The sequence below is a fragment of the Rhodococcus sp. YH1 genome, from assembly GCF_009939605.1.
GTDB classification, from domain to species: Bacteria; Actinomycetota; Actinomycetes; order Mycobacteriales; family Mycobacteriaceae; genus Rhodococcus; species Rhodococcus aetherivorans.
In genome coordinates, this window is the sequence record NZ_WVTE01000054.1 from 1 (window position 1) to 53,111 (window position 53,111).

62 protein-coding genes and 1 pseudogene are annotated in these 53,111 nt (G+C 69.5%); 44 read left to right on the plus strand and 19 right to left on the minus strand.

Translation table 11 applies throughout. The features are described from left to right. Positions 1–52 precede the first annotated feature (52 nt). The 3 genes from AIIKEEIJ_RS05665 to AIIKEEIJ_RS05675 all read left to right on the plus strand — a co-directional run bounded on the left by AIIKEEIJ_RS05665 (position 53) and on the right by AIIKEEIJ_RS05675 (position 2,373). On the plus strand, positions 53–1,243 hold the full coding sequence (locus AIIKEEIJ_RS05665) for a fumarylacetoacetate hydrolase family protein (protein ID WP_037201980.1): 1,191 nt from the start codon (positions 53–55) through the stop codon (positions 1,241–1,243). A 111-nt stretch (positions 1,244–1,354) separates the two neighbouring features. Next, positions 1,355–1,870 (plus strand): hypothetical protein, encoded by a 516-nt coding sequence (locus tag AIIKEEIJ_RS05670; RefSeq protein ID WP_161995147.1) that lies wholly within the window; start codon positions 1,355–1,357, stop codon positions 1,868–1,870. A 23-nt stretch (positions 1,871–1,893) separates the two neighbouring features. After that, complete coding sequence (locus AIIKEEIJ_RS05675; protein WP_051359212.1) at positions 1,894–2,373, plus strand: acyl-CoA thioesterase; 480 nt, start codon at positions 1,894–1,896, stop codon at positions 2,371–2,373. 82 nt (positions 2,374–2,455) lie between these two features. On the opposite strand, the gene AIIKEEIJ_RS05680 is transcribed toward AIIKEEIJ_RS05675, so the two are convergent. From AIIKEEIJ_RS05680 to AIIKEEIJ_RS05700, 5 genes are all read right to left on the minus strand, one after another. Then, positions 2,456–3,652, minus strand: coding sequence for a serine hydrolase (locus tag AIIKEEIJ_RS05680; RefSeq protein ID WP_161995148.1), 1,197 nt, complete (start codon positions 3,650–3,652; stop codon positions 2,456–2,458). 32 nt (positions 3,653–3,684) lie between these two features. Further along, positions 3,685–5,049 carry an MFS transporter gene (locus tag AIIKEEIJ_RS05685; protein ID WP_043798483.1) on the minus strand — a complete coding sequence of 455 codons (1,365 nt, stop codon included), beginning with the start codon at positions 5,047–5,049 and terminating at the stop codon, positions 3,685–3,687. Between the two features lie 213 nt (positions 5,050–5,262). Next, positions 5,263–7,197 (minus strand): alkyl sulfatase dimerization domain-containing protein, encoded by a 1,935-nt coding sequence (locus AIIKEEIJ_RS05690; protein WP_161995149.1) that lies wholly within the window; start codon positions 7,195–7,197, stop codon positions 5,263–5,265. Further along, positions 7,194–8,405, minus strand: a complete 1,212-nt coding sequence (locus AIIKEEIJ_RS05695) for an acyl-CoA dehydrogenase family protein (RefSeq protein ID WP_006935246.1) — start codon at positions 8,403–8,405, stop codon at positions 7,194–7,196. The genes AIIKEEIJ_RS05690 and AIIKEEIJ_RS05695 overlap by 4 nt, the downstream gene beginning before the upstream one ends. Before the next feature lie 11 nt (positions 8,406–8,416). After that, positions 8,417–9,973 carry an AMP-binding protein gene (locus tag AIIKEEIJ_RS05700; protein ID WP_161995150.1) on the minus strand — a complete coding sequence of 519 codons (1,557 nt, stop codon included), beginning with the start codon at positions 9,971–9,973 and terminating at the stop codon, positions 8,417–8,419. Positions 9,974–10,085: 112 nt separating this feature from the next. Between AIIKEEIJ_RS05700 and AIIKEEIJ_RS05705 the strand changes: the two genes are divergently transcribed. After that, positions 10,086–10,700, plus strand: a complete 615-nt coding sequence (locus AIIKEEIJ_RS05705; protein ID WP_161995151.1) for a TetR family transcriptional regulator — start codon at positions 10,086–10,088, stop codon at positions 10,698–10,700. Between the two features lie 10 nt (positions 10,701–10,710). Here AIIKEEIJ_RS05705 and AIIKEEIJ_RS05710 read toward each other — a convergent pair whose 3' ends face one another. Further along, positions 10,711–11,316 (minus strand): TetR family transcriptional regulator, encoded by a 606-nt coding sequence (locus tag AIIKEEIJ_RS05710; protein ID WP_161995152.1) that lies wholly within the window; start codon positions 11,314–11,316, stop codon positions 10,711–10,713. Between the two features lie 190 nt (positions 11,317–11,506). Here AIIKEEIJ_RS05710 and AIIKEEIJ_RS05715 point away from each other — a divergent pair, with 190 nt between their 5' ends. From AIIKEEIJ_RS05715 to AIIKEEIJ_RS05735, 5 genes are all read left to right on the plus strand, one after another. Next, positions 11,507–12,829, plus strand: coding sequence for an NAD(P)-binding domain-containing protein (locus tag AIIKEEIJ_RS05715; protein ID WP_161995153.1), 1,323 nt, complete (start codon positions 11,507–11,509; stop codon positions 12,827–12,829). Positions 12,830–12,868: 39 nt separating this feature from the next. Further along, on the plus strand, positions 12,869–13,939 hold the full coding sequence (locus AIIKEEIJ_RS05720) for an alpha/beta fold hydrolase (RefSeq protein ID WP_161995154.1): 1,071 nt from the start codon (positions 12,869–12,871) through the stop codon (positions 13,937–13,939). A 4-nt stretch (positions 13,940–13,943) separates the two neighbouring features. Next, positions 13,944–15,548 (plus strand): fatty-acid--CoA ligase FadD1, encoded by a 1,605-nt coding sequence (fadD1, locus tag AIIKEEIJ_RS05725; RefSeq protein ID WP_161995155.1) that lies wholly within the window; start codon positions 13,944–13,946, stop codon positions 15,546–15,548. Between the two features lie 83 nt (positions 15,549–15,631). After that, positions 15,632–15,832, plus strand: a complete 201-nt coding sequence (locus tag AIIKEEIJ_RS05730; RefSeq protein ID WP_161995146.1) for a hypothetical protein — start codon at positions 15,632–15,634, stop codon at positions 15,830–15,832. 20 nt (positions 15,833–15,852) lie between these two features. Further along, on the plus strand, positions 15,853–16,893 hold the full coding sequence (locus AIIKEEIJ_RS05735; protein WP_161995156.1) for a TIGR03617 family F420-dependent LLM class oxidoreductase: 1,041 nt from the start codon (positions 15,853–15,855) through the stop codon (positions 16,891–16,893). 28 nt (positions 16,894–16,921) lie between these two features. Here AIIKEEIJ_RS05735 and AIIKEEIJ_RS05740 read toward each other — a convergent pair whose 3' ends face one another. Together AIIKEEIJ_RS05740 and AIIKEEIJ_RS05745 are read right to left on the minus strand one after the other, a co-directional pair. After that, a complete protein-coding gene (locus AIIKEEIJ_RS05740; protein WP_161995157.1) occupies positions 16,922–17,614 on the minus strand; it encodes an IF2 family translation initiation factor in 693 nt (230 codons plus the stop codon). 29 nt (positions 17,615–17,643) lie between these two features. Continuing rightward, on the minus strand, positions 17,644–18,201 hold the full coding sequence (locus AIIKEEIJ_RS05745; RefSeq protein WP_161995158.1) for a CsbD family protein: 558 nt from the start codon (positions 18,199–18,201) through the stop codon (positions 17,644–17,646). Between the two features lie 1,228 nt (positions 18,202–19,429). On the opposite strand from AIIKEEIJ_RS05745, the gene AIIKEEIJ_RS32870 reads away from it, so the two are divergent. Continuing rightward, a complete protein-coding gene (locus tag AIIKEEIJ_RS32870) occupies positions 19,430–19,819 on the plus strand; it encodes a hypothetical protein (RefSeq protein WP_238406221.1) in 390 nt (129 codons plus the stop codon). A gap of 18 nt (positions 19,820–19,837) precedes the next feature. Here the strand turns inward: AIIKEEIJ_RS32870 and AIIKEEIJ_RS05755 are convergent, their stop codons facing one another. Then, positions 19,838–20,170 (minus strand): hypothetical protein, encoded by a 333-nt coding sequence (locus AIIKEEIJ_RS05755; protein WP_029545834.1) that lies wholly within the window; start codon positions 20,168–20,170, stop codon positions 19,838–19,840. Between the two features lie 223 nt (positions 20,171–20,393). On the opposite strand from AIIKEEIJ_RS05755, the gene AIIKEEIJ_RS05760 reads away from it, so the two are divergent. The 4 genes and pseudogenes from AIIKEEIJ_RS05760 (at position 20,394) to AIIKEEIJ_RS05775 (ending at position 24,285) form a co-directional block, all read left to right on the plus strand. Next, the gene (locus AIIKEEIJ_RS05760) at positions 20,394–20,633 is read left to right on the plus strand and encodes a hypothetical protein (protein ID WP_006939756.1); all 240 of its coding nucleotides are present in this window, start codon (positions 20,394–20,396) and stop codon (positions 20,631–20,633) included. A gap of 145 nt (positions 20,634–20,778) precedes the next feature. Next, a complete protein-coding gene (locus AIIKEEIJ_RS05765) occupies positions 20,779–22,095 on the plus strand; it encodes an MFS transporter (protein ID WP_006939757.1) in 1,317 nt (438 codons plus the stop codon). Further along, positions 22,088–22,755, plus strand: a pseudogene (locus tag AIIKEEIJ_RS05770) (ArsR/SmtB family transcription factor). The gene AIIKEEIJ_RS05765 and the pseudogene AIIKEEIJ_RS05770 overlap by 8 nt, the downstream one beginning before the upstream one ends. Before the next feature lie 117 nt (positions 22,756–22,872). Next, positions 22,873–24,285, plus strand: coding sequence for an alkaline phosphatase PhoX (locus AIIKEEIJ_RS05775; RefSeq protein ID WP_161995159.1), 1,413 nt, complete (start codon positions 22,873–22,875; stop codon positions 24,283–24,285). 35 nt (positions 24,286–24,320) lie between these two features. On the opposite strand, the gene AIIKEEIJ_RS05780 is transcribed toward AIIKEEIJ_RS05775, so the two are convergent. The 8 genes from AIIKEEIJ_RS05780 to AIIKEEIJ_RS05815 all read right to left on the minus strand — a co-directional run bounded on the left by AIIKEEIJ_RS05780 (position 24,321) and on the right by AIIKEEIJ_RS05815 (position 32,301). Beyond that, entirely contained in the window at positions 24,321–24,722 is a 402-nt protein-coding gene (locus AIIKEEIJ_RS05780; RefSeq protein ID WP_050035835.1) for a TIGR03668 family PPOX class F420-dependent oxidoreductase, read from the minus strand. Positions 24,723–24,750: 28 nt separating this feature from the next. Next, the gene (locus tag AIIKEEIJ_RS05785) at positions 24,751–25,017 is read right to left on the minus strand and encodes a hypothetical protein (RefSeq protein WP_029545826.1); all 267 of its coding nucleotides are present in this window, start codon (positions 25,015–25,017) and stop codon (positions 24,751–24,753) included. Between the two features lie 47 nt (positions 25,018–25,064). Beyond that, a complete protein-coding gene (gene ftsH / locus AIIKEEIJ_RS05790; RefSeq protein WP_238406222.1) occupies positions 25,065–27,005 on the minus strand; it encodes an ATP-dependent zinc metalloprotease FtsH in 1,941 nt (646 codons plus the stop codon). A 154-nt stretch (positions 27,006–27,159) separates the two neighbouring features. After that, positions 27,160–27,756 carry an RBBP9/YdeN family alpha/beta hydrolase gene (locus AIIKEEIJ_RS05795; protein WP_006937065.1) on the minus strand — a complete coding sequence of 199 codons (597 nt, stop codon included), beginning with the start codon at positions 27,754–27,756 and terminating at the stop codon, positions 27,160–27,162. Then, a complete protein-coding gene (locus AIIKEEIJ_RS05800) occupies positions 27,753–29,108 on the minus strand; it encodes an MFS transporter (RefSeq protein WP_161995160.1) in 1,356 nt (451 codons plus the stop codon). The genes AIIKEEIJ_RS05795 and AIIKEEIJ_RS05800 overlap by 4 nt, the downstream gene beginning before the upstream one ends. A gap of 152 nt (positions 29,109–29,260) precedes the next feature. Next, complete coding sequence (locus AIIKEEIJ_RS05805; RefSeq protein ID WP_161995161.1) at positions 29,261–30,313, minus strand: 3-keto-5-aminohexanoate cleavage protein; 1,053 nt, start codon at positions 30,311–30,313, stop codon at positions 29,261–29,263. Between the two features lie 60 nt (positions 30,314–30,373). Then, positions 30,374–31,270, minus strand: a complete 897-nt coding sequence (locus tag AIIKEEIJ_RS05810) for a TauD/TfdA dioxygenase family protein (protein ID WP_065922123.1) — start codon at positions 31,268–31,270, stop codon at positions 30,374–30,376. A 56-nt stretch (positions 31,271–31,326) separates the two neighbouring features. After that, a complete protein-coding gene (locus AIIKEEIJ_RS05815; protein ID WP_006937059.1) occupies positions 31,327–32,301 on the minus strand; it encodes a quinone oxidoreductase family protein in 975 nt (324 codons plus the stop codon). A gap of 630 nt (positions 32,302–32,931) precedes the next feature. Between AIIKEEIJ_RS05815 and AIIKEEIJ_RS05820 the strand changes: the two genes are divergently transcribed. The 9 genes from AIIKEEIJ_RS05820 (at position 32,932) to AIIKEEIJ_RS05860 (ending at position 43,195) form a co-directional block, all read left to right on the plus strand. Beyond that, entirely contained in the window at positions 32,932–34,077 is a 1,146-nt protein-coding gene (locus AIIKEEIJ_RS05820; RefSeq protein ID WP_006937057.1) for an acyl-CoA dehydrogenase family protein, read from the plus strand. Beyond that, the gene (locus tag AIIKEEIJ_RS05825) at positions 34,074–34,301 is read left to right on the plus strand and encodes a hypothetical protein (RefSeq protein WP_161995162.1); all 228 of its coding nucleotides are present in this window, start codon (positions 34,074–34,076) and stop codon (positions 34,299–34,301) included. The genes AIIKEEIJ_RS05820 and AIIKEEIJ_RS05825 overlap by 4 nt, the downstream gene beginning before the upstream one ends. Further along, positions 34,298–35,815 (plus strand): AMP-binding protein, encoded by a 1,518-nt coding sequence (locus AIIKEEIJ_RS05830; protein ID WP_161995163.1) that lies wholly within the window; start codon positions 34,298–34,300, stop codon positions 35,813–35,815. Before AIIKEEIJ_RS05825 ends, AIIKEEIJ_RS05830 begins: the two co-directional genes overlap by 4 nt. After that, complete coding sequence (locus AIIKEEIJ_RS05835) at positions 35,812–37,515, plus strand: PHA/PHB synthase family protein (protein WP_043798465.1); 1,704 nt, start codon at positions 35,812–35,814, stop codon at positions 37,513–37,515. Before AIIKEEIJ_RS05830 ends, AIIKEEIJ_RS05835 begins: the two co-directional genes overlap by 4 nt. Before the next feature lie 27 nt (positions 37,516–37,542). Beyond that, positions 37,543–37,995 (plus strand): MaoC family dehydratase, encoded by a 453-nt coding sequence (locus tag AIIKEEIJ_RS05840; RefSeq protein ID WP_006937051.1) that lies wholly within the window; start codon positions 37,543–37,545, stop codon positions 37,993–37,995. Further along, positions 37,992–38,813: a poly(3-hydroxyalkanoate) depolymerase gene (gene phaZ / locus AIIKEEIJ_RS05845; protein WP_161995164.1), complete on the plus strand. Its 822-nt coding sequence runs from the start codon at positions 37,992–37,994 to the stop codon at positions 38,811–38,813. The genes AIIKEEIJ_RS05840 and phaZ overlap by 4 nt, the downstream gene beginning before the upstream one ends. A gap of 224 nt (positions 38,814–39,037) precedes the next feature. After that, positions 39,038–40,072: an AraC family transcriptional regulator ligand-binding domain-containing protein gene (locus AIIKEEIJ_RS05850; protein ID WP_161995165.1), complete on the plus strand. Its 1,035-nt coding sequence runs from the start codon at positions 39,038–39,040 to the stop codon at positions 40,070–40,072. Positions 40,073–40,386: 314 nt separating this feature from the next. After that, positions 40,387–41,583 (plus strand): YeiH family protein, encoded by a 1,197-nt coding sequence (locus AIIKEEIJ_RS05855; RefSeq protein WP_373566449.1) that lies wholly within the window; start codon positions 40,387–40,389, stop codon positions 41,581–41,583. Positions 41,584–41,854: 271 nt separating this feature from the next. Continuing rightward, entirely contained in the window at positions 41,855–43,195 is a 1,341-nt protein-coding gene (locus AIIKEEIJ_RS05860) for a tyrosine-type recombinase/integrase (RefSeq protein WP_161995166.1), read from the plus strand. An 80-nt stretch (positions 43,196–43,275) separates the two neighbouring features. On the opposite strand, the gene AIIKEEIJ_RS05865 is transcribed toward AIIKEEIJ_RS05860, so the two are convergent. Together AIIKEEIJ_RS05865 and AIIKEEIJ_RS05870 are read right to left on the minus strand one after the other, a co-directional pair. After that, positions 43,276–43,788: an ImmA/IrrE family metallo-endopeptidase gene (locus tag AIIKEEIJ_RS05865; protein WP_161995167.1), complete on the minus strand. Its 513-nt coding sequence runs from the start codon at positions 43,786–43,788 to the stop codon at positions 43,276–43,278. 14 nt (positions 43,789–43,802) lie between these two features. Beyond that, positions 43,803–44,207 carry a helix-turn-helix domain-containing protein gene (locus AIIKEEIJ_RS05870; RefSeq protein ID WP_102031555.1) on the minus strand — a complete coding sequence of 135 codons (405 nt, stop codon included), beginning with the start codon at positions 44,205–44,207 and terminating at the stop codon, positions 43,803–43,805. A gap of 230 nt (positions 44,208–44,437) precedes the next feature. Here AIIKEEIJ_RS05870 and AIIKEEIJ_RS05875 point away from each other — a divergent pair, with 230 nt between their 5' ends. The 21 genes from AIIKEEIJ_RS05875 (at position 44,438) to AIIKEEIJ_RS05970 (ending at position 52,976) form a co-directional block, all read left to right on the plus strand. Continuing rightward, positions 44,438–44,689, plus strand: coding sequence for a helix-turn-helix domain-containing protein (locus AIIKEEIJ_RS05875; RefSeq protein ID WP_102031554.1), 252 nt, complete (start codon positions 44,438–44,440; stop codon positions 44,687–44,689). An 81-nt stretch (positions 44,690–44,770) separates the two neighbouring features. Continuing rightward, entirely contained in the window at positions 44,771–45,073 is a 303-nt protein-coding gene (locus tag AIIKEEIJ_RS05880; protein ID WP_161995168.1) for a hypothetical protein, read from the plus strand. Further along, positions 45,070–45,420, plus strand: coding sequence for a hypothetical protein (locus tag AIIKEEIJ_RS05885; RefSeq protein WP_161995169.1), 351 nt, complete (start codon positions 45,070–45,072; stop codon positions 45,418–45,420). The genes AIIKEEIJ_RS05880 and AIIKEEIJ_RS05885 overlap by 4 nt, the downstream gene beginning before the upstream one ends. Beyond that, the gene (locus AIIKEEIJ_RS05890; RefSeq protein ID WP_102031551.1) at positions 45,417–45,596 is read left to right on the plus strand and encodes a hypothetical protein; all 180 of its coding nucleotides are present in this window, start codon (positions 45,417–45,419) and stop codon (positions 45,594–45,596) included. The genes AIIKEEIJ_RS05885 and AIIKEEIJ_RS05890 overlap by 4 nt, the downstream gene beginning before the upstream one ends. Beyond that, positions 45,593–46,033 (plus strand): DUF4326 domain-containing protein, encoded by a 441-nt coding sequence (locus tag AIIKEEIJ_RS05895; RefSeq protein ID WP_161995170.1) that lies wholly within the window; start codon positions 45,593–45,595, stop codon positions 46,031–46,033. The genes AIIKEEIJ_RS05890 and AIIKEEIJ_RS05895 overlap by 4 nt, the downstream gene beginning before the upstream one ends. Positions 46,034–46,044: 11 nt before the next feature. Next, positions 46,045–46,308 carry a hypothetical protein gene (locus AIIKEEIJ_RS05900; RefSeq protein ID WP_161995171.1) on the plus strand — a complete coding sequence of 88 codons (264 nt, stop codon included), beginning with the start codon at positions 46,045–46,047 and terminating at the stop codon, positions 46,306–46,308. Beyond that, positions 46,305–46,829: a hypothetical protein gene (locus AIIKEEIJ_RS05905; RefSeq protein ID WP_161995172.1), complete on the plus strand. Its 525-nt coding sequence runs from the start codon at positions 46,305–46,307 to the stop codon at positions 46,827–46,829. The genes AIIKEEIJ_RS05900 and AIIKEEIJ_RS05905 overlap by 4 nt, the downstream gene beginning before the upstream one ends. A 17-nt stretch (positions 46,830–46,846) precedes the next feature. Continuing rightward, positions 46,847–47,581 carry a hypothetical protein gene (locus AIIKEEIJ_RS32875; protein WP_238406224.1) on the plus strand — a complete coding sequence of 245 codons (735 nt, stop codon included), beginning with the start codon at positions 46,847–46,849 and terminating at the stop codon, positions 47,579–47,581. Positions 47,582–47,661: 80 nt separating this feature from the next. After that, positions 47,662–48,090, plus strand: coding sequence for a hypothetical protein (locus AIIKEEIJ_RS05915; RefSeq protein ID WP_161995173.1), 429 nt, complete (start codon positions 47,662–47,664; stop codon positions 48,088–48,090). Then, on the plus strand, positions 48,087–48,392 hold the full coding sequence (locus AIIKEEIJ_RS05920) for a hypothetical protein (protein ID WP_145961964.1): 306 nt from the start codon (positions 48,087–48,089) through the stop codon (positions 48,390–48,392). Before AIIKEEIJ_RS05915 ends, AIIKEEIJ_RS05920 begins: the two co-directional genes overlap by 4 nt. Beyond that, the gene (locus tag AIIKEEIJ_RS05925; RefSeq protein WP_161995174.1) at positions 48,389–48,673 is read left to right on the plus strand and encodes a hypothetical protein; all 285 of its coding nucleotides are present in this window, start codon (positions 48,389–48,391) and stop codon (positions 48,671–48,673) included. Before AIIKEEIJ_RS05920 ends, AIIKEEIJ_RS05925 begins: the two co-directional genes overlap by 4 nt. Next, positions 48,670–48,903 carry a hypothetical protein gene (locus tag AIIKEEIJ_RS05930; protein ID WP_161995175.1) on the plus strand — a complete coding sequence of 78 codons (234 nt, stop codon included), beginning with the start codon at positions 48,670–48,672 and terminating at the stop codon, positions 48,901–48,903. The genes AIIKEEIJ_RS05925 and AIIKEEIJ_RS05930 overlap by 4 nt, the downstream gene beginning before the upstream one ends. 5 nt (positions 48,904–48,908) lie before the next feature. Then, positions 48,909–49,931, plus strand: a complete 1,023-nt coding sequence (locus tag AIIKEEIJ_RS05935; RefSeq protein WP_161995176.1) for a hypothetical protein — start codon at positions 48,909–48,911, stop codon at positions 49,929–49,931. Continuing rightward, positions 49,928–50,467, plus strand: coding sequence for a hypothetical protein (locus AIIKEEIJ_RS05940; protein ID WP_161995177.1), 540 nt, complete (start codon positions 49,928–49,930; stop codon positions 50,465–50,467). The genes AIIKEEIJ_RS05935 and AIIKEEIJ_RS05940 overlap by 4 nt, the downstream gene beginning before the upstream one ends. A 276-nt stretch (positions 50,468–50,743) precedes the next feature. After that, positions 50,744–50,908, plus strand: a complete 165-nt coding sequence (locus tag AIIKEEIJ_RS05945) for a hypothetical protein (RefSeq protein WP_161995178.1) — start codon at positions 50,744–50,746, stop codon at positions 50,906–50,908. Between the two features lie 55 nt (positions 50,909–50,963). Next, a complete protein-coding gene (locus AIIKEEIJ_RS05950) occupies positions 50,964–51,251 on the plus strand; it encodes a hypothetical protein (RefSeq protein ID WP_161995179.1) in 288 nt (95 codons plus the stop codon). A 119-nt stretch (positions 51,252–51,370) separates the two neighbouring features. Continuing rightward, complete coding sequence (locus tag AIIKEEIJ_RS05955; protein WP_161995180.1) at positions 51,371–51,553, plus strand: hypothetical protein; 183 nt, start codon at positions 51,371–51,373, stop codon at positions 51,551–51,553. After that, positions 51,550–51,708 (plus strand): hypothetical protein, encoded by a 159-nt coding sequence (locus AIIKEEIJ_RS05960; protein ID WP_161995181.1) that lies wholly within the window; start codon positions 51,550–51,552, stop codon positions 51,706–51,708. The genes AIIKEEIJ_RS05955 and AIIKEEIJ_RS05960 overlap by 4 nt, the downstream gene beginning before the upstream one ends. Further along, complete coding sequence (locus AIIKEEIJ_RS33590; protein ID WP_274386441.1) at positions 51,705–51,836, plus strand: hypothetical protein; 132 nt, start codon at positions 51,705–51,707, stop codon at positions 51,834–51,836. The genes AIIKEEIJ_RS05960 and AIIKEEIJ_RS33590 overlap by 4 nt, the downstream gene beginning before the upstream one ends. Next, positions 51,833–52,396, plus strand: a complete 564-nt coding sequence (locus AIIKEEIJ_RS05965; RefSeq protein ID WP_161995182.1) for a VUT family protein — start codon at positions 51,833–51,835, stop codon at positions 52,394–52,396. Before AIIKEEIJ_RS33590 ends, AIIKEEIJ_RS05965 begins: the two co-directional genes overlap by 4 nt. After that, positions 52,353–52,976 (plus strand): hypothetical protein, encoded by a 624-nt coding sequence (locus tag AIIKEEIJ_RS05970; RefSeq protein WP_338020910.1) that lies wholly within the window; start codon positions 52,353–52,355, stop codon positions 52,974–52,976. Before AIIKEEIJ_RS05965 ends, AIIKEEIJ_RS05970 begins: the two co-directional genes overlap by 44 nt. Positions 52,977–53,111 lie beyond the last annotated feature (135 nt).

A 53,111-nucleotide genomic window follows, 5' to 3' on the forward strand; every position in this document is an offset into this window, starting at 1 on the left:
CACAGCGGATCGACGGCGAGTGGCACCGTCCGGCAAGGCCGGGAGCGCAGCGATGACACACGCTCACGTCCTGCCCGAGGACGCCGACCGGGCGCGGCTGATCGGGCGCGTGTGGGACGTCGAGACGGGCGGCCCCCGCGTCGTCGCCGTGCGGGACGGGGGTGTCTTCGATCTCCATGCAGTCGCCGGAACCGTGTCCGAACTGCTCGAGTCGTCCACCGTCCTCGCCGACGTCGACAGCGTGACGGCGCAGTCGCCACCCCGCTGGCAGGTCTCCGATCTCGTTGATGCCTCCCTCGTGCAGGATCCGGCCCGTCCGCACCTCCTGGCCCCGATCGACCTGCAGGTCGTGAAGGCCTGTGGGGTGACCTTCGTCGAGAGCATGATCGAGCGCATCATCGAAGAACGCACGGCCGGGAACCCGGATCGCGCCGCCGAGGTGCGGGCCTCGATCGGACGAACCCTCGGCGGCGGCATCGCCGCCTTGCGGCCGGGCTCACCCGAGGCCGCCGCGACCAAGCGGATCCTGCTCGACGAGGGTTTGTGGTCCCAGTATCTGGAGGTGGGGATCGGTCCCGATCCCGAGGTCTTCACGAAGGCTCCGGTGCTGTCCTCGGTCGGGGTCGGAGCGAAGATCGGCATCCCGTCGTTCTCGTCGTGGAACAATCCCGAGCCCGAACTGGTGCTGATCGTGAACTCGGTCGGCACCGTGGCCGGCGCCACGCTCGGCAACGATGTGAACCTGCGCGACGTCGAGGGCCGCAGCGCCCTGCTGCTCGGAAAGGCGAAGGACAACAACGCCTCGAGTGCGCTCGGTCCCTTCATCCGGTTGTTCGACGGGGACTTCGGTCTCGAGACGGTCCGCAACGAGGAGATCCGGCTTCGCGTGGACGGTCCCGACGGATTCAGGATGGAGGGCGTCAACAACCTCGCCCGCATCAGCCGGCCGTTCGAGGAACTGGTCGCCGCAACAATGGGCGATCACCACCAGTACCCCGACGGCTTCGCCCTCTTCACCGGAACGCTCTTCGCCCCTGTCGCCGATCGCGAGGAGCCCGGGCAGGGCTTCACCCACAAGATCGGCGATGTCGTCACCATCCGTAGCGCACATCTCGGTGCGCTGATCAACGAGGTGGGGGCCACAGAATCCCTGCCCGCATGGTCCTTCGGGCTGCGCCAGCTGTTCGACTACCTGCACACCCACCCGGCCACACCTGCGCCGGTCGCTGCCACCACCGCATAGACCGCGCGCCGGCCACGGGACCGGACCCGCCGAGCGGCGTAGTGGACCCTCCTCCTACGCCGCTCGGTGTCTCGTCGCATCCCCCACTCGACGCCCGATCAGGAGCTGGTCATGACCGAATCCACCCGGCACGGCATCGCGCCGCACCACATCGTCGACCATCTCGCCGCGGCCGGTGTCGGTTGCGGAGATGCCGTTCTCGTCTGTATCGGGGACCGCCGGACCCGCGAGGCGGTCATCGACGACGCCAACTCGGCCGGGCACGCAGTCCTCGTCCCGCTCGTCGCACCCGACCGGCCCGGCATCGGAGACCTCGCAGTCGCAGTGGGCGCAGCCGCCGTCGTCACCGACAGGTCCGTGCCGCTCCCCCTCCACCCACGCGCCCTGCTCGCGTCGACCCCGCCCCCATCCGGAGCCGCCTCGCCCCCATCCGAGGACATCCTCGGGTGGGGGGTGAGCATGCATCGGCGTTGGATTCTGCATCCGGTCCCGCAGTGCCGGGCTTTCGTCTGGTGCCGCATCCCGGCCGGCTGGCATGTCGACCCGAGTACCGTCGGTCGTCCCCCGCGATGGGCGCAACGGCGCTCGGCCTCCGGCTCGCCCGGCCACCCTGGAGGATTGCTGTGACTTCCGGCAACGCATCACTGCGCATGACGGTGCTCATGACCCCCGACATGGCCAACTTCTCCGGCAACGTCCACGGCGGCAGTCTCCTCGAACTTCTCGACCAGGTCGCCTACGCCTGCGCCAGCCGCTACGCCGGTACCTACGTCGTCACCCTCTCCGTCGACCGGGTTCTCTTCCGCGACGCAATTCACGTCGGAGAACTGGTCACCTTCTCGGCGTCGGTCAACTACACCGGACGGACCTCGATGGAAATCGGGATCCGGGTCGACACCGAGAACATCCGAAGCGGAACACGTCGCCACACCAACAGCTCGTACTTCACCATGGTCGCCGTGGACGACACCGGTGAACCCGTTGCCGTGCCCCCCTTCACACCGAATACGGACGTCACGCGAGATCGTTACGAGGCGGCTCGGCTCCGCCGACAGGCCCAGTACGCCGCGTTCGCCTCCCCGCACTCCGTCCCCCTCGACGAGCTGTCCGAGACGACACGCAACGGTTGAACTCCGAGGCGCACTATCCCCCTGTGAGGACAGCGGCGAACGCACGGCACGAATCGATCCGAGGTGGGCCGTGGGGGAACAGTCACGGCGGGGGCACGGGTTCGAACGCTCCGAGGTGCGCTCCGATCTGATAGCACGCCAGGACGAAGGCGGGTGCGGGAACGGACGGGGATTCGACGCGCGACCCGTAGAGGGCGACCACCAGCTCGAGTCCCGGTGAGACGAACAGCATCTGGCCGTGGATTCCGGTGGCCGTGTAGGAGCCGAACGGGTCGTCGAGCACCCACCAGTAGTCGCGGTACGACAGCGTCGACCGTGAGTCCGGTGACGCATTCGGTGGCCGCACACGCGCGCCGGGACCGGTGGGTACGCGGGCCCCGAGGCCTGTGACCACCGCGGCCGGCAGCGCCTGCCGGCCACCCAGCGCACCGCCGCAACGCAGCACCTCGCCGAGCCGGGCGACGTCGCGCAATGTGGCGCAGAACCCGCCGCTCGCCATCTCGGTGCCGTCGGAATCGAGGACGAAGTAGCCGTCCTCCTCGGCGCCGATGCGGGACCACACCAGCTCGCCGACGAGTTCGGCGAGCGTGGTTCCGGTGGCCCGGCGGAGCACCTCCGCGACCATTTCGACGTTCCCGTTCTCGTAACGGAATTCCGCGCCGGCCGGACCGGTCGCCCGGGCCGTCGCCAGGTGCTCGCGGATCGAGACCGGCCCCGTGTATCCGAAGGGGCGCGCGGACGGGCTCATCGCGGCGAGCAGGCGCTGCGCCTCGGCGCGACGGTGGTAGATCCGGCCGCTGTACGACACCCGGGTGCTCATGTGCAGCAGGTCGTCGACGCGTGCGTCACCGAACGCGGTGCCTGCCGCTTCGGGTACGTAGCGTGACGCCGGGTGCCGCCGATCGACGACGCCGTCGTGCACGAGAATCGCGGCTGCCAGGCCGACGACGGACTTCGTCATCGAGGTGGTCAGGTGCGGATCGTGTGCCGCGAAGCCCGGCCGGTGGTACTCGTGGACGACGTGACCCCGATGCACCACCGCGATGCCGTCGGTGTCGGACGTCTCCAGCATCCGCTTGAAGGTCTCCGGCCGGCCTCGGAGCCGTTCGATGGGAAGCCCGGACAGGTCGGTCGGTGCGGCGGGCAGCTCCCACACGCCGCCGCGGCCGCGCCACACGCGCCGGGTGGGCATCGTCTCGCGGCGGGACGTCAGGTACCGGCGCACGTCGGCGGGATCGGTCAGGCCACGAGCCCACGTGAGATCCGGACCGGTGCGCATCGACGGGGCCGCTTCCATTCCGCGGTGCGCGGTCACACCGCACCGGCCGTGGCGTCGTCCGCGGTGCCGGTCGTCCCGACCCGGGTCAGACGACGCGCATCGTGGGCGGGGCGGATGGCTGCGATGGCATACACGCCGCACGCGATCATGACGACGGCGGCGAGGGTGAACGCGGTGCCGTATCCGGCCACGACCGTGGCGCCGCCGTCGACTATCCGGCCGGTCAGGTACGGGGCGACGAGCCCGGGCAGGGTGCCGGTGGCGGCGAGGATGCCGAAGACGGCGCCACGCTTGGCCGGCGGCACGACCGCAGCCGCCGTCATGTAGTGGAGCGGGAACGCGACGGCCGAGCCGCTGAACGCGATCACGATGAGCACGAGGCGGATTGCGGACGCGTCCGCGAGCGGGACGAGCACCATCGCGAGGCCCGCGATCGTCACGGCGACGCCCTGCAAGGCCCCGTGCGCCCAGCGCACCGACAGTCCCCTGCGCAGGAGCAGGTCGGACAGCGGGGAGATGGTGAGCAGCAGGACGAGGCTCGTGCCGGAGATCGCGCTGATCACGCCGGCGACGTCCGCAGGACCGAATTGCATTGTGGAGTGCAGGTACTCGGGGAGCCATGCCGAGTTGACCGCCATCGCCCAGTGGCCGCCGAATGCGCTCGCTGCGCTGCCGAGGAACGTGCCGCTCACCAGGATCTTCCAGATCTTCGGATTGCCGGCCGCGCCCGACGGGCCGGCCGCGGCGCCGTGCCCGTGCCGGGTGTCGCGGTCGAACGGGCCGTCCTTGCCGATCGCGAGCCAGGCGATGCCCCACAGCCCGCTCACGACGGCCAGTGCGATGAACGCGGCCCGCCATCCGTGATCGCTGATGAGCCACGTCAGGACGGGGGCGGCGATGAGGACTCCCAGGGCGGCACCGCTGATCTGCAGGGCCGACGGCAACCCGCGCTTGTGCGCCGGGAACCACTTGTACAGGGCGTGCATCGACATCGGCGTGGCCGGGCCCTCGGCGGCGCCGAGGAGCACGCGTCCCGCCACCAGGGCCGGGACCGTGGCGACCAGCAGCACCGGAATCTGCGCGACCGTCCACATCATGGCCATCGAGAACAGCAGGAGCCGGCTGGAGACCCGGGCGGAGACGAAGCCGACGACGATGCCCGCGATGCTGTAGAGCAGGTAGAACGAGCTGGCGATCAGTCCGAACATGCTGCGGTCGATCCGGAACTCGTTCATGATCGGTACCGCCGCGAGACCGAGCACGGCCTTGTCGCCGAAGTTGATGATCATGAAGAAGACGATCATCACGAGGACGGCGAGGGCACGTCGACGGCTGTACCCGGGTGGGTTCACCTCCGGCGCCGTGGTCGCCGGGCTGGGGGTTCGAATTGTCGCCATGCATCCTCCTCGGCTCGTCCCGATCCTCGATCGGTGGCCACGTCGTCTGGGAATCCGATCGGCACCGGGCCCGCGTTCGTCGTCGGTGGCCCGACGGAAGGGCGGCGCATTCCGGTCGATCGTCACGAGAAGTCGAAGTCGTACACCGTCCCGTGTTGCACTCAGCCTACTGTGACGGACGCCATAACGCAAGGGCGGTGTCAGTGAAATATGTTAGAGGAGAACATAATTCGACTGTGCTGTAGCTCGCGGGGTGACGATCGGAAATGCCGGGTCGAACCCGCCGCGCAGGTCGAACGGCACCCGCCACGCGGCGGCGTCACCCGAGATCGTGACGTGCCCGGCGGCCTCGGCGTCGGCCGCGGTGAGTGCCCCGAGCACCAGTCGCGCCAGCACCGGCCGCGACAGTGCGACGGTGGCATCCACGTCGCCGCGCTGCGGACGACGGCTGTGGACGAGCACACCGTGGCGGACCAGGACGAAGATCCGCCCGTCGCCGTCCACATCGAGCGCCACGTGGGCGTCGCATTCGGCGGCCGCGGCTCCGTCGAGCCGGACGGCCAGGTGATCGAGCAGCATCTCGGTGGTCATCGCCGTGAGCATGTCGCCCCGCGCCCCACCGCCCCCGGCGTAGGCGACGCCCGAGCGCAGTTCTTGGGCGCCCGTCAGGTAGAAGTTCCGCCACGAGGCCGCCTCCGCCTGATATCCGAGCTGCTCGAAGGCGTCGGCCTGCAGGGCCCGCGCGTCCTCGTTCCGTGGGTCGGTGAAGACGACCCGGCCGACCACCTCGGCGACCCACCGGTAGTCACCGGCGTCGAACGACGCCCGTGCCTTGCGGAGGACCTCGTCCGCACCGCCCATGAACTCCACGTACCGCGCCGCCGCCGCGGCGGGCGGGTGGGGGTGCAGGTTCGCCGGGTTGGCGTCGAACCAGCCCAGATACTTCTGGTAGACCGCCTTGACGTTGTGTTCGAGGGTTCCGTAGTAGCCGCGGTTGGACCAGTAGGTCGCCAGGGCGGGCGGAAGCTCGAGTCTCTCCGCGATCTCGGCCGCGTTCAGCCCGCGCGCCGCCCACCGCAGCGTCTCGTCGTGGATGAAGCGGTACAGGTCGCGCTGCTTCTCCATGAATTCGCGGATCGCCTCGCGCCCCCATACCGGCCAGTGATGGCTGATGAACAGCACATCGGCCCGGTCGCCGAAGAGGTCGAGGGCGTCCCGGATGTAGTTGCTCCACGCTGCGGCGTCGCGCACCTGAGCGCCGCGCAGGGTGTAGAGGTTGTGCATGTTGTGCGAGACGTTCTCTGCCATGCACAACGCCCGCAGGTCGGGAAGGAAGAAGTTCATCTCCGCCGGAGCCTCGCTGTCCGGGGTGTACTGGAAGACGATCCGCACCCCGTCGAGCACCATCTCTGTACCGGTCTCGGCGACCAGGTCGGTGGGAGCGAGCAGCGTCGGTGCACCGTTGGCGAGTGCGGCTCCGAGCCCGACCGAGACGACACCCCGGTCGTCCGCCGGCAGGAGCGAGCCGTACATGTACTGTGCGCGCCGCTTCATCGCGTTGCCGGCGTGGACGTTCTCGCTGACGGTGTGTTCCATGAAGCCCGACGGCGCGACGATCCGCACCGCACCGCGCGCCACCTCGTCGCCGGACACGACGCCCTTGACCCCACCGAAATGGTCGGTGTGGCTGTGGGTGTAGACGATCGCGCGGATCGGCTTGTCCCCGAGATGTTCTCGCACGAGTCGCATGCCGGCGGCGGCGGTCTCCGGGGTGAGCAGCGGATCGATCACCAGGTATCCGGTGTCTCCCTCGACGATCGTCATGTTCGCGATGTCGAAACCCCGGATCTGGTGGATGCGATCGGTGACCCGGAACAGGCCGTGCCGCACGGTGAGTTGCGCCTGCCGCCACAGGCTGGGGTTGACGGTGTCGGGGCAGTCGCCGCCGAGGAAGTCGTACCGGGTCAGATCCCACACCACCCGGCCGTTCTCGGCGCGGATCACCGGCGGGTCGATCGTGGCGACGAATCCGCGGCGGGCGTCGTCGAAGGAACGCCGGTCGGCGAAGTCCAGTGTGCTCAGCACGGCCCGGTTGGCCGCCGCGGTGGCGGGGGTGGCCGCCTTCGGCCTCGACAGTGGGCTGGTCATGCCGCTTCCTTTCCGCGCGCCGGCTGTGCGAGCAACTGCTTGGCGATCCCGTTCTTCTGGATCTCGGACGACCCGGTGAGGACGCGGAACATGCGCAGCCGCCGGAACAGCCATTCGACCTCGGCGCCGCGGACCATGCCCGCCTTGCCGTGGATCTGCACGGCCTCGTCGGCGATGCGGAAGGCGTGCTCGGCGACGAACAGCTTGCACATGAACGCCTCGACGCGCGGCGGTGTGCCGGCGTCGAGCGCGGCGAGGGCGTCGTAGGTCATGCTCCGGGCCGCGTAGTAGTCGGTGGCCATGTCGGCGATCTTGTGCTGGATCGACTGCAACGCCGCCAGGGGTGCGCCCTGCACGTGCCGCGTCTTCGCGAAGTCGACGGTCAGGTGCAGCGCGCGTCGCGCGCTGCCCAGCACCGTCGGGCAGTGCAGCAGCCGGTTGACGGTCACGCGCCCCAGCCCGATTCGCAGACCGTCGCCGACGGAGCCGAGCAGCTGCTCGGGCCCGACGTAGCAGTCGTCGAGGATGATGTCGCTCTCCACGTGCTGGCCCGACATCGGCAGGTCACCGTCGACGACGGTGCAGCCGGGGGAGTCGAGATCGACGAGGAAGGCCGAATAGACCTCCGGGTCGGTGTCACCGGCGGGGGCCATTCGGGCGACGAGCACGGAGAAGTCGGCGAACGGGCCGGCCGAGGAGAACACCTTGCGGCCGGTCAGCCGCCAGCCGTCCCCGTCGGGGGTGGCGATGGTGCGCATCCGTCGTACGTCGGATCCCGCGTCCTCCTCGGTGAGCGAGAAGCAGCACGCCCGCTCGCCGCGCAGCACCGGCATCAGGTACTTCTCGAGCTGGTGGTCCGTGGCCACGCCGAAGATCGACCCGACGCGGAGCGGCCCGCCCATGTCACCGAGGACCGAGTGGGCGAGGATCCGGCCGCTGGCCCCCACTTCCTCCTTGAGGACGGCGAGTTCGGTGTAGGACAGGCCCTGACCGCCGAGGGCCGGCGGCAGATGGATTCCGTAGAACCCGAGTTCACGGCTGCGCCGCCACACCGGTTCGAGTTGCTCTCGGGTATAGCGGGTTTCCGGTCCCAGGCCGAGTCGTTGTTCGTACTCGGCGAGTTCGCCGTCGAGGTAGTCCCGCAGGCGCGGAACCAGCGTCGCGAGCCGCGGGTGGTCGTCGTAGGACGGGGTGAGGGTGAACGACATGGGGGTCCTTGTCAGTGAACGCGGCGCTCGGCGCCGGACCAGTAGGAGTCGCGCACGGCGCGGCGGTCGACCTTGCCGTTGCGGTTGATCGGAAGGGACTCGACGAAGTCCACCGAGCGCGGCTTCTTCATCCCGGCGAGCCGCTGGGCGCAGTGGCCGATCAGTGCGGCTTCCGTCGGCCCGGTGCCGGTGCGCGGCACGACGACGGCCTTCACGGCCTCGCCCCACCGCTCGTCGGGGACGCCGACGACGCAGACCTCGGACACGTCGGGGTGCTCGTACAGGGCAGCCTCGACCTCGCTGCAGTAGATGTTGAACCCGCCGGAGATGATCATGTCCTTCTTGCGGTCGACGATGAACAGATACCCGTCCTCCCGCAGGCGCCCGATGTCGCCCGTGTGGACCCACCCGTCGCGGAAGGTCTCCGCCGACAATTCCGGTTCGTGCCAGTACTCGCGTACGCAGTCCGGCCCGCGCACGACGATCTCGCCGAGTTCGCCTGCCGGCACGGGCCGGCCTTCGTCGTCGACCACCCGGACTTCGGTGTCGAACACCGCGCGTCCGCACGACAGCAGGAGCTCGGGGTCGGAGTCGATTCCTCGCTCCACGTCATCCGGAGTGAGAACCGTTACCCCACTGGTGGTTTCGGCCTGTCCGTAACCCTGGGCGACGACCGGTCCGAACAGGTCGACGGCGTCACGCAGGCGTTGCGGGGAGACGGGCGCGCCACCGATCCGCACGCATCTGAGGCTCGAGTAGTCGGTGGTGGTGGCCTCCGGGTGGTCGAGCACCAGGTTGAGCATGGTGGGCACCATGAACGTCGAGGTGATGCGCTCGGACTCGAGGGTGCGCAGGAACAGCCCGGTGTCCCAGTGCGGCAGGATCACGACGGTCGATCCGCGGGAGAGGGAGGCGAGCAGGCCCATGCCCGAGGCGTGGGTGATCGGGCCGGGTGCGAGGTAGCGCTCGCCGACACCGAGCGAGCTGTCCGGAGTCATCAGGCGCTTGCGCATGTTGGCCAGGCGGTTGCCGTGAGTCTGCACCGCGGCCTTGAGTTTTCCGGTCGAGCCGGAGGTGAAGTTCAGGACCGCGGGAACCTCGGGGTCGACCTCGATCGCCACCGGGCGATCGTCGCCCTCGGCCAGCAGGTCGCTGTAGCGCACCGCGCCGTCGCAGCTGTCGTCGTAGTCGACGACCGTGCAGTCCGCCCCCGTGTCGGCGACGATCTTCAGCGCGGCCTCGGCGTGCTCGGCGTCGACGAACAGCATGCGCACGGCCGCGTCCCGTAGGACGTGGGCGACCTCGGCGGCGCCGAGTCGCGCGTTGATCGGCACGCGGAGCAGTCCGGCCTTGCACAGGGCCATCTCGGTCTCCACCAGCTGCGGGCGGTTACCGGCGAAGGTGGCGACCGCCTGCGCCGTTTCGAGTCCGCGCCCGAGCAGTGCCGAGGCGAGCCGGTTGGTGGAGTCCTCCAGGCGGCGGTACGTCCAGCGCTCGTCGCCGCACACCACGGCTTCGTGGTCGGGCCAGTACGTACTGCTGCGGCTCAGATAGATGCCGAGGTTCATTTCCGCTCCTTCGCGGACAGAGTGACTGTTATTGGACACGATGTATCGAACTGGTGTCCGTGTCAAGACTTGCGCTAGCATGGGCGTCCTGGTACCGGGAAGGGAGCCGGCAATGGCAACGGAAGACCGCCGGGTGCGTCGCACCAAGCGACTGCTGCGCGATGCGCTCGTGACGCTCGTGCTCGAGCGCGGCTACGGCGCCGTCACCGTCGAGGACATCGCCGAACGGGCCGACCTCAGCCGCGCCACCTTCTACGGGCACTACACCGACAAGGACGACCTGTTCGGGCGGATCGTCGCGGATCTGATCGCGGAGTTGAACGAACGCCTGCGCCCGCTCGTCACGGACTCGTCGGCCGGGTTCACCGGCAAGCCGGTCCTGGAGATGTTCCGCCACGCCGCCGAGGAACGCGACGTGTACCGGGTGATCCTGCGCGGGGAGGGCGACGGCCGTGCGCTGCGGGAGTTCATGGACGACCGCAGCGAGGTCGTCGCCCGGATCTTCCGCAAGCGCGCGGACGCCCACGGGATGACCCCGCGCATCGACGTCGACGTTCTCGCCCGGGCCTGGGTCGGCGAGCAGATCTCCGTGCTGCGCTGGTGGATCGAGTCGGACCCGCCCGTGCTTCCCCTCGAGGACGTCACGGAAATGCTGCTGGAACTGTCCCTGCGCGGCCGGTACTGGGCGAACGGCTTCGACGGACCGCCGCCCGGGGCCGGATCCTGACGGTCGCCGATCAGCGCGGCGCGGCGGGCGACAGGCCGGCGAGTACGTACCGCCGCACGTAGCGCAGCACGGCGGCGGCGTCGTCGGGGTCGAGGGTGTTGCCCGGCACGGTGGCGAGGCTGATGAGCGAGCGCGCCACCCACTCGGCGGCCTCGACGGGATCGGCGTCGTCACGGACCTCCCCGCGTTCGATCGCCGCGACGACGAACTCGAGCCAGAACGCCGCGAGATCGGGAACCAGTTCGAGCACCCCCGCGCCGGCGCACGCCTCGAACTCCTCCGGCTCGGTGGCGCGCAGCCGGAGCGGCAGCGCGCCCGGGTCGTCGTAGGTGGCCCGGCCGATCCGGACGCCGGCCGCGAGCTGTTCGTCGAAGGAGCCGTACCCGGCGAGCGCCGCTCGGGCGTCGGCCCAGTACGCCTCGTCGAGCCGGACGATCACGCTGCCGACCAGGCTCGCCTTGTCCGGGAAGTGCCGGTACAGCCAGGCCCGGGACACGCCGGCCGCCTCGGCCACCTCGGCCATCGTGGTCGCCCGGATTCCCTTGGCGCGCAGCGAGTCCTCCGTCGCGGCGAGCAGTCGCTCGCGGACGCTTCCGGGTTTCGTCTCGATGGGCACGCGCTGTTCCTCTCGGCCGGCGGACCGCGCGGCCCGCGGGCCGACCCTACGCGCAGTAGACACTTTCCGGAATGTGTGTACACCCGCCATGAACATGTTCTACATTGTGGTCGTCGTCACCGGACGCGCTCGCGCCGGAGATCGGACCGGCCCACCGGATGGCCGGAACCTGCACACGAGGAGCTGCGACATGCCGGCACCGACCACCGCCGTCATCGGCGCGGGAATCAGCGGTCTGACCGCGGGCAAGATGCTCGGGGACTACGGAGTGCCCTACACGTGCTTCGAGTCGTCGGACCGGATCGGCGGCAACTGGGCGTTCGGCAATCCCAACGGGCACAGCAGCGCCTACCGCTCGCTGCACATCGACACGTCCAAGCATCAGCTCTCGTTCAAGGACTTCCCGATGCCGGAGTCCTTCCCCGACTTCCCGCATCACACCCAGATCAAGCAGTACCTCGACGGATACGCCGCGGCGTTCGACCTCGAGTCGCGGATCGAGTTCCGCAACGGTGTCGTGCATGCCCGCCGGAACGCGGACGGCCGGTGGGAACTCGACACCGAGGACGGGCGTACCCGGTACTTCGACTTCCTCGTCGTGGCGAACGGTCACCACTGGGATCCACGGATCCCGGACTTTCCGGGCGAGTTCACGGGCATGTCCCTCCACTCGCACCGGTACGTCGATCCGCGCACGCCGATCGACTTCTCGGACAAGCACATTCTCGTCGTCGGGATCGGTAACAGTGCCGCCGACATCGCGGTGGAACTGTCGTCGAAGGCGCTCGGCAACGAGGTCACCCTGTCCACCCGCTCGAGCGCCTGGATCGTGCCGAAGTACATCGCGGGCCGTCCGGCCGACAAGTACTACCGGACCAGCCCCCACCTTCCGCTCTCCTGGCAGCGCAAGCTCGCCCAGCTCGGGCAGCCCGTCATCGCCGGGCGTCCCGAGCGGTACGGCCTGCCCACGCCCAATCACAAGTTCTTCGAGGCCCACCCCACCCAATCGGTGGAACTGCCGCTGCGCCTCGGTTCCGGCGACGTCGTCGCCAAGCCGAACATCCGCCTACTCGACGGCGCGACCGTGCACTTCGAGGACGGCACCTCGTCGGACTTCGACGTCGTCGTCTACGCCACCGGCTACAACATCACCTTCCCGTTCTTCGACGAGGATTTCGTCAGCGCGCCCGGTAACCACATCCCGCTCTACAAGCGGATCTTCAAGCCCGGCCTCGACAACCTCGCCTTCGTCGGGTTCGCACAGGCCACGCCTACCCTGTTCCCGTTCGTCGAATGCCAGGCCCGGCTCGTCGCAGCCCACGTGATCGGCCGGTACCGGCTGCCGTCGGTGGACGAGATGGAGCGGGTGATCGAAGCAGATCGGCGCAAGTACACCGGGCACATGCTCGACCGGCCCCGGCACACCCAGCAGGTCGACTACTTCCTTTACGAACACGACCTGCGGGTACGCGAACTACCCGCCGGCAGGAAACGGGCGCTTGCGCAACGGTAGTCGCGTCCACCCGACCGACCTCCCCGAGAAGGTATCCGAATGACACACCGACACAAGACCTTCCGATCCGGTGACGCGCTCTGCGACGCCTGGCACTTCCCCGGGCAGGGCGAGGCGTTCGCCGGTGACGGCGGCCGCCCGGTCGTCGTGATGGCGCACGGGCTCGGCGGCACCAAGGATTCCGGTCTCCAGGCGTTCGCGGAGCGGCTCGCCGCGGCCGGTCTCGACGTCCTCGCCTTCGACTACCGGGGATTCGGCGCGTCCGGTGGCGCGCCGCGTCAACGGGTCGACCTGCGCGGCCAGGCGGACGACTACCGGGCCGCCCTGTGCGCCGCCGCCCGCCTCGACGGGGCCGACCCGAATCGCCTGATCCTGTGGGGTGTGTCGCTGGCGGGTGGACATGTGCTCTCGGTGGGGGCACACCGCCGGGACGTCGCGGCCGTCGTCGCCCTCACACCGCTGGTCGACGGCCCGGCCGCGGGTCTGCTGGCGGCGCGGCACCATTCGATGCCGTCGATGCTGCGGTCCACCGCGATCGGGACCCGCAGCCGAGTCGCGGCGCTGAGAGGCCTTCCACCCGTGACGATTCCGATCGTGGGCCGCCCCGGCGAGACCGCGGCACTGACCCTGGACGGGTATTTCGAGGACTACACGGCACTCGCCGGCCCGACGTGGCGCAACGAGATCGACGCAGGTGTCGCGCTCGAACTCGGTACCTACCGGCCGGGCAAGGACGCCGCCGGACTGCGGTGCCCGCTGCTCGTCCAGATCGCCGACTTCGACCGCAGTGCACCCCCGCACGCCGCCGCGGTCGCCGCCGCCCGGGGACGGGCCGAGGTCCGCCACTACCCGTGCGACCACTTCGACGTCTGGCCGGGGCGCGACTGGTTCGATGCCGCGGTCGCCCATCAGATCTCGTTCCTGTCCCGGCACCTCGGTGCCGGGAGCCCGCCCGCCGGGAGTCCCCGGCACGCCGGCACCGCCGGGAGTCCCCGGCACGCCGGCACCGCCGGGAGTCCCCGGCACGCCGGCACCGCCGGGAGTCCCCGGCACGACGACACCGCCGGGAGTCCCCGGCACGACGACGCCGCCCCCACGACAACGAGGTAGACCGATGGCAGAGACCGTCCAGCAAGCCCTCCGTGAGCGATGCGACCAGGACACCACCGCAGTCGTGTACGGCGACAGGACATGGACGTGGCGCGAGCACCTCGGCCGCGCATCCGCCCAGGCCGCGGCCCTGCTGGGCGTGGCGGACCCGGACCGCCCGATGCACGTGGGCACCCTGCTCGGCAACACTCCCGACATGCTCGAGGCTATGGCGGCGGCCGGACTCGGCGGCTACGTCCTGTGCGGCATCAACACCACCCGCCGCGGCGACGGCCTGGCCCGCGACATCCGGCGCGCCGACTGCCAGATCGTCGTCACCGACCCGGAACACCGGCCCCTGCTGGCCGGGCTCGACCCGCCGGGGGTGCGGATCCTCGACACGTCGTCGAGGGAGTGGGCCGACCTGCTCGCCGGCGCCGGTGTCCTGCACCCGCACCGCGAGGTCGAGGCCATGGACACCTTCATGATGATCTTCACGTCGGGCACGAGCGGCGATCCCAAACCGGTCCGCGTCGCCCACCTGATGGTGCTGTTCGCGGGTCAGAACCTCATCGGTCGGTTCGGTATCGCCGACACCGACGTCTGCTACTTGTCGATGCCGCTGTTCCATTCCAACGCCGTCCTCGCCGGCTGGAGCGTGGGCATCGGCAGCGGCGCCGCCATGGTCCCGGCCGCCTTCTCGGCCTCCCGGTTCCTCGACGACATCCGACGCTGCGGCGCGACCTACATGAACTACGTCGGCAAGCCCCTCGCCTACGTGCTCGCGACCCCCGAGCGGCCCGACGACCGGGACAACCCGCTGCGCGTGGCATTCGGCAACGAGGCCACCGATCGCGACATCGAGGAGTTCGCACGCCGGTTCGACTGCACGGTCTGGGACGGCTTCGGCTCCACCGAGAACGCCGTCATCGTCACCCGCGAGCCCGGTACGCCGCGCGGATCGATCGGCAAGGGCCTCGACGGCGTCGCCGTCTACAACTCCGCCACCGTCACCGAGTGCCCCGCCGCGGAGTTCGACGCCGCCGGTGCCCTGATCAACGCGGACGAGGCGATCGGCGAACTGGTCAACACCCACGGCGCCGGGTTCTTCTCCGGGTACTACAACGACCAGGAGGCCACCGACGAGCGACTCCGCCACGGCATGTTCTGGTCCGGCGACCTCGCGTACAAGGACGCCGACGGGTGGATCTACCTGGCCGGCCGCACCGCGGACTGGATGCGCGTCGACGGCGAGAACCTCGCCACCGCTCCCATCGAACGGATCCTGCAGCGCCTGCCCGCCCTGAACCGCGTCGCCGTCTACGCGGTGCCGGACGATCACGTCGGCGACCAGGTGATGGCCGCGATGGTTCTGCAGGACGCTGCCGAACTGACCCCCGAGATGTTCGAGGAGTTCCTCGCCGCCCAGCCGGACCTGTCGCCGAAGGCGTGGCCCCGCTACGTGCGCATCGCTGCCGACCTGCCCGGTACCGCTACGAACAAGATCCTCAAACGCGAACTGGTGCAACAGGGCCCGACTCCCGGCGGCGGCGTGCTGTGGTCCCGCCGCGACCGTCGCGCGACGGGCACGACATCGGGGGAGGAGGGCGGCTACGTCGTGACCGGGTGATCCGGGGGAGACGCCGCGCGTTCGAGTCTCGCTGAGCGGGACTCCGGCGAGGGCGTCGCAGGTGCGCTCCTAGCATCCGCGTCATGACCGCAACCACCGTCGCCGCCTCCGACGTGCACGCGCTGCTCGAACGCCGGCAGCAGTACTCGCGTGACCACCTCGAGGAGTGGATGCGGCCCGAGGAACGCTCGGTGTTCTCCCCGTACGACCGGTTCGGCGCCGCCGCCCAGGGCTGCACCGGCAGGCACGAGGGCAGGAACCCGCGCGGAATCGTCGTCTTCTGACCGCGACGAGAGGTCTCGCCATGGAGAGGGTGGCGTCGTTGCCGGCGGACACGCAACTGGGCCGGGTGGCCGAGCGGGTACGCCGGATCGAGGCGCTCGGGTACGACACCGTGCACGTGTCGGAAACGGTGCGGGACCCGTTCACCGTGTGCGCGCTGGCGCTGGAACACACGTCGCGGCTGACGGTGCGCACCAGCATGGTCGTGGCCTTCGCCCGGAGCCCGATGGTGACCGCGTATTCCGCGTGGGAGCTCGCCCGCTTCTCCGGGGGCCGCTTCCAGCTCGGTCTCGCGACGCAGGTCCGCGGCAACATCGTCGGCCGGTTCTCGATGCCGTGGAGCAATCCCGCCGCCCAGCTGCGCGACTACCTCGACTCCCTGCGGGCGATCTTCGGCTCGTTCGCCACCGGAGAGCCTCTGTCGCACAGCGGCACGCACTACACATTCGACCGGTTACAGCCGTACTTCCGACCCGGCCCCGTCCACGTCCCGGCGCCGCAACTGTGGACCGGTGGCGTCAACCGGCGGATGTGTGTGCTCGCCGGTGAGTGCTCCGACGGATTCGTCACGCACCCGACGAACTCGCACCCCACGTTCCTGCGCGAACACATCCTGCCCGCACTGCGCGAGGGTGCCGAACGCCGCGGCCGGCGCGACGGCGGCCCCCGCGTCGTGGTGGTTCCCAAGGCGATCACCGGCCGCGACGACCGCGTCGTCGCGGCCGCGCGCGAGGCGGCCCGCTCCGAATTCGCGTTCCTGTACTCGACACCCGCCTACCGCGGAACGCTGGCGGCGCTCGGTCTCACCGAATTCGGTGAGCGGCTGACCAGGCTGGCGCGGGAACAGCGTTGGAACGCGATGACGGAGACGGTGACCGACGACGTCCTGCGCACCCTCGTCCCGCACGGCACCTATGCCCAGCTGCCGGCCGTCCTCGAATCCTGGTACGGCGGCACGTGCGACGGGTTGTCGATCGACCCGCCCGAGGACCTGGCCGACGACGACGAATTCGCGGCCCTGCTCGACCGCATCCGGGCGATCCCGGTGCGGCCGGTGCGGTGAGGACCGCGGCGCCCGACGGGTCGCCTCGTCAGGCCGGTCCGCCTGCGGCCTCGCCGTTGCGCTCGGCACGACGCCCGACCTTCTCCGCCTCGGACAGATCCTCCAACCGCTCGGCGCGGGCACGCTTGTCGGCTGCCTCGCCCTGTTTGTCGGCGGCGTCCTTCAGCTGCGCCTCGGCCGGGGCGGCGGCGGCCTGCTCGGCGGCCCTGATCTGCTCCCGTTCCTTCCGCCGGGCCGATTCGACCGCCTGCGTGCGCTGTGCCGCCTCGGCGTCGGCCTGCCGTTTCGCCGCCTCGGCGCGTTGCTCGGCCTCCCGTGCGGCGGTGCGCTTGCGCTCCTCCTCACGGGCCCGGGCCTGCGCCACCTCACGCTGCCTCGCCTCGTGGGCCTCCGACTGCTGCGCCCGCGCCTGCTCGCGCTCGGCGCGCAGCGCGGCGTCGGCCTCCTGCTCCTTGCGGGCGGCCTCCTCCTCGAGGGCGCTCGCCCGGGCGAACGCGTCGGTGCGCTCGGTCATCGCGGCGCCGCGCTGCTGCACGTCGCGGGCGCCGAGCACGGTTCCCACGGTCCCGTCGAGCAGGCCGAGGCCCCGCTCGTACATCAGTCGTGGGGGTGCTTCGGGCGGGAACCGCGAGAACACCTGCTGCTCGATCATCTGCAGCGGGAATCGGAAGATCTGGTACTGAAGGCGCAACACGGCCAGGGGCACGGTGGTGATGTTCATGTCGTCTCCGCTTCGTCGGGTATGAGAGGTCAGGGCGTTTCGGCGTCGTCGCCGAGGCTCTCGGCCTTCTGCCGGGCCCGCGCGGCCTGGGCGCGCGCCTCGGCGGCCTCGTCCATCGCCTCCTGGTGTTCCTCGGTGGCATCGATCGCGTCGGCGGTGGCCTCGGCCACCCGGGCGCGCTCGGCGGCCTGCGCGCGCGCCGTCTCGACGCGGGCGTCGCGTTCGGCTTCGAGCCGCCCGGCCGCGGCCCGGTGCTGCGCCTGCTGCTCGGCGGCCAGATGCTCGCTCTGCTGCCGGCGGCGCACGTCCTGCTCCGCGGCCGCGGCCTCCTGCCGGACCGTCGCTCGTTCCTGCGCGCCCCGCTCGTGGACCGACCCGAGTTCGTCCGCAGCCTCCTCGGTCTCCGCCCGCGCGACGGCTTCGGCGGTGTTCGCCTCCTTGCGTGCGTGGGCCTCGGCCTGCTGGAGCTGGCCCTCGGCGGTGAGCGAGTCGTTGCCGGTCACCGCGCCCGCGACTTCCTTCGCCTTGCCCTTGATGGAATCCAGCAAGCCCTCGCGGGCTTCCGCGGACGTGCCCTCTTCGTCCATGACGTCCTGCTCCTCGGTGGTAGGGACTGTCTGTGCGGGGTTGTCCGCTACCCGGGGGTAACCGCAAATGGCCCGTGTCAATCACGCAGGAGGATTTTCGGAGTGCGGATCCGGGCCCGGCCGCCTGCGCTCCGGCGGACAATGAGGCGCGAGGATCCGGCTCAGGGGGAGGCGACGTCGATGACCGGGAACGACGGCTCGGCTCCGGACGGAAGGCTTCGACGGGTGCTCCCGGAGGCCGGAGCGCACGTCGGCGGCGGCCGCTACCGGCTGGTGGAGCGGCACGGCACCGTGGGCGGCCTGCAGTGCTGGCGGGGGCGCGACACGGCCATGAACCGGACCGTCGCGCTGACCCTCGTGCCTCGCCCCGCCCCGGATGCCGGCTTCTTCCCGGGGCTGTGCGTGCGGACCGCCTCGGCGGCCTTCGAGCGGGCAGGGGCCGCAGCCCGGGTCTTCGACGTGGTCGGCGACACCGACCACTGCGTGGTGGTGGCAGAGTGGACGCGGGGCCGGTCGCTGCGCGACGTCGCCGCCGACCGTCCGGACCCGGCCGCGGCCGCACGGATGACGCTTCGCCTGGCCGAGACGGTGCGCGCCGCGCACCGGCAGTCCACGGTCCTGTGCCTGGACGATCCGGTCCGCGTCCGGGTCGGCGAGTGCGGTATCGCCGTCCTCGCCTTCCCCGCGATCCTGTCCGGTGCGGACGAGACGACCGACGTCGCCGGGCTCGGCGCGGTGCTGCGCTGCCTGCTCGGCGCCGGCGAGGCGCGCCCCGGCGCACGGCCGATGCGGCAGCTCGCCGACGAGGCATTGGACGGACACGTCTGTACCGCAACCGATTTCGTCGACCGGCTGGATCGGATGCTCCCCCGTGACGACGTGCGGTTCCGGGGCGCGGAACGCACGGCCGAAGCCGTACGCCGCCAAACCCCTTCGCCGGCACCGGAACGGTTCCCGGCGCATCGGCCGCCCGCGACCCCTCCCCGGCGCATCGCGGTCGTGCCTGCCTCGGCTGCAATGGTTCTGGTGGCGTGTCTCGCCGCGGTCGGCTGGGTCGCCGGCACCGCCCTGAGTGGCCCGGGTGGCGATTCCGTGGTGACGGCACCGACGCTGCCCGCAGTCGCCGTCGTGGCGCCGACGATCGGTGCCGGGGCGGCGCCGATCAGCGCCCCCCCTCGTTCCGCTGTCCGTGCGCGCCCAGTCGCGGGACGGGACTACCGACAATGCGGTGACGGCGGACCTTGCGGCGGACGCCAACCCGAACACGGCCTGGAGCACCGACCTGTATCCCCGGCCGGTCCCGGCCGGCCGGAGCGGCGTGGGCCTGACGATCGCCTTCCCGCGGCCGGTCCGGCTCGGCGAGGTCCGGATCGACAGCCTCAGTGCCGGTTCGCGTGTCGAGATCCGAACCGCGCCCCGCGGTGGCGGCCCGCACCCCGCGGCGCAGACGATCGGCGGCGCTGTCCTCGTCTCCGGCGTGACCCGCATACCGGTGGCGGCGACGGCGGCACCGATGTCGGAGGTGCTCGTCTGGATCACGGAGCTGGCGTCGGTCGGGCCCGGCCGCTTCCGGACGTCGCTGTCCGAGGTGGGATTCAGCGGAGACGCCGGACCGTGATCGTCCGCTGGCACCTCGTCAGTCGTACGCGCGGACGTGGCGGACGACCACCCGCGGACCGTACCGTGCGCGCGCACGGGCCAGTGCCTCCGACCGCACCTGCTCCTCGGTCACTCCCGTGGGCAGGGACAGGATCAAGCTCTCCGTGCGGTGGTCCGGGTCGGCGGGATCCTCGACCAGGCACATCCAATCGAACGTTCCACCGGCGCGTCTGCGGGCCAATTCGATCCGGGCCGCCTCGACAGGCCCGCACCCCACGGCGGCATCGTGCGTCGTGCTCTGGTCCACGAGCCGCACGAGATGCTCGGTGGACCACCGGTGCACACCGCTGTTCAGCCGAACAGGATCCATCGCGTCACCGCCTCCCCGCGGCACATCCCCGGACCCTTCGCTTCGGGCGTCGAGTCCGGTGCGAGAGCTCTCCGGTGATTCTTCCACCTGTGCGGCCGGACGAGAAGGCCGGTTGCGGCGTATCCGCCGAGCGGACCGGCCGGGTGCCGGGCGTGGCGCCGGAGCACCCCGTCGGCCACGATGACTTCACACCCCGCACGTCGAATCGAAGGACGGTCCCGCAATGAGCACCCCCGAGCTGGCCCGGCACGCCTCGCGGTTGCGGGCCGATCTGCACGTGTTCGATCGACGTATCAAGGAACTGAGCGAAGAGTTCGGGCGGATCGATCGCCATTCCCACGGAGACTCCGCCGAGGCCGCGCTCCTCGAGATCCTCGACCTCCTCGCCGACGCGCGCCTGGATCTGCGCAGCGTCGACAAACATCTGGAGACGGCGGTCCGGCACGCCGAGAACCTGCACTGATCGCCGCGAGGGCACACCCGCTCCGCCGCCGGTGGCGGTTCATTCCATAATTCCATAGAATGTCGTAGTGAAGTCGGCCGCGTCTCCCGCCGGGAAGGCCCGGCGCGCGGCGACCCTGATCCCACACGTCCCCGGAGGGCGGCTCATGAACAGCCCCACGCGCCCCACCACCCCGTCCGGCGAACGGATCGGACTCGGCCTGCGCCGCAACGCCGCCCAGTTCACGCTGCTGGTGGTGGTCAACGCCCTCGTCGGCGGCATGCTCGGCCAGGAACGCACCGTGCTGCCGCTGCTCGCCGAGGAGGAATTCGGCATCCGCGCCTACACCGCCGGCCTGTCGTTCATCCTCGTCTTCGGCCTGTCGAAGGCGATCACCAACTATTTCGCGGGCACCTTCTCCGACCGGTACGGGCGCAAACCGGTGCTCGTGGCCGGCTGGCTGGTCGCAGTCCCGGTGCCGCTGCTGCTCATCTGGGCTCCGTCGTGGGGCTGGGTGATCTTCGCCAACGTGCTGCTCGGCATCAGCCAGGGACTGACCTGGTCCACCACGGTGGTGATGAAGATCGACCTCGTCGGCCCGGCCCGCCGGGGGCTCGCGATGGGACTGAACGAGGCCGCGGGGTATGCCGCCGTCGCCGCGACCGCGCTGGCCACCGGCTACCTGGCCGAGGCCTACGGTCTGCGGCCGGCGCCGTTCCTGCTCGGCATCGCCTTCGCGGCGCTCGGCCTGGGACTGTCCACCCTCGCAGTGAAGGAGACCCGCGAACACGCGCGCCTCGAAGCCGTCGGCCACGTGGCCCGCGCCGACGGACGCCACGACCACCTGCACGACAAGCTCACCGACCGGCAGGTGTTCGTCCAGACCAGCTTCAAGGAACCGGCACTGTCGTCCGCCAGCCAGGCCGGCCTGGTCAACAACCTCAACGACGGCCTCGCCTGGGGCCTGTTCCCGATCCTGTTCGCCGCGGCCGGCCTCTCGGTCGGCCGGATCGGCGTCCTCGCCGCGCTGTACCCGGCCGTGTGGGGAGTCGGCCAGCTGGTCACCGGCGCGCTGTCGGACCGGTGGGGCCGCAAGTGGATGATCGTCGCCGGCATGTGGCTGCAGGCCCTGGCCCTGGCCGTGATCGCCGTCTCGGATGCGTTCCTGCCGTGGGCGATCGCCGCGGTGGCGCTCGGCGCCGGCACCGCGCTGGTCTACCCGACCCTGCTCGCCTCGATCGGCGACGTCGCCCACCCCGCCTGGCGGGCACGGTCCGTGGGCGTGTACCGGCTCTGGCGCGACGGCGGATTCGCCGCCGGCGCCCTGCTGGCCGGTATCGTCGCCGACGCGTTCGGCGTCCACGCCGCCGTGTGGGTCGTGGCCGCGCTGACCGCCCTGTCCGGGCTGATCGTCGCGGTGCGCATGTACGAGACCCACCCCCGACCTGCCCGCGTCGCACAGGAGGACCCCGCCCATGGCTGACCGAGCCGCCAAGGATGCCCTCTTCGGGGAGTTCGCCGCCGTCGGCAAGGTGCTCGGCAACCCCGCGCGCCTGGAACTGCTCGACCTGCTCGCGCAGGGCCCGCGCAGCGTGGACGAGCTCGCCGCCGCCGCCGGGCTCGGGGTGAGCACCTGCTCGGCGCACCTGCAGACGCTGCGCGCGGCCGGGCTGGTGCAGTCCCGCCGCGACGGCAAGCGGATCTTCTACTCGCTCGCCGGGGACGACGTGGCCGTCCTGTGGGACACCCTGCGCCGCGTCGCCCAGCGGCACCGCCCGCACACCGAGCTCGCCCGTCGCGCGTATCTCGGCCCGGACGACACACCACGGCCGTCGGCACCGAGGAACTGCTGCACCGCCTCGAGACCGGCGAGGTGGTCCTGCTCGACGTGCGCCCCGAGGCCGAATACGCCGCCGGGCACCTGCCCGGCGCGCTGCACGTGCCACTCGACGAGCTGACCGAGCGGCTCGCGGACCTGCCGGCGGGCCGCGAGATCGTCGCCTACTGCCGCGGCCGGTACTGCGTGCTCGCCCACGACGCCGTCCGGCTGCTGCGCACCCACGGCGTGCCCGCCCGGCGCGCCGCCGACGGTGTGCTCGAGTGGCGACTCGCCGGCCTGCCCGTCGACTCCGACGTCGCCTGACCGCCTCCGCGACGTTCGCGTCCGGTTCAGTTCCGGGTCACGCGCCGGCCACCGAACCGGGCTTTCCGGTACCTACGGTCCGAAGGACTCGACCGGATCGATGGAGGTATCGAAACAGTGACGACGGCACCACTGAATCGCCGCGGGTTCCTCGGACGCACCGCGCTGGCCGGCCTCGGCGTGGCCCTCGCCGGCAGCGTCGAGGCGATCGTCCGCCCCGGACTTGCGTCCGCCGTGCCCGGCACGGCGATCGGCTACGGCCCGCTCGTCCCGGATCCCAACCGCATTCTCGCCCTGCCCGTGGGCTTTTCGTACACCGTGGTGTCGCGCTCCGGGGAGACGACCCTCGACGACGGCACGCCCGTCCCCAGCGATCCCGACGCCAACGGCGTGTTCGCGCACGGCAACGGTTCCACGATCGTGACCAACCACGAGATCGGCAAGGACGAGCCGTTCGGCGTGCCCGTCGTCGACGGCCTGACCTACGACCCCGGCGCCCGAGGCGGCACCACCACCGTCACGGTGGGGCCGAACGGGCAGCGCACGGGCCAGTACGTCAGCCTGGCCGGCACCGTGAACAACTGCGCCGGCGGAATCACCCCGTGGGGCACGTGGCTGACGTGCGAGGAAACCGAGGCACGCGCCGGCTCCAAGGGATTCACGCTCGACCACGGCTACGTCTTCGAGGTCGACCCCGCGAGCCAGGCAGCCAACCGCGGCAAGAGCCCGGTGCCGCTGAAGTTCCTCGGCCGGTACGCGCACGAGGCCGTCGCCGTGGACCCGGCATCGAGCGCGATCTACCTCACCGAGGACGCCGACGAGCCCAACGGCCTGTTCTTCCGGTGGACGCCGCCGCAGGGTTTCCGCGGCGGGCCGGGCGCCCTGCGTGAACTCGCCGTGCCGCCGGGCGGCGACACGGCGGGCAGCCTGCAGGCGATGAAGTGCCTCGACGGCGGCACGCACGTGCCCGACCTGTCGCAGGCCACCGAGCCGGGCGTGCGCTACGCGGTGGAGTGGGTCGACGTCCCCGACCGCGACGCCGCCACCACGCCGGTGCGCGCACAGTTCGCCGCCGACGAGGTCACCCGCAGCCGCAAGCTCGAGGGCCAGTGGTGGGGCGACGGCGGCGCCTACTTCGTCGCCAGCTACGCCCGCACCGGCGACGGCAGCGTCGCCGAGCACGACGGCCAGGTGTGGTTCTACGATCCGGCCTCACAGACGGTCACGCTGAAGACGCTGTTCGGGGTCAACCCCGACCCGTCCGTCGACACCGGCAACTACGACGGTCCCGACAACATCACCGTCTCGCCGTACGGCGGCGTGATCCTCGCCGAGGACGGCGACGGCATCAGCCACCTCATCGGCGTCACCGCCGAGGGACAGCCGTTCGCCATCGCCCGCAACGAACTCAACGACAGCGAGTTCTGCGGACCGGCGTTCAGTGCCGACGGCAAGACCCTGTTCGTCAACATCCAGTCGCCCGGGCTGGTCCTTGCCATTACCGGGCCGTGGCGTCGTCCGATCAACTGATCGCACGGCCCGCGCGGCGCCGCGGGCCGTGCGTGTCAGGCGGACCAGGACCGCCAGCGCAGATCGGCGATCCGGAGCACCGGCCCGGCCGGGCGGGCGGCCCGGTACTGCGCGTACTTGACGGCGAGCGCATCGAGACCGGCCGTGCCGACCGCGGAGCGCGGGTCGTGGACGGTGGCGGTGCCGTCGAGGCGTACCCACCACAGGTGTGTCCAGTCCTCCTCGTAGTGGTCGACGAGCACGGTGACGTGCGGGTTGCCCTCGATGTTGCGCAGGCGCCGCAGCCGGCGCGTCGTCTTCGGTTTGTCGTCGACGCAGGTGTAGAGGACGTCGCCGGCGAGCGCGAACACGATCGGGACGAGGTGCGGGCGCCCGTCGGGCCCGGCGGTGGCGAGCCGTGCGACGCGGGCGGCGGTGACGAGAGCGCGTGCGTCCACACCCCCCACGGTAGGCGCCCGCCGGCCGTTACCTTCTCGGTCCGGGGATCCGCCTGTCGGGGCCGAACCGCGAGCCCGCGAGGCCCGGCGGCGCCGGCCGCCAGTTGTACTGGTTCTGCGGCGGCGGGGATTCCAGGTCGGCCCAGGCTTCCCGCGCCCAGGACTCGGCCTCCGGTCCCGGGCCGAAATCGATGCCCAGCGACGGGTCGTGGGTGCAGATCACCCAACGGTGACCGTCGGGAGTCTCGTGGATGCGGTAGTGCCGTGCCGTCGTGGGGTCGGGGAGAGGTGCCATGGGGACCGGGTTCCCCGCGGCGCGGCGAATCATGTCGGGCGCATTCCTCAGGTGCTGCCGAGGCGCTGCGGCCGGGCCGTGTCCGCTTCCACCCGAAGCACATCGAGGACGACGTCGCCGTCGACGGTCTCCTCCTCGACGAGGATCGCGGCCAGCCGGTCCAGCGCCGTCCGATGCTGCGTCAGGAGCGCGACCGCCCGTTCCTCGGCGGCCCGCAGCAGCCGGGCGACCTCGCGGTCCACGAGCTGCTGGGTGTGTTCCGAGTAGGGCCGCACGAGGCTCCGGTCGCTGGTGTCGGCATGGAGGTAGTTGGGATCGCCGGAGCCGTACCCCACCGGGCCGAACGCTTCGGACAGCCCGAATTCCCGCACCATGCGCACGGCGATCCGGGTCGCGCCGCTCAGATCGTCGGCGGCGCCGGTCGAGCCCTCCCCGAACACGACGATCTCCGCGGCCCGCCCACCCACCCGCACGGTGAGCAGATCGTTGAGATATCCCTCGCTGTAGAGGTGGCGTTCGACCTCGGGGAGCTGCTGGGTCGATCCCAGCGCCATGCCCACGGGCAGGATCGTCACCTTCGCCACCGGGTCGGCGTGCGGGCACAGGGCCGCGAGCAGCGCGTGACCCGATTCGTGCACCGCCACCGAGGTCCGTTCCTCGGGGAGCAGGGCGTTGGCGCTCTCGCGCCGGCCGAGCAGCAGGCGGTCGCGCGCGGACGACAAGTCGTCGGCGCAGATGACGGTGCGGTCGTCGCGGACGGCGTTGATGGCGGCCTCGTTGACCAGGTTCGCCAGATCCGCACCCGAGAACCCCGGGGTGGCCCGCGCGAGCACACTCAGATCGACGTCGGGTCCGAGGTGTTTGCTCTGCAGGTGCACCGAGAGGATCGCGGCCCGTTCCGACTGGGTGGGCAGGGGGATGACCACCGTGCGGTCGAACCGGCCCGGCCGCAGCAGTGCCGGATCGAGCGCCTCCGGGCGGTTCGTTGCCGCCAGCACCACGATGCCGACGCTCTGATCGAAGCCGTCCATCTCGGCCAGCAACTGGTTGAGCGTCTGCTCCCGCTCGTCGTTTCCGGCGTAGGTCCCGACGCCGCGTTTGCTGCCGATGGCGTCGATCTCGTCGATGAAGATGATCGACGGGGGGCTCTTGCGGGCCTGCTCGAACAGGTCCCGCACGCGGGAGGCGCCGACGCCGACGAACATCTCCACGAACTCCGAGCCCGTGACGGACAGGAAGCGCACCTCTGCTTCACCCGCCACCGCGCGGGCCAGCAGCGTCTTGCCGGTGCCCGGCGGGCCGATCATCAGCACGCCGCGGGGACCCTTCGCGCCGGCGGCCGCGTACTTCTCCGGATCCCGCAGGAAGTCGACGACCTCGCTGATCTCCTGCTTGACGCCGTCGTATCCGGCGACGTCGGCGAAGCGGGTGGTCGGCCGGTTCGCCTCGATCACCCGGGCCTTCGAGCGGCCGAACGTTCCGATGCCCCCGATACCGCCGGCGCCGCCGCTGAATGCGCGCTGCGCCCGGCGGCCGAGCCACAGCAGCAGTCCCGCGAACACCACGAAGGGCAGCATGCTGAACAGAATCGCCCCCCACGGGCTGTCGTCGGTCTGTTCCGCGCTGACCCGGACCTGCTTCGCCTGCAGCTTGTTGTCGAGCCCGGCGAGGTCCAGCGCGGTGGGTAGCTGGGTGACGAATTCGGTTCCGTCGGAAAGTGTTCCGTAGACCGATCCCTTGTCGTCGATCGTCACCTGTTCCACGGTGCCCGCGTCGACCCGGTCCACGAAGTCGCTGTAGGTCAGGGTGCTCGACGTCGGGGTCTGCAGGGCCAGGGCGACCACCAGGCCGCCGAGCAGGACGGCGACCGCGACCAGCTGCCACCACAGGCCCGAGGACGGCGCCGGCGGGGGCGGCGGGTCCGGGGGAGGCCCCGATCGCGCCGACCGTGAGTGGTGAACGGAGAAGAACCTGGTCCGTGTGATCATTCGGCGCTCTCCTGCCTGACCTGTCCGCGTCGGATCCACGGTATCCGGACGCACGGAGGTCCTCACCCGTGTCAGCAGGATCGACGAGAGACTGTCGAGTGTGGCGGCGAACCTCGACGTCGGTATCGCAGGGTTCGCCGCCACGGTCCGGGGCTCAGGCCCGGACGGGGACCGGTCGGGGCGGCGGTGCCTCGGCAAGTTCACGGACGAGGTCCTCGGCGGCGGGCCAGTGGCCGTAGCCGGCGGCGGGGTTGAGGTGCCCGACCGGTCCGGCGTCGACGAGTCTGCTGCCCCAGTGCCGCGCGAGAGCGGCGGCCCGGTCGAACCCACAGAGCGGGTCGTTGCTGCTGGCGGCGACGATGCTGGGAAACCGCAGCGGTGTGCGCGGCGTGGGATACCAGCCGTTGTCGCGTAGCTGCTCGGGGGTGGGGTAGCCGGCGGGCAGCGCGACGGTGAGGTCGGGTGGGGTGGCCAACAACGCGCCCACGACGGGGTGGTCGTGGCGCTGGGCCCACGCCACGGTGATCATCACACCGGCGCTGTGCGCGACCAGCAGCACCGGGCCGGTCGTGCCGGCGACGACCTCGTCGAGGGCGGCGACGCGGGCGGCGAGACCGAACTTGTCGCGCTGCAGCGGCTCGACCGTGGTCACCTTCGGCAGCCGCGCGGCGAGCAGGGTCTGCCAGTGCTCGGCGACGTGGCCGCGCAGGCCCGGCACGATCACCACGGTCGTGGTATCGAGGGTGCTCACTTGTCGGCTCCGGTCTGCTGCGCGGGGGTGGCGGACAGGGTGGCGAGCTTGCGGACGCCGGCGGGGTAGACGCGCTTGCCGGCCAGCAGCACCGCGACCGCGCCCAGGTAGACGAGCGGCGCGAGTTGCAGAGCATTGGCGAGGCTGATCCTGTCCGCGAGGACACCGACGACGAACGGGCCCGCGGCCAGCCCGAGCAGGCTGTTGGCCAGGGTGGTGGTGCCGAACGCCGACGCCCGCACGGTGGGGTGGGTCAGGTTGGCGACCATCGCGGTGACCGCGCCGGTGGAGCCGGCGGAGAAGAACGCGCCCAGTCCGAGCAGCACCAGCTGGGCGGTGCCGACCGGCAGCCGGAACCCGACGATCAGCAGTACCCCGGCGGCGAGGCTGATCGCGATCGCGACTGTCCACTTGCGGGCCGGGTCGATGCGGGCGGCCCGGTCGGCGACGATGCCGCACACGATCATGCCGGCGCCGATGAGCAGCACGAAGACCGCGGCCATCGCGGCGGCCTTGTCCGCGGCCAGCCCGTAGGAGCGGCCGAAGAAGCTGGGCAGCCACGCCATCAGCGCGGCGGCGGTGAACATCTGCAGCCCGCCGCCGATGTAGGCGCACAGCACCGCGGGGTTGGTGAACAGGCTCGAGATCGGGGCACGTGCAACCGGGCCCGGCGCCTCGGTGTGGGTGGTGTTCGTGTCGTCGTCGATGGCGTGGCGGGCGAGCTTGCGCTCGCTGACCAGGGCCCAGAACAGCGCGACCAGGATCAGCCCGAAGATCGCCATCGAAGCGAAGGACCAGCGCCAGGACAGCTGCACGGCGATGACCCCGCCGAATGCGACGCCGATCACCGACCCGAACGAGCCGCCGGCCATGAACGCACCCGAGAGCGAGGCCCGCAGCCGCGGCGCGAACACGCTGAGCACGACCGCGATACCGACGCTGCCGTAGGCGGCCTCACCGACCCCGACCAGGAACCGGGCGCCGAGCATCTGCTCGTAGGAGCCCGCCACCGCGCACAGCAGGGTCGCCACGCTCCACAACGCGGCCATCACGACGAGGCTGCGCACCCGGCCCCACCGGTCGGCGAGCATCGACAGCGGCAGGGTGAGCAGCCCGACCATCAACGCGACCACGCTGTTCAGCGATGCGAGGTGCGAATCCGACAGCGACCATTCGGCTTTCAGGAACGGGAACACCGCACTGAGGACCTGCCGGGACATGTAGTCCGACAGCAGCAGTCCGAAGGTGAGTGCGAACACGAGCCACGGGTAGAACCGGGATCGCCCGCTGCGGCGAGACGGCGCCGACACGGTCGCGGACCGCTCCGGCGCGGTGGGGGTGAGAGAGGGCATGATCTTCCTAAACCTCGGGTGGGGTGGGGAGAAGCGCGATGGCTGGGGGTGAAGTTTGTGGTGCTGACGGCCGGTGGGAGAAAGGGTTTCGCGTGCCCGGGGGCGCGGCTCCGGGCGTGGTGTCACGCCCCGCGGGTCACGCGGATGCTGCGTCAGGCGTGCTGGGTGAAGCCGCGCTGGCCGGGGCGGCGGTTGGGCGCGAAGCCGATCTTGGCGAGGGTCTCCTCGGCGCTGGTGTAGTGCTCGTCGAGCTTGTAGATCTCGCGGGCCTCCTTGCCGGTGGCGACCTCGCGACCGAGTTCGTTCGCGATGCGGACGAGCTGTTCGACCTGCGCCACGGAGGTCATCTTCTCGCCCTTGCGGCCCCACAGGGTGTCCTCGGTGCCGCAGCGGGCGTGCAGGCCCATCGCGATGGCCATGGTGTTGACCGGCAGCACGCTGCGCATCAGGGTTTCCAGGGTGAGCACCGCCCCGTCGGGGGTGTGGCGGATGAACTCCATCATGTTGTACGGGTTGGGGCCGTCGAAGCCGCCGCCGATGCCGACCCAGGTCACCATCAGCGGGCCGGTGTAGACGCCGCGACGGATCAACCGCTCCACGGTCTCGAGCTGGGCGATGTTGGCGAGCTGGAAGTGCGGCTGGATACCGTTGGCCTGCAGCCGGCGCAGGTGCTCCTCGACCCAGCCCGGCCCGGCCGGGACGGTCATCTCGCGGTAGGCGTCGTAGACCTCGGGGCGCTCGAAGGAGGTGCCGGCGATGTCGTCGGCGGTCATCAGCTCGACGATGTTCATCTGATTGGTGTTGATCGCGATGGTGACCTGGTCGGGCTTGGGGTCGAGTTCGGCGAGCATGTGGCGGGTGTCGTCGGAGAGCCACTTCGCGTCCGCGCCCTCGCCTTCGGGTGCGAACGAGATCGAGCCGCCGACCTGCAGGATCATCTCGGGTACCGCCTCGCGCAGCCGTGCCAGCAGCTCGTTGAACTTCGAGAGCCGCTTGGAGCCCTTGCCGTCGAGTTCCCGCACGTGGATGTGCAGCACGGTCGCGCCGGCCTCGTAGCAGTCCACCGCCTTCTGCACGTGCTCGTCCATGGTCAGTGGCAGGTCCTCGGCGAAGTCGTCGATGTCCCACTCCGGGCCGTAGGGGGCGACGGTGATGACCAGCTTCTCCTGGTTCTCCGGGAACAGGGCGTCGTCGTGGAAGTGCATGGTGGTGCTCCGATCAGAGTTGTGGTGGGGTTGGTGAGGGTGAACGGGACGGGGGAGGGGTCAGAAGGTGGCGTCGCCGACGATGCCGGCGCGTTCCATCTTGCGTACTGCGGGCCAATAGTCCTGCACCGCATAGTGTTGCGTGGATCGGTTGTCCCAGATGGCGACGCTGTTGGGGGTCCAGCGCCACCGCACCTGGTATTCCGGGATCGCGGCCTGGCTGATCAGGTAGCGCAGCAGATCCCCGGCGCCGGGGGCGTAGTCGATGCCGAAGCGGACGTTGTCGGGGGTGTGGTAGTTGACGAAATGGGTGGCGAAGGCGTTGACGAACAGGATCTTCTCCCCGGTTTCCGGATGGGTGCGCACCACCGGGTGCTCGGCGTCGGGGAACCGCTCGTGCAGCGCGTGCCGGGCCTCGAGGGGCATGTTCGCACCGAAGCTGGCCTCGATGCTGTGGCGGGCGCGCAGCCCGTCGATCCGGTCCTTCACCGATTGCGGCAGCCGCGTGTAGGCCAGCGCCATGTTCACCCAGACGGTGTCGCCGCCGACCGGTGGGATCTCCACGGCGCGCAGCACCGAACCCATCGGAGGGTTCTGCCGCCACGTGGCGTCGCAGTGGTAGGCGTTCTCGTAGTGCTCCGGCGCGCTGTCGAGGTCCTTGTAGATCCGCACCAGCCCGGGATGGTCGGGGTCGCTGCCGGCCACCGGGTGATCCTCGAGCGGGCCGAACCGTTCCGCCAGCGCGACGTGCTCGGCGCGGGTGAAGTCCTGCCCGCGCAGGAACAGCACCTTGTGACGCAGCAGCAGCGCACGCAGCTCGGCGAACAGGGCGTCGTCGCGCGACACCTCGCCCAGGTCCACGTCGAACAGCTCCGCACCGATCGTGGCGGTCAACGGCTCGACCCGGAACGGGGTCACCGTCCGTGTCCGCCGGGGCATCTCGATCGTGACAGACATTGCGTTGTCTCCTAGAAGAATTGGGGTTCGGTGACGGCGTCGGGTATTCGCCGGGTTCAGAGGGTGAACACCGAGGTGCCGATGCTGGCGCCGGCCTCGAGATCGCGGTGTGCGGTCACCGCGTCGGCCAGCTCGTAGCGCTGGTTGATGTCGATGCGGATCCGGCCGGCGGCGACGTGGCCGAACACCTCGCCGGCCAGTTCGGCCCGCTCGGCCGGGTCGGCGATGTAGTCCGCCAGCGCGGGACGGGTCACGAACAGCGAGCCCTTCACCGCCAGCGACATCGCGTCGATCGGCGGGATCGGTCCGGACGCGGTGCCGAAGCACACCAGCAGGCCGCGGCGGGCCAGCGAGTCGAGCGAGGTCGCGAAGGTGGAGGCGCCGATGCTGTCGAACACCACCGGCACTCCGACCCCGTCGGTGATCTCGCGGACCCGGGCGGGGACGTTCTCGCGGGTGTAGACGATCACGTGTGCACAGCCGTTGGCGCGGGCGATCTCGGCCTTCGCGTCGCTGGACACGGTGCCGATCACGTTGATGCCCAGCAGATTCGCCCATTGAGTGACGATGGAGCCGACCCCGCCTGCGGCGGCGTGCAGCAGCACCGTGTCCCCGGCGTCCAGCGCGACGATGCGCCGCAGTAGATACGCACTGGTGAGCCCGCGCATGGTCATCGACGCCGCGGTCTCGAACGCGATCCCGCCCGGGAGCGTGATCAGGTGCTCGGCCGGCATCACCCGCTCGGTGCTGTAGGCGCCCAGCGGGCTGCCGGTGTAGGTGACGCGGTCACCCTCCCGCACGTGCGACACGCCGGTGCCGACGGCCTCGACCACACCCGCCGCCTCGACGCCCATGCCGGCGGGCAACGCGGCCGGGTAGAGCCCGGTCCGGAAGTAGGTGTCGGCGAAGTTGAGGCCGACCGCACCGTGGCGGATCCGGACCTCGCCCGGGCCGGGTTCCCCGACCTCGGCGTTCTCCCACCGCAGGACCTCCGGTCCACCGGTCTCGTAGAAACGAACGGCCTTCGCCACGGTATTCTCCTTCTCGGTCCCGGGTGCTCGCGTCGTGACGACTCGGAGATCCGAAACGTTGTGCTGTGGAACAGCTTTTGGATTCGCTCGGGTGCGCCGGTTCGGCTTGTGAGGGCGGTCACCGGGTGGCTCGTGCTGTGATGAACCCAACTCTAGTCGGACCATCCCATGGATACTTATCCTGGCGGGACTCCAAATATTCGCTTCGGGACGCTGCGGCGATCCAGCGGTCTCGCCGGCCCGGGACGTGCATCCCGCCGGGTTCGAGCCGGCTGCATCCCGGATGCGAGGGGCGTGATGGTGTGGGACGGTGTCGGTCGATCGAGCCGACCGGGGCGGCGTCGGTGTGCGACAACGGTGCTCATCGGATTCGCGTGGACTGCAGGCGGTGTGGTCTGTGCGCCATCAACCCTGTCCCGATACGAATAGTCTGCTGACCCGATGAGATAAGTACGGTGGGTGCGGTTCGGCTACCGTGGAGTGGCAAGCCGAAGACCCACATGGGTTCTCGATCGAGTCCCGCACTCCGCGGGCCACGTCCCCAGCACCGGGATCGTCGATGCAGCCGGCCGAGGCGGCCACCTGCCCGACGTGCTCGAAAACACCCGTCGCCACCCCTCAGGAAGATCGATGACCAGGACCATCTATACCGCCGACCACCTCGCCTTTCGTGACACGGTGCGTGACTTCACGCAGCGCCACCTGATTCCGGAGCACGAGCGGATCATCGAGCAGCGGTTCATCGACCGCGAGATCTGGATCGAGGCGGGCAAGCTCGGCCTGCTCGGTCTGGAGGTACCCGAACAGTACGGTGGCAGCGCGGCGGGAGACTACCGGTTCAATGCTGTTGTGGGGGAGGAACTCTCGCGGGTGAGTGCCGCGATCGCGTCGAGTTTCGGCATCCACTACGACATCGTGGCGCCGTATCTGGTGGAGCTGACCACCGAGGAGCAGAAGCAGCGGTGGCTGCCGGGGTTCTGCACCGGTGAACTGGTCGCCGCGATCGCGATGACCGAACCGGCCGCGGGCTCGGACCTGGCCGGATTGAAGACCACCGCCCGACGCGACGGGGAGGACTGGATCCTCAACGGGTCCAAGACGTTCATCACCAACGGTTACCACGCCGACCTGGTGATCGTGGCGGCGAAGACCAGTCCGGAGAAGAAGGCCAAGGGCATCACCCTGTTCGCGGTCGAGACCGGCACGGCGGGCTTCGAACGGGGCCGCAAGCTGGACAAGGTCGGCCAACCCGAGTCCGACACCGCCGAGTTGTTCTTCACCGACGTCCGGGTCCCGGCGGCGAACGTGATCGGCGAGGTCGACGGCGGGTTCGCGCACATGATGCGAATGCTGCCGCAGGAACGGATCTGCGCGGCGGTGTCGAATCTCGCGCACGCCGAGGCGATCCTGGCCGAGACCCTCGACTATGCCCGGGCGCGCAAGGCGTTCGGCCAGGCGATCGGCTCGTTCCAGTACAACAAGTTCCTCTTCGCCGAACTGGTCACCACGCTCGAGGTGGCGCAGGCGTTCGTCGATCGGTGCGTGCAGGCACACACCGAGGGGCGGCTCACCGCGGTGGACGCCGCGAAGGCCAAGTGGTGGAGCTCGCAGGTGCAGAACCAGATCCTCGACAGTTGCGTCCAGCTGCACGGCGGCTACGGGTTCATGAACGAATACCGGGTCGCGCGGGCGTGGAAGGACGCACGGGTGACCAAGATCTGGGCCGGGTCCAACGAGATCATGAAGGAGATCATCGGACGGGACCTCGGACTGTGAGCATCACCGCGCCGGCCACCCACGCGAGCGAACCCACCGAGTGGCTCGCCCGGCTGACGCGCACCCGGTCCGACGCCGCCGCCCGCATCGCGTGGCTGACCGGGGTGCTCGGCTCCATTCGCTGGGCTCCGGCGCTGTGCGTGCCCCTTCGGCCCCAAGCCGGTTCGGAGACGACCACCGACCACGACCCCATTCTCGAACCACACCGGAGAACCACAGCATGACCAATCTCAGTACCAATCTCGTTGTGTCAGCGCGCAACTACCCCGGCAAGACCGCGTTGCGGTGCGGCGAGGACACGCTCGCGTTCGCCGAGTTCGACGCGGCCGCGGCGCGGGTGGCAACCCTGCTCGAGCGGGCCGGGATCGCACCCGGTGACCGGGTCGCGGTGATGCTGCCCAACACCGCGGCGTTCGCGATCGTGTTCTACGGCATCCTGCGGCGCGGCGCGATCGCGGTGCCGATGAACCCCCTGCTGAAGGCCCGCGAGATCGAGTTCTTCCTGACCAACACCGCCGCGTCGGCGCTGTTCGCGACCCCGGTGTTCGCCGAGCAGGCCCGCGCCGCGTCCGACGCGGCCGACGCCCGGTTGTGGCTGGTCGACGACGACGACCTCGCCCGGCTGACCGCCGACCTGCCGGCGCAGGCCGCGCCGGTGGCACGGGCGGGTGAGGACACCGCGGTGATCCTGCACACCTCGGGCACCACCGGCAAGCCCAAGGGCGCCGAACTCACCCACGCCGGACTGGCCGGCAACGCAGAGGTGACCGCCCGCACCCTGATCCAGATCGGACCCGACGACGTCGTGATGGGCGCACTGCCGCTGTTCCACGTCTTCGGGCTCACCTGTGGGCTCAACGCCTCGGTCCTCGTGGGTGCCACGCTGACACTGGTGCCGCGGTTCGACCCGCGAGTCGCGCTCGAGGTGATCGCCCGCGACCGGGTCACCGTGTTCGAGGGCGTGCCGACCATGTACGCCGCGATGCTCGGTGTCGCCGGGGAACTCGACGCGGCGGCGACGGCGAGCCTGCGAGTGTGCGTCTCGGGCGGCGCGTCGCTGCCGGTGGCAGTGCTCACCGACTTCGAGCGGACCTTCGACGCGGTGATCCTGGAAGGCTACGGGCTGTCGGAAACCTCCCCGGTCGCCTCGTTCAACCACCCGGACCGCGTCCGTAAGACCGGCTCGATCGGCACCCCGATCGAGGGCGTGCGGATGCGTGTCGTGGACGGCACCGGTGCCGAGGTTCCGGCCGACCAGCCCGGCGAGATCCAGATCGCGGGACCGAACGTGATGAAGGGCTACTGGAACCTGCCCGAGTCGACCGCGGCCGCGATCGACGCGGCCGGCTGGTTCGCCACCGGCGACATCGGCCGCATCGACACCGACGGCTACTTCTACATCGTGGACCGCAAGAAGGACCTGATCATCCGCGGCGGGTTCAACGTCTACCCCCGCGAGGTCGAGGAGGTCGTCTACGAGCACCCTGCCGTGGCGGAGGCCGCGGTGGTCGGCATCCCGCACGCCAGCCTCGGCGAGGAGATCGGCGCCGCGGTCACGCTCAAGCCCGGCGCGAGCGTCGATCCCGCCGAGATCGTCGCATTCGTCAAACAGCGGGTCGCCGCCTACAAGTATCCGCGCCACATCTGGATCCTCGACACCCTGCCGCAGGGGCCGACCGGCAAGATCCTGCGCCGCGACATCACCATCCCGACCTTCGAAAGCAGCAACCGACCATGACCACCACCACCACCAAGCCGGCACACCGCCCCGACGAGCTCGCCGCGCCGCTGGACCTGCTGCTGGCCGGCTCGGCCCGCGGCGTGGCCGGCCGGATGCTGCCCAACCGATCCTGGGCCCGGCTCGCGGGCGGGCTGGCCACCCGCCCGGGCACGCTCGCGCACCGCGGCGGAAACCTGGCCAAGGAACTCGCTGCGGTCGCCGCCGGCCGCGCCGACCGCGCACCCGGCAAGGGCGACAAACGATTCGCCGACCCGGCGTGGCAGAACAACCCCTGGTTGCACCGCAGCATGCAGGCCTACCTCGCCACCGCCGACACCGCCTATGCCCTGCTCGCGGACGCGGGCTTGGACTGGCGCGACACCGAACGGATGCGGTTCGTGCTCGACAACCTCGTCGAGGGCCTCGCGCCGAGCAACAATCCGCTGCTCAACCCGCTCGGGTGGAAGGCGCTCATCGACACCGGCGGCCTGTCCGTGCTGCGCGGGGCGCGCGCGTTCGCCCGCGACATGGCCACCAAGCCGCGGGTGCCGGCGATGATCGAAGACGGCGCCTACACCCTCGGCGAGACCGTCGCGGTCACACCCGGGGCAGTGGTGTTGCGCACCCCGGTGTTCGAGCTGATCCAGTACGCTCCGCAATCCGCGACCGTGCGCGAGGTGCCGCTGCTGATGGTGCCGCCGGTGATCAACAAGTACTACATCACCGACATCGCCCCCGGTCGCAGCATGATCGAGTACTTCGTCGCCCAGGGCCAGCAGGTGTTCGCCATCTCCTGGCGAAACCCCCACGCCGAGCATCGGGACTGGGACCTCGACACCTACGGCGGCGCGATCCTCGAGGCGATGGACGCCGTCCAGGGGATCACCGGCACCGACCGCACGCATCTGCAGGGCAGCTGCTCGGGCGGGATCCTGGCCGCGACGACCGCCGCGTACCTGGCTGCCACCGGCCACGGCGACCGGGTTGCCGGGCTCACCCTGGCGGTGACCGTGCTCGACCAGGCCCAGGCCGGGTTCGCCGCCGCCGCCCTCGACGCACGCACCGCCGAGACCGCGATCGAACGCTCGCAGTCCAGGGGCTTCCTGGACGGGGACGAGCTGGCCGAGGTGTTCGCCTGGCTGCGCCCGACCGACCTGGTGTGGCGCTACTGGGTCAACAACTACCTGCAGGGCCGCCCGCCCGCGCCGTTCGACGTGCTGCATTGGAACGCCGACACCACTCGCATGACCGCCGGCCTGCACCGCGACCTGGTCCGTATCGGCGCTACCAATGCGCTGGCCACCCCCGGCACGATCGACCTGTTGGGCACCCCGATCGACCTCGGAGCGGTCACCGCCGACGCGTACGTGATCGGCGGCATCGCCGACCACATCTCGCCATGGCAGTCCTGCCACCGCAGCGCCGCCCTGCTCGGCGGCGCCGACACCCGGTTCGTGCTCTCCACCAGCGGGCACGTCGCCGCGCTGGTCAACCCACCCGGAAACCCCAAGGCGTCCTTCCGGGTCGGGCCCGTCGACGCGGACACCCCGGAGCAATGGTTCGACCGCGCGACGGTCACCCGCGACTCCTGGTGGCCGGACTACACCACCTGGCTCGCCGCGCGCAGCGGCGCCACCGTCGCCGCACCCACCACGCTCGGCGGCGCCGGCCACTCCCCGCTCGACCCCGCTCCCGGCACCTACGTACACCACATCTGACCCACCACGACCTCAGGAAGCGACATCATGACCACCACACTCGACAACCCGAAAGCACTGCTCGACCTGGTCGGGCACGAACTCGGCCGCACCGACTGGCGCGAGATCACCCAGGAGCAGGTGAACCGGTTCGCCGACGCCACCGGCGACCACCAGTGGATCCACACCGACCCCGACCGGGCGGTGGCCGGACCGTTCGGCACCACCATCGCGCACGGCTACCTCACCCTGTCGCTGACGCCGATCGTGCTCGCCGAGGTACTCGCCATCGACCACCTCGGGATGGCAGTGAACTACGGGGTGAACAAGGTCCGATTCCCCGCGCCGGTCCCGGTCGGAGCCGAACTGCGCGCCACCGTCACCCTCACCGCCGCAGTGGAGAAACCCGCCGGCATCGAGGCCGTGTTCACCCTCACCTACGAGATCCGGGGCGGGACGCGGCCGGTGTGCGTCGCCGAGGTCGTCGTCGTCTACCGATGACCGGAGACGCTCGCACCACGCAGCGCACCCTCACCGTGGGCCGGCAACGCATCCGGGTCCACATCCGGCGCGGGTCGGGGGTGCCGCTGGTGCTGTGCAACGGGATCGGCGCCGGGCTCGAGGTGCTCGACCCGTTCGTCGCCGCCCTCGACCCGGCCACCACGATCGTCCGGTTCGACGTCCCCGGCGCCGGCGGGTCGCGGACCTCGTTCGCGCCCTACGGGTTCGGCTACCTCGCGCGGCTGCTGGGACGGGTCCTCGATCGGCTCAATATCGGCGTGGTGGACGTACTCGGCCTGTCCTGGGGCGGCGCGCTGGCCCAGCAGTTCGCCTTCCAGAACCCGCGCCGGTGCCGGCGACTCGTGCTCGTCGCCACCGCCACCGGGGCGCTCATGGTGCCCGGACATCCCCGGGTGCTCGCCAAGATGCTCACCGGTCGCCGGTTCACCGACCCCGATCACACCGCAGCGATCGCCGGCCAGATCTACGGCGGCACCGCGAGAAACCAGGGCAGCGACATCGCCGCCCTCTTCGACACCCAGTCCCACGCCGGATCGACGATCGGTTACCTGCACCAGCTGCTCGCCGGCGCCGTGTGGACCAGCCTGCCGATGCTTCCCCTCATCCGCCAACCCACCCTGATCGTCGCCGGCACCGACGACCCCATCGTTCCGATCGTCAACGCCCACATCCTGCACCGACTGCTACCCCACGCCACCCTGTACCTGCACAACGGCGGACATATCGAACCGATCACCAACGCCGGCAGACTCGCCCCCGTGATCGACGCCTTCCTCCACGAACCCGAACAACGATGATGACAATCACCCACGACCGCCGACGCACGCACTCGCGGCCGCCGCCCGCGCGGGGGACCGTCCCCGCGCTGCCGAACAGCCGTCGGTGCGACACGGCGTACGTGATCATCGGTGTCCCCGGCGGCGATTTCGATCGGCGCCTTCCGGTGCGTGTCTCACCGCCCGATCGAGCGTATCTTGAGGTGACATAGGTGTTCTCTCCGGGGCGAGAGGTGGGGCCGGACATGAAACCGTTGGCCCGCTACGCCGCGATCACAGGGTACGCCGACCTGTGCGCGTCGCTGGGCACGGATCCGACGCCACTGCTGCGCAGCGTCGGGCTCGATCCCGCCGGGTTGGGGCTGCCGGACCGGTGGATCCCCGCCGTCGCGATCGCCCGCCTGCTGGAACGCTCGGCCGCCGCGACCCGCTGCCCCGACTTCGCGCTGCGGCTCGTCGAGCGTCGGCGCTTTGCCAGCCTCGGCCCGGTGAGCCTGGTCATCCGGGAGGAACCCGACGTCCGCAGCGCGCTGAAGTTCCTGATGCGCTATCAGCACATGTACAACGAGGCCCTGCGGCTGCGGTTGGTCGAGGCAGAGGACGTGGCGACGATCCGGGTGGGGCTCGAGCTGGGCGAACCCGCCGACACCCGGCAGGCCACGGAACTGGCGATGGGGGTACTGCACGGGCTGTTACGCGATTTCCGCGGCGGCCGCTGGCAGCCCCTGGCGGTCTGCTTCACCCATTTCGCCCCCGAGGACACCAGCGCCCACCTCGAGGCGTTCGGCCCGATGGTCAAGTTCGACCAGGAGTTCTCCGGAATTGTCCTCTACACAAGCGATCTCGACGCTCCCAACGCCATGTCGGGTCCCTCGATCGGCCCGTATGCGCGCCAATTCCTCGACACCATCGACACCCGGCCCGAGGCGACGCCCGTCGCCCGGGTCCGCGAGCTGATCGAACTGCTGCTGCCCACCGGGCGATGCTCGGTCGAGCAGGTCGCCCGCAGCCTCGGGGTCGACCGGCGCACCGTACACCGCCATCTCGCCGAGGCGGGGCAGAACTACACCGCGGTGCTCACCGCCACCCGCGTGGACCTGGCCGAACACCTCGTTGCCGGCCGCCGCTACTCGCTCACCGAGGTCGCCGACCTGCTCGGCTTCTCCTCGGCAAGCAACTTCTCCCGCTGGTTCAGCAACGAATTCGACTGCAGTCCAAGGCAATGGCGCGCCCAACACCGGACGGACACCGCCGTGCAGGCCGGGAACGCGCTGGTATGACACCGGCATCCGCGCGAACGCGGTGTCCCATATCGAATACACCGTGTCCCGATAGGGACAGTATGCCCTGCCGAATCCGGATACCGTGAGGTGCGTCGCAATTCAGGCCCTGCGGGGAGGTCCCCAGCCGGGTCGGTGACCGTGGCCCGTTCGATCGCGGCGACGTTGATCCCGGCGAGCCGGTCACCGCGAAGTGTCCGTAATGCACCGACATGGAACAGATCTCGGTCACCCACCGAGCCTGACGGACCCGACCTCACGTCGAATACCTCGACCGGGCCGGGATGCCCGGGCCGACATGACGAAGAAGGAGAGTGTGCAGCGTGCTGGATGCTACCGCGGCGGCGGAGTCCGACCGCAGAGATCCCGACCACGACACGTCGGGCGGAGCGGATACGCGGCCGGCCGCGGGCGTGGGGACCGGCCAGGCCGAGTCGGGCGGCCGAGGCGGGGACGGGCGCAGCGGCGGCCGCGGCACCCGGCTCAACGGGAAGGTCGCGCTCGAACGGGCGCGTGCATCGCTGCCCGGATTGGTGTTGTCTGCCGCCGCGGCGGCGGTGGCAGTTGTCGCGGCACGCGTGCTGGGTGGGATCAGCCCTCTGCTGATCGCGATCCTGCTCGGCGCGGTGGTCGCGAATCTGGGAACGCTGCCGGCGGTCTTCGAACCGGGTGTGACCGTCGCATCGCGGCGGCTGCTCCGTATCGGAGTCGCGCTGCTGGGTCTGCAACTGCTGCTGCCGAACGTGCTGGCACTGGGGTGGGGGACGCTCGCGGTGGTCACTGCCGTGGTCGGCCTGGGCATCGCCGGGTCGATGGCGCTCGGAAAGTTGCTCGGGATCGGCTGGACGCAACGGCTCCTGATCGCGTGCAGTTTCTCGATCTGCGGTGCCGCGGCCGCGGCCGCGGTCGACGGCGTGGTGAACGCACGTAAGCGGGAACTGGTGACCACCATCGCGCTGGTCGTCGTCTTCGGCACCGTGATGATTCCGGCTCTTCCCGCGGCTGCGGCCGCCCTGGGTCTGGACTCGACCCAGGCGGGAATGTGGGCCGGCGCGGCGATTCACGAGGTGGCGCAGGTGGTCGCGGCCGGCGGCGCGCTCGACGCGGGGTCGTCGGCCGCGGCGGTGGGCGGCGGTGCCCTGGCCATTGCGGTGACGGTCAAGCTGGCCCGGGTGGCGCTGCTGGCGCCGGTGGTCGCGTGGATCGGGGTGGCGTCACGACGCCGCACCGCCACGCCCACGCAGACGCGGCGACCGCCCTTGGTGCCGCTGTTCCTGGTCGGATTCCTCGCCTGCGTGGCGCTGCGGGCCACCGGTGTTCTCGGACCGGGGTGGCTCGACGCCGCGCGACTGACCCAGACCGCGCTGCTCACCGCCGCGATGTTCGCGCTCGGCACCGGGGTCCGGCTGTCCGTGTTGCGCGGTGTCGGGTGGCGGCCCTTCGCTCTCGCCGCCGCCTCGACGATCATCGTCGCCGCGACCGCGCTCACCGGGGTGCTGCTGGTCGGCTAGCCGGTATGTGGGCGCCGACCCGCCAACGACGAAGGCCCCGGCTGCGCGATGCGCCGGCCAGGGCCTTCGGGAGAGCCGATGACGGGAATCGAACCCGCGTATTCAGCTTGGGAAGCTGACGGAGTATCGTCGTGACTAGGCGCAACTGTGGCGTAGTCCCACGAAACGACCGCTCTGGTTACGATTGTTGAGGTAGCCCGGGGAGCAGAGGTGTACACCGCGTTTTACACCGCTTTCGGGGGTAGGAGACGGGAAGGAACCACCCAGTTCGATGAGTGACGATGGCAAGCCGAAGCGTCAGAAACGGGATGCGGGCACCGGGGGACTGTCCGCGGTGCACCGCTGTGGGAAGAAGACCCCGGAGGGGGTGTTCCCGTGTGGTCAGGAGCGGCCGCAGGACTGCCCGCGGGTGTTGTGGCAGGGCACGCTGTGGCTCGGCTACGGCCTGGACGGCAAACGGAAGACGATCACGGTGCGGGCGAAGAACCGTAACGAGGCGGCGAAGAAGCTTCGTAGCGCCCGCGAGGACTACGACAAGGGCGTAACCGCAACTTCGAAACGTACTACCGTCGAAGCTTGGGTTACGCACTACATGGACGAGATCGCGAAACCCAAGCTCAAGCCGCGGACGTGGCAGACGAACTACTCGGTGGTGCGGCGCAACATCGTGCCGCATCTGGGGTCGGTGCGCCTGTCGGATCTGACGGCGGCGCACGTGCGGGCGATGCACAAGGCGATCTACGCGGACGGCAAGTCCACCCAGACTGCGAGGCACGCCCACAACCTGCTGTCGACGGCGCTGACGGCGGCGGTGCGGGAGGGCATGATCCCCCGGAATGTGGCGGAGCTGGTGGACGCGCCGCGGGTGCGGCGCGCGGAGCGGCACGCATTGTCGGTGGATCAGGCGCGGGCGTTGATGCTGCATTCGTCGCGCAACGGCGATCCGATGGCGACCCGCTGGGCCGCGGCCCTGCTCCTCGGCGCCCGACAGGGGGAGCTTCTGGGACTCACATGGGATCGGGTGGACCTCGAGCGCGGCCTGATGGACATCTCGTGGCAGCTCCAGCGGCTGCCGCGCCGGCACGGCTGCGGTGTGAAGAACGGGTCCGGGGTGTTCCCGTGCGGGAAGACGCACGCGGTGTCCTGCCCGGAGGTGGAGATCGACGCCGACGAAGGCTTCGAGTACCGGCACCTCGAATCGTCACTGTGCCTGACGGCGCCGAAGTCGACGACGTCGGTGCGGGTGGTGCCGATCCCCGAGCCGCTGCTGACGGGGTTGCGGCAGAAGGCGGCGATGGACCCGCCGAACGAGCACAACCTGGTGTGGACGACGTGGGACGGGCGGCCGCGGCGCCCGGACCTGGACACCGACGATTGGCATGCGGCGTTGAAAGCGGCGGGGTTGCCGGTGGTGAAGTTGCACGAGGCGCGGCATACGACGGCGAGTCTGCTCATGGCGATGGGGGTGGAGGAGCACATTCGTATGCAGGTCATGGGGCATTCGAGTATCGCGGCGCAGCGGATGTATGCGCACATCGATCATTCGCAGACGGCGGCGGCTTTGTCGCAGTTGGGTGAGTTGTTGGCGGGGCCGGCGCCAGTGGGTGCCTGAGGTTCGATGCGGGGACGCCCCCGACCCACGATTGGTGGGTCGGGGGCGTCTTTTCGTGTCTCTGCGGAAGGTTGTCTGGTCTACCAGCGTCGGATGGTGGGAAGCACGTCGACCGGTTCGGGAGTGGCGTGCGCGTGGGGGTACTGCACGCACTCGAAGGTCTTCGGGCCGCTCCACTGGTCCCATGCGATCGAGTCGACCAGGTCGCCGACGAACGTGCGCTCTCCGGGGGTGAGGAGCTGCACGCGGGCGTAGATCAACTCGGGGACAGTGCGGAGCCGGTGCGCGATGGCGACGGGGTCGTGTTCTTCTGTCACGACCCGGGCGAGTTCGCCAAGGACGACGGATTGACGGGTGGTGGAGTCGACAACTTTCAGTTCGACGGCGGAGCGGTCTTCGATGGTGTCGGGGTTGAAGATCGCGTGGGCGAGCTGGTGGGCTACCCAGGCGTCACGGTAGGGACCTACGACGGTTTCGTCGACAGTTATCGTGCGGAGTTCCGGTATCCACCACGAGTCCCCGAAGGGCAGTGATTCGATCCGGACGGTGATGCCGAGGGCTTTAGCTTCGGCGATGGGATCCCGGCTACGCACGATGTTCGTTGTCCTTATTTGTGAGCTCTGATACCAGAGATGTAGGCCTCCACCAGTCGACGTTCGAAGTCGTTCAGATCTGACACGTCGATGGATTCGGGTGTCAGTTTACGTGTAGGCAACGACTCGTTCGCTTGGGCCTCGATGTCAGGAACATCACCGACAAATCCAGCTGTTTCGAGTAACGTTTTCGCCTCAATTCCGATGGCGCGGGCCATCTTTACGAGTGTCTTCGCCGAGGTGGTTGCTGGGTGTTCGACGCCGGCTTTCATTTCGACACCCTTCTCTAATTGTCTCCACCTCCCTTCGCTCATTCCGGATAGTTCTGCCGCTTTCTTCTTTGACAGACCGGCGGCTTCGCGGCCTTGTCTCAAGAGTTCGGCGACACGGGCTGCAGCTTGACGCTTGTCCGTCTCCATGGGTTGAGACTGTATCGAAGTTTCGCACCGGAGTGCGTAGGCGGTACCAAGATTCTCAGGGTACGCAGAGCGTACCTACTGGCCGGTATAACGAAGTTTGACCTGCATCTTCTTCGAAGTTCCGTCAAAAGTCTCGACTTTCCGTCGTAACCCGCTTGCGTAGCGACGTAGCTACGGGCTACGCTACGACGGCAAGCTACGACCAAGCTTCGAGTGAAGGAACCACCCACATGGCCCGCAAAACGCGCAACGAGACCACCGTGGATCTCGTCACCGTCACCCCCATTCCGGTCGGCGCACAGCTGATCTCCGCCCGTGACGCCGCGAAGCTGGTGTCCGTCTCCTACGACACCGTCATGGAAGCGGCCCGCCGCGGGGATCTGCCCGGTTACAGCCTGGGCCCGAAGTTGACCCGGTTCAAGGTGGTCGACGTCCTCGAGTGGGCGACCCGGGTGCCGTACGACCCGTCCGCCGCGGCCTGATTCATCCCCCAGAAACGAGTGAGGCCCGGCCTCTCCCCCTGCCAGGGTGCGAACGAGACCGGGCCGAGGAAGGAACCACCCATGGTAACCAACCCCGCCGCCCAGGATAGCAGCCTCGCCGAGCTGCTCAACCGCCTGAACACCGAGGTCCACGCCCGTGAGGACGCGCACTACACGGTGTCGCTGTCCTCCAACGGACGGTTCTACGTCAAGGTCTACCTCCCCGGTCACAGCGCCCATCCGGCCGTCGAGTGGAACCTCGAAACCGACAGTCGCAAGTTCTTCGTCCTGGAGAGCGAAGGCCGATCGATGTCGGATGCGGTGCAGGTCGTGTTGGCGAAGCTGTTCATGGTCACCGCACGCACCGAGACCGATGCAGCATGAGCGCCCGCAACGAGCTCGCCCGCCTCATCGACAGAAGCGGCGACCTGGACTTGACGGGTACGGGCAGTGATATCGACCCGTTCGACGCCGCTGACGCGATCCTGGCCGCGGGCTACCGCAAGCCGCACACCATCACCACACCGAGCGAACTCGAGGCCCTGCCCGACAACTCTGTCGTCCTCGTCGACGTCACCGCCTACCAGAAGCACGGCCGCGACGCCTGGGCCGGCGCCGACTGGAACGACGAATACGACTACACCGCTGCGGACCTGATCCGCGAGGCCAGCCGCTACAACACCCAGACCCCGCGTATCGCCGTGATCTACACCCCGGGAGAGACCCGATGAACCGCACTGATCCGATGTTCACCGACCGCGACATCGACGACGACCACCACGACTACGAACCCTACGACGGTGACGTGTCCCCACTGGCGTTGATATCGGGTGCGGCCGGGTTCCTGTTCGTGATGGTTGTGGGCTACTGGTCCGCGGTCGGCTTCGCGCAGGCGATGTACGCATGAGGACCCCGAAGCGGATCCAACGCCAGCGGACGAAGGGCTGGCGGATGCCCGAAGGAGCCGTCTACGTCGGACGTGGCACCAAGTGGGGCAACCCATTCGTCGTGGGCCGGACTCAGATCCGCGTTCCCGGTGTCGATGCAGAGTGGGAGTACGAGGGCCGCCTGCATAAGCCGACCGGAGAGAGGGCGTTCTTCTGCACCGGAACGGACGACACCGGAATACCTGTCGGCTTTTGGCACGACGTTCGACTCGCCACCAGGGAGCAGTGCGTCGAGATGTACCGGCTGTACGCGCTGCGCCTTGACGTGCACAACGTCGGTTGTGGCGAACCGCCCGCAGTTGTCCGCGCCGAGCTTTCTGGCCGCGACCTCGCGTGCTGGTGCCGGATCGACCAGCCATGCCACGCCGATGTCCTGCTCGAACTCGCCAACTCTTGAAGGAACCACCCATGAGCATCCGAAACGAACTGATTGAAGTCGCCCATTCGGTGATCTGCGAGACCAATCTCGATGACTGCATCGAGTGGCACGGCAGGTGCGCGAAGGCCACCGACGCGGTCCTCGACCGCTTCGCTGTCGTCGAACTGCCGACCGGTCCGACCGGGATCACCTACACCACTGAGGATCACGAACCGTTCCCACCCGAGGAACTCGAGCGCATGGCGGGCGAGCTCCTGCACCAGGCACGCATGGCTCGGAAGGAGTCGAAGTGAGCACCACTGATCTCGAGGCGATCGTCACCAAACTCGCCCTCGTCGCAGCCTTGAAGAACAAGCTCGCCGACGTCGAGAAGACCGCCAAAGCCGAACTCGCCGCCAACCTCACCCGCGGCACCGTCTACGCATTCGACGGCATCGACGACACCGACACCCACCAACTCGGCTACGCCAGCGTCCCCAAACCCACCCAGCCCAAACCCGTCGTGGAGATCGACGACGAAGCCCGCGTCCTGCCCTGGGCGATCGACGAGTTCGGCGACAGCGCCGCCACCTACCGCCTCACCGAACAAGGCCTCGCCTCTGTCAAGGCCCGGGCCCTGGCCGCGCACAAGGCCGCCGGGAGCCCGGAGCGGTTCGAGTTCGACGGAGTCGTGGTGACCGTGCCCGCGCCGCGTCCGTCCACACCGCGGTTCACCGCCTCGAAGAACGTCGACGCCCTGGTCGAAGACATGGTCCGCACCGGACGACTGAACATCACCGACGTGCTGGCCCTGCCGGCACCGCCGGCCAACTGAAAGAGGAGCCACCCACCATGACCACCGACGACCGGGACGCCCGACTGCAGCGCCTGCGCGAACCGTTCCCCGAGAACCAGATTGGCAAGCTCCCCAAGCCCACGCGGAAGAACGCCGAGAAGGGCAAGTGCCGCGAATGCGGCGGCTGGCACGGGCTGCCCGCCGTACATATCGACTACGTCGGCCACGCCGCACTGACCGACCGGCTTCTCGACGTCGATCCCGAATGGACCTGGGAACCGCTCGCCTACGACGAGCACGGCCTGCCGCGCTTTGACCGCCACGGCGGATTGTGGATCAAGCTCACCATCTGCGGTGTCACCCGCCTCGGCTACGGCGACGCAGAGGGCAAGCAGGGCGCCAACGCCGTCAAGGAAGCGATTGGTGACGCGCTGCGCAACTCCGGCATGCGCTTCGGTGCCGCACTGGATCTGTGGCACAAGGGAGAGCTGCACGAGGCAGCCGAAGCTCGGGGCAGTGAGGATCGACCTGCACCCGATCCGGAACCGGAGCCCGCGCCCGGCCCCAGCACGTCCGAGTTCGCCGAGATGATCGGCAAGGTTCGGGCCTGCGATTCGGCTGTGACGTTGAAGAAGGCGTGGGATTACTACGCGCCGCACCTGACCGAGCCTCAGAAGGCTGAACTCAAGGCTGAGATGTCAACTCGTCTCGAGGCGATCCGCGCTGCGGAGTCGGAGACGTCGGACGGGCAGATGGAACTGGGAGGCGAGCCGGGCACGGCCGCCGCATAACCCCAGCAGGAACCACCCACACGGGGGCGCCGACCAACCCGGGCCGGCGCCCCAGGCCACCGAAACGAGAACACCGCACAGTGACACCAGATCTGATCAACCACGGAACCGAATCCGGGTACCGCAAGCACCTCCGACTGGGCATCCCTCCCTGTGAACCCTGCCGCGCCGGACACGCCGAAGTCGAACGCGAACGGTACAAGGCACGCACCATATCCGAGCCGACCCGCCGCAACCGCAAGATACCCGAGTGCGGCACCTACTCCGGCTACCAGCGCCACATCCGCCGCCGGGAATCCCCCTGCACACCATGCTCAGCCGCCAAGAACGAATACATGCGCAAGCGGCGCAAGTTCCAGCACGAGAATGTGCTCACCCCCACCCTGTTGTTCGCCGAGATGTACCTGTCAGTGCCGGTCCAACTCCAGGAGCGCATCGAAGCGGCGATCGGAATGAGCCGTATCGATTGCCTCGTCGCAAGGTTCGACGCAGAGGGGGCCAGGCAGTGAAGCACAACAAGAAGCGCCCCTCGAAATGCCCCGACCGACCCACCTACTTCCTGTGCCCCGCCTGCGGAAAACACGCCTACAACAGCCGCAAGGACGCACGCCGCGGCGCCATAGAACGCATGAGCGTCTACCGCTGCCGACGCCTCGCCGACCTCGACGGCCGCGAAGTGTGGCACAACGGCCACCTCGACGACGACATCCGCCGCGGACACATCGACCGCGACCTCTACTACGGACGCGACGGCGTCGGCCGCATACGGCACACCTACGGCCGCGGCTGGACCGATCGGAACGCCTCATGACCAGCATCCTCGAAACCGACACTCTCGCAGCACTCGACTTCACACCGCGCTGCCAGATCGGCCGCGTCACACCCTGGGAACACCTCCCTGACTGTGTGATGCCGGCGGCCTGGTTCCTCGGTGTGCACCGATGCCGCATCCCCCCCCGCCTCGCCTACGTTATGCTGTGCCACCCCCACCGCGGCGAGGTCGTGGCGAGCCGCTACGCGTTCGTGTGCCCCTGCCCGAAGGTGTTCGCCACCTTCACCGACTGGGCGCCGGTCATGCGCCCGATCACGTGAGACCGCTCGATGCGCCCCTCCTGTACCGCCTGGTGCGGGAGGGGCGCGAGCCCGGCGAGCTTCTGTCCCCGTACGACCGGCGGATCCTGATCCGCAACATGCACCGCGAAGGGGCGACGGATCAGGACATCGCGCTGGTGACCAGGTGGACGTTGTTCACTGTCGCCCGGCTGCGAGACGAACTCGACCTGCCACCGAACCACTCACACCCCGCACGGAAAGCCGGCTGAGCGCCATGCCGAAGGACAAACGGACCTACATCACCATCGCGGTCGACATGCCCAACCACCCCAAGCTCGCAGCGCTGACCGGGGCCCAGAAATGGAACATCGTCGAAGCGCTGTGCTACTCCCGCAAGTACCTCACCGACGGGGTGATCGACCTGCCGGTGTGGCGGAAGATGTTCACCAAACGCAACCGTGACGCCATCCTCGAAACCGGGTTCGCAGTCGAGTTCCAGGCCGGTGCGATCGTCTCCGGTCCGACAGAAATCCGACAGGATTCCGACAGGATTCGCGCAAACTTCGAGAGCACCACGAACAGAGTTCTGCCGACAGAATGCGTGCTGTTTCTGGACTATCTCGAGCACCAGCAGAGCAAGACCGAAGTCGAGTCCATGCAGGAAATCCGCAGGTCAGCGGGCAAAAAGGGTGGAGAGGCGAGCGGGCGTAGCCGTCGCGGACAGGGAAGCGGAAGCGAAGCAAATGCTTCAGCAAAACCGAAGCAGACGCGAAGCAAAATCGAAGCAGAGAAAGAGGAAGAGAAAGAAGGTACTTACGTACCTTCTTCTGCATCTCACGTAAGTAACGCGCGAGCGACCGACGAGCGCAGCGACGACGAGCGCCTGGACGCACCCTCCGGGCCGGTCGTCCCGATCGACGGACACAAGCTCGTCCGCGACACGGTGAACCTGCCCCTGCCCCAAGCCACCCGCACCGCCCTCGCCCTCGAATCGTCCGCGATGCTCAAACAGGGCATCGACCCGGACGCGATCCGCGAAGGCCTGCGAGCGTGGGCCGCCAAGGACGGGATAGGCCCGAAGCTGCTCCCGCACCTGGTGACCGACGTCCTCAAAGCCCAGACCCGCGGCGAGGCCGGCTCCGAACTCGCCGTCGTGGGCGGAGCCGTCCCGATGGGGTGGCGCCCGGCCAGCACGCTGGGATCCCGCCCGGGCGTGGGCAAGCCCTCGTCGAAAGCCATGGGCTACGTCAACACCGCCGAAGCTCTCGCCGCTGCCATGGAAGGAACCACCCGGTGACCCAGATCAACGCCAGCCCCGCCACCATCCGCGCCGTCGGCGCCGCCCTCGGACGGGCCGCCCTGTTCGACGACCGCATCACCGCCGACGATGCCGCCCGCATCGCAGCGTGGGCCGAAGCGGTCGAGCAGTACCAGCTGGGCGAGCCCGAACTGTTGCGCGCTGTCACGACGTACTACAGCTCGCCGCAGGATCGGTCGATCACGCCCGGGCATCTGGTCAAGCTCGCCCGCGATGCCCGCCGCGACGATGCCGAGCGTGAGGACCGGCTCGCACTCGAGGCCCGCCAGGTGCGCAACGACGTCCGGCACGGGATCACCGCGCCGGATCCGGGCCTGATGGGGTTGCCGATCCGGGCGGAGGGCCCGCCGGTGCCGGGGGCATATCAGGTCAACGGCGCGGTCGACCGGGACTGTCCGCAGTGCGGGGCCGAGGTGATGTACCCGTGCACGATGGTCAACAGCGAAGGCAAGTCGGTTCCGCGGAAGATGCCGTGCCTGGCACGGATGCGCATCGGGAAGACGCCAGCGGCGTAGCTGCCTCGTAGTTGCGTCGACACCGCTGGGGGTAGGCACTCAGTCCGGGGTGGTGGTGTCGACGCGTCCATGGGGCGCACAGACGGCAGGAATCGCGGTATGGCTGGGGATGCCGGGGTCGGGTTGGGCTGGATCGGCCGGAATGCGGCCCGAATGGTGTGGTGCAGGTCTCGTGGAACCGATCGTAGTTTCGTGTTGACTACGACGAAGGTTTCGCATAACGTTCGTCCCATCAGCCACACCGGGCCTGCCAGCCCCCACCCCAGGAGCCACCCCATGAACCACCACGAAGAACTCCGCATACTCCGCCAGCGCCGCCGCCAAATCGCCGCCGGCATCCGCAACACCACTGGCCACCAACGCGCCTCCCTCGTCGCCTCCTACGAAGCCGCCATGCGCGCCGAAAACCGCCACCGCATAGCCATCGAATTCGACCTCTGACCAGGGCCTGCCAGCCCACCCAGGGAACCACCCCGCACGACAGGAGACCCATCCCATGCCCGGACACGCCTTCACCCCCATAGACGCCATCAACGACAAGCTCGCCGCCCTGCGCCACGACCAGAACAACATCGCCACCTGGTCCCGCCGCACCGACTGCACCGACCACCCCGCCCTCGTGGCCCGCTACCAGGCCAACCACGACGAGATCCACCGCCTGCAGTTCGAACGGGCAGAGCTGATCGACGACGCCGACAACTGGCGCACCGAAGCCGATGACGACTTCTGGGATCGGGCGGACGACGCGTACGACCGCTACCGCGACACCGCAGTCGGCCTCTAGCACCACAGCCCGGAACGGCCCCACACGGGGAAACCAGCGGTGTTCGACTCACCGCCCGGGCACGCACCACCCGCGCCTGCCAGCGCACCCCCACGGAACCACCCACAGGAGACACCCACATGCGCCACAACGGCCACACCAGAGACACAAACGGCTACCACGGCCGACACCGCGACACCCCCGGCCACACCCACGCACTCGAAATCGCCCGCCGACTCGACCGCGAACGAGGCCACCACCCCGCCTACGGCAACATCCGCCACCGCATCGCCCGCGCCGCCATAACAGCCGACGTCGCATGAACTACTGGAACCCACGCGCCGACGAACGCTACCGGCCCGACCACGTCGACGACCGGCACCTGATGTTCTGCTACGGCTGCCCCGCCTGCACCGCCTACCTCGAACGCGAAGAACGCGACTTCAACCGCCAGTTCACGCGACAGGCACGCCGATGACAGCCGCGGACCTCGCCGCAGTGATCGGCGATCCGGATGCTCTGCCGTTGCTGTTCAACGTCGACACCGACGGCCACCGCTACGCCCACGACCTACTCGACCTCGCCCAGGAGACCGAACAATCATGAATCCGCACAGAACGATAGGCATTGCCAGCGCAGCTGGACTCCTCGCCTCCGTGGTCGCCGCCAACTGGACGACAACGCATTACGGGTTCATCCCCGTAGGGTTCGGCCTTACGGCTACCGCCGGCACATTCGCCGCCGGGGCAGCGCTGGCCCTCCGCGACGCAACCCAAGACACACTCGGCACGGCAGGAATGCTGACCGTCGTCGCCGTGGCAACGGCACTGTCCTACCTCATCGCCGACCCATCTGTTGCAATCGCGTCAGCCGCTGCATTCGCCGTCGCCGAACTGCTCAACTTCGCCGTCTACACGCCGCTTCGCAACCGCTCAAAACTCGGAGATCGCCGGTGGGCCGCTGCCGTTACGTCTTCGAGCATCGCCGGTGCGCTAGCCGACACCGCAGTCTTCCTCGGCATCGCATTCGGCGCAGCGGCCATCCTGCCCGCACTCGCAGGGCAACTCGTCGGCAAGGCCTGGGCGACCATTATCTACCTCGTCATCGGAAAGGGTGCAGCACGTGCCGCTGTATCTCGCGAACCCCGTCAGCGAATCAGCGCGTAACGCTATGCGCGACGACCTGCTGGGATACATCGACACCCCGGCGCAAGGCAATGTTCGCCCTCCAGGAGTGACCTGGTGCGCCGACAACGGATGCTTCGGACGCGGGTACCCAGGGGACGACGCATGGCTCGCGTGGCTCGCCGCCAACGCCTACGCCGCCACCGACTGCTTGTTCGCAACAGCTCCGGACGTCGTCGGAGACGCCACCGCTACCCTGGCCCGCTCCGCGCCACACCTACCAGCCATACGAGCACTCGGATATCGAGCCGCACTGGTCGCCCAGGACGGACTCGAAAGCCTGGAAATTCCATGGGACGAGTTCGACGCCCTGTTCATAGGCGGATCAACCGAATGGAAGCTGGGCTCCGCAGCTCGGAAGATCGTCGCCGAAGCCAAGCGGCGGGGCAAGTGGGTCCACATGGGGCGCGTCAACAGCCTTCGCCGCTACCGCTACGCCGAAGCAATCGGCTGCGACAGCGTAGACGGAACGTTCCTCACGTACGGCCCCGACGAGAACCTCCCTCGCCTTCTCAGTTGGGTCCACAGCATCCGAGAGCAAGACGGCCTATTCGCTGCGTAGACCGCACAGAAGGACGCCGCATGACCACCACCGCGGAATGGACCCCGCAAGACTCACTCGCCCTCGACCACTGGGCCCGCAAACACCACACCACACCACTCACCACCGACCCCCACCTCCACAACCTCCTCACCC

What these genes read in the sequence shown, in the direction of transcription:
- AIIKEEIJ_RS05925 (WP_161995174.1), top strand. Translation starts at nt 48,389, where the DNA reads ATGACCAGCATCCTCGAAACCGACACTCTCGCAGCACTCGACTTCACA.
- ftsH (WP_238406222.1), bottom strand. Translation starts at nt 27,005, where the DNA reads ATGATCACACGGACCAGGTTCTTCTCCGTTCACCACTCACGGTCGGCG.
- AIIKEEIJ_RS05705 (WP_161995151.1), top strand. Translation starts at nt 10,086, where the DNA reads ATGGCAACGGAAGACCGCCGGGTGCGTCGCACCAAGCGACTGCTGCGC.
- AIIKEEIJ_RS05685 (WP_043798483.1), bottom strand. Translation starts at nt 5,049, where the DNA reads ATGGCGACAATTCGAACCCCCAGCCCGGCGACCACGGCGCCGGAGGTG.
- AIIKEEIJ_RS05785 (WP_029545826.1), bottom strand. Translation starts at nt 25,017, where the DNA reads ATGGCACCTCTCCCCGACCCCACGACGGCACGGCACTACCGCATCCAC.
- AIIKEEIJ_RS05840 (WP_006937051.1), top strand. Translation starts at nt 37,543, where the DNA reads ATGACCACCACACTCGACAACCCGAAAGCACTGCTCGACCTGGTCGGG.
- AIIKEEIJ_RS05800 (WP_161995160.1), bottom strand. Translation starts at nt 29,108, where the DNA reads ATGCCCTCTCTCACCCCCACCGCGCCGGAGCGGTCCGCGACCGTGTCG.
- AIIKEEIJ_RS32875 (WP_238406224.1), top strand. Translation starts at nt 46,847, where the DNA reads ATGACCACCGACGACCGGGACGCCCGACTGCAGCGCCTGCGCGAACCG.
- AIIKEEIJ_RS05670 (WP_161995147.1), top strand. Translation starts at nt 1,355, where the DNA reads ATGACCGAATCCACCCGGCACGGCATCGCGCCGCACCACATCGTCGAC.
- AIIKEEIJ_RS05665 (WP_037201980.1), top strand. Translation starts at nt 53, where the DNA reads ATGACACACGCTCACGTCCTGCCCGAGGACGCCGACCGGGCGCGGCTG.
- AIIKEEIJ_RS05870 (WP_102031555.1), bottom strand. Translation starts at nt 44,207, where the DNA reads ATGGAGACGGACAAGCGTCAAGCTGCAGCCCGTGTCGCCGAACTCTTG.
- AIIKEEIJ_RS05820 (WP_006937057.1), top strand. Translation starts at nt 32,932, where the DNA reads ATGACCAGGACCATCTATACCGCCGACCACCTCGCCTTTCGTGACACG.
- AIIKEEIJ_RS05700 (WP_161995150.1), bottom strand. Translation starts at nt 9,973, where the DNA reads ATGAACCTCGGCATCTATCTGAGCCGCAGCAGTACGTACTGGCCCGAC.
- AIIKEEIJ_RS05740 (WP_161995157.1), bottom strand. Translation starts at nt 17,614, where the DNA reads ATGAACATCACCACCGTGCCCCTGGCCGTGTTGCGCCTTCAGTACCAG.
- AIIKEEIJ_RS05745 (WP_161995158.1), bottom strand. Translation starts at nt 18,201, where the DNA reads ATGGACGAAGAGGGCACGTCCGCGGAAGCCCGCGAGGGCTTGCTGGAT.
- AIIKEEIJ_RS05890 (WP_102031551.1), top strand. Translation starts at nt 45,417, where the DNA reads ATGAACCGCACTGATCCGATGTTCACCGACCGCGACATCGACGACGAC.
- fadD1 (WP_161995155.1), top strand. Translation starts at nt 13,944, where the DNA reads ATGGCAGAGACCGTCCAGCAAGCCCTCCGTGAGCGATGCGACCAGGAC.
- AIIKEEIJ_RS05680 (WP_161995148.1), bottom strand. Translation starts at nt 3,652, where the DNA reads ATGCGCACCGGTCCGGATCTCACGTGGGCTCGTGGCCTGACCGATCCC.
- AIIKEEIJ_RS05715 (WP_161995153.1), top strand. Translation starts at nt 11,507, where the DNA reads ATGCCGGCACCGACCACCGCCGTCATCGGCGCGGGAATCAGCGGTCTG.
- AIIKEEIJ_RS05810 (WP_065922123.1), bottom strand. Translation starts at nt 31,270, where the DNA reads ATGTCTGTCACGATCGAGATGCCCCGGCGGACACGGACGGTGACCCCG.
- AIIKEEIJ_RS05860 (WP_161995166.1), top strand. Translation starts at nt 41,855, where the DNA reads ATGAGTGACGATGGCAAGCCGAAGCGTCAGAAACGGGATGCGGGCACC.
- AIIKEEIJ_RS05880 (WP_161995168.1), top strand. Translation starts at nt 44,771, where the DNA reads ATGGTAACCAACCCCGCCGCCCAGGATAGCAGCCTCGCCGAGCTGCTC.
- AIIKEEIJ_RS05965 (WP_161995182.1), top strand. Translation starts at nt 51,833, where the DNA reads ATGAATCCGCACAGAACGATAGGCATTGCCAGCGCAGCTGGACTCCTC.
- AIIKEEIJ_RS05835 (WP_043798465.1), top strand. Translation starts at nt 35,812, where the DNA reads ATGACCACCACCACCACCAAGCCGGCACACCGCCCCGACGAGCTCGCC.
- AIIKEEIJ_RS05765 (WP_006939757.1), top strand. Translation starts at nt 20,779, where the DNA reads ATGAACAGCCCCACGCGCCCCACCACCCCGTCCGGCGAACGGATCGGA.
- AIIKEEIJ_RS05945 (WP_161995178.1), top strand. Translation starts at nt 50,744, where the DNA reads ATGAACCACCACGAAGAACTCCGCATACTCCGCCAGCGCCGCCGCCAA.
- phaZ (WP_161995164.1), top strand. Translation starts at nt 37,992, where the DNA reads ATGACCGGAGACGCTCGCACCACGCAGCGCACCCTCACCGTGGGCCGG.
- AIIKEEIJ_RS05805 (WP_161995161.1), bottom strand. Translation starts at nt 30,313, where the DNA reads ATGCACTTCCACGACGACGCCCTGTTCCCGGAGAACCAGGAGAAGCTG.
- AIIKEEIJ_RS33590 (WP_274386441.1), top strand. Translation starts at nt 51,705, where the DNA reads ATGACAGCCGCGGACCTCGCCGCAGTGATCGGCGATCCGGATGCTCTG.
- AIIKEEIJ_RS05960 (WP_161995181.1), top strand. Translation starts at nt 51,550, where the DNA reads ATGAACTACTGGAACCCACGCGCCGACGAACGCTACCGGCCCGACCAC.
- AIIKEEIJ_RS05675 (WP_051359212.1), top strand. Translation starts at nt 1,894, where the DNA reads ATGACGGTGCTCATGACCCCCGACATGGCCAACTTCTCCGGCAACGTC.
- AIIKEEIJ_RS05690 (WP_161995149.1), bottom strand. Translation starts at nt 7,197, where the DNA reads ATGACCAGCCCACTGTCGAGGCCGAAGGCGGCCACCCCCGCCACCGCG.
- AIIKEEIJ_RS05830 (WP_161995163.1), top strand. Translation starts at nt 34,298, where the DNA reads ATGACCAATCTCAGTACCAATCTCGTTGTGTCAGCGCGCAACTACCCC.
- AIIKEEIJ_RS05720 (WP_161995154.1), top strand. Translation starts at nt 12,869, where the DNA reads ATGACACACCGACACAAGACCTTCCGATCCGGTGACGCGCTCTGCGAC.
- AIIKEEIJ_RS05760 (WP_006939756.1), top strand. Translation starts at nt 20,394, where the DNA reads ATGAGCACCCCCGAGCTGGCCCGGCACGCCTCGCGGTTGCGGGCCGAT.
- AIIKEEIJ_RS05695 (WP_006935246.1), bottom strand. Translation starts at nt 8,405, where the DNA reads ATGTCGTTCACCCTCACCCCGTCCTACGACGACCACCCGCGGCTCGCG.
- AIIKEEIJ_RS05755 (WP_029545834.1), bottom strand. Translation starts at nt 20,170, where the DNA reads ATGGATCCTGTTCGGCTGAACAGCGGTGTGCACCGGTGGTCCACCGAG.
- AIIKEEIJ_RS05935 (WP_161995176.1), top strand. Translation starts at nt 48,909, where the DNA reads ATGCCGAAGGACAAACGGACCTACATCACCATCGCGGTCGACATGCCC.
- AIIKEEIJ_RS05950 (WP_161995179.1), top strand. Translation starts at nt 50,964, where the DNA reads ATGCCCGGACACGCCTTCACCCCCATAGACGCCATCAACGACAAGCTC.
- AIIKEEIJ_RS05955 (WP_161995180.1), top strand. Translation starts at nt 51,371, where the DNA reads ATGCGCCACAACGGCCACACCAGAGACACAAACGGCTACCACGGCCGA.
- AIIKEEIJ_RS05900 (WP_161995171.1), top strand. Translation starts at nt 46,045, where the DNA reads ATGAGCATCCGAAACGAACTGATTGAAGTCGCCCATTCGGTGATCTGC.
- AIIKEEIJ_RS05730 (WP_161995146.1), top strand. Translation starts at nt 15,632, where the DNA reads ATGACCGCAACCACCGTCGCCGCCTCCGACGTGCACGCGCTGCTCGAA.
- AIIKEEIJ_RS05735 (WP_161995156.1), top strand. Translation starts at nt 15,853, where the DNA reads ATGGAGAGGGTGGCGTCGTTGCCGGCGGACACGCAACTGGGCCGGGTG.
- AIIKEEIJ_RS05895 (WP_161995170.1), top strand. Translation starts at nt 45,593, where the DNA reads ATGAGGACCCCGAAGCGGATCCAACGCCAGCGGACGAAGGGCTGGCGG.
- AIIKEEIJ_RS05875 (WP_102031554.1), top strand. Translation starts at nt 44,438, where the DNA reads ATGGCCCGCAAAACGCGCAACGAGACCACCGTGGATCTCGTCACCGTC.
- AIIKEEIJ_RS05850 (WP_161995165.1), top strand. Translation starts at nt 39,038, where the DNA reads ATGAAACCGTTGGCCCGCTACGCCGCGATCACAGGGTACGCCGACCTG.
- AIIKEEIJ_RS05885 (WP_161995169.1), top strand. Translation starts at nt 45,070, where the DNA reads ATGAGCGCCCGCAACGAGCTCGCCCGCCTCATCGACAGAAGCGGCGAC.